Here is a 55,907-nt window from a genome sequence, read left to right on the forward strand (position 1 = left end):
CGACCCCGGCACCGGCCGCCACCGCAAAACCGGCCGCCACCGCGAACGCGCTGACACCACCGACCATCCTGCGGATACTGCGTTCAGACATGCGTCTCCTCCACGGCGAACCGTGTCACCGCTGGCGGCGTGGCCCGTCGTAATCCAGTTCTCGGTGCGCCAGTTACCTCGGCATGCGGCCTCGGTGGCACAAAGTCGACGAGGAGTAGATCACACCTATTGACCGCTCAGCGGCGTTTTCGAGGATTCACATGGACGAATGTCCGACTTGGCCGGACGCGGACAGTGCCGGTGTTTTCGGCAACGAGTTATCTGACGGCAACACGACCGGTGCCCGGATACGCGGAAGGCGCCTCCCGCCGATGCGGGAGGCGCCTTCCGGTACCTCTGGTGGAGCTGAGGGGAATCGAACCCCTGACCTCTTCGATGCGAACGAAGCGCGCTACCAACTGCGCCACAGCCCCTCACCCAGCCCTCCGAAGGAGTGCTCGGCAACTCTAACAGGCCTCTCCGGCAACCATGAAATCAGCTGGTCGGAGCAGGTTTTTCCGGGACCGGACCGGCCTACTCCCCGACCACCCTGCGCATGTCCGATCGGCCGTCCTCCTCACCGATCCCGGCGTCGTAGTGATCGAGGTGGTCGAAGACCGGGTCACCGTCGTCGATCTCGAGCACGACCGCACCGGGCCGGCGCAGCCGAGACGGGATCAGCTTCAGCTCCTCGTCCTCGCGGGACTCCACACCGAGCCGGGACCGGGTCAGCCGGGCCATCCGGCGACGCCGGATCTCCTGCTCGAACTGCACCTGACGCCGCAGGTACACGAGATACCCGACGAGGCCGAGCACCGCGGCCACGCTGACCCACCACAGGGTCGGCGAGACGATCAGCGCCAGCGCCGCGGTCATGATCGCCGCGAGCACCAGCCCCAGCACGGCACGCTGACGGAAGGAGTAACGCGCCGCGCGGGCGATCGCGTCGGCCTCGGGGTCGAACCCGCCGCGACCGCGACGGTGCGGGGCGGGGTCCTCGTCGTCGTACTGCGGGACGGCCCGGCGATAACGGGTGTCGTGGTCCGCTTCGTCGTAGCCGAAGTCGTCGTCGAGCTCGTCCTGGTCGGGCTCGCCGTAGGACGCGTCTGTTCGGGCATGCGCTTCCATCCAGTCCTCCGCGTGCATCGGGCGATTGGGGTCTGGGCGCCAATTCGGGTCACTGCGATGTCCGCTGGCCGGACCGCGGCGGGTCTGGCGGGCGTGCTGGTCGCGATCGAGGACACGGGTGGCCAGCGCCACGTCCGTGGTCTGCCGGATGCGGGGACGTCGCTTGGCCTGCATCGGGAGCAGCACGAACAGCCACATCGCCACCAACGCAATCCACAGCAGCGAGTTCGGCATGTTGGGCGACCTCCCTCCCACTCATCTGCCAGCACAGCCGTCACCTGCGATTTCGGCCCGAACGGCCCACCCAGGCTAAATCCCTCGACCCGCTGTTCCCCGCAGACGCGCCGAACTCATCTTTCCCACATGCCACATTAGTCACTACTGCCGCATGCCTGCACGTCGGGGTTGCGGAAATGTAACCAGGCTCGCTCAGCCCCAGGCCGCCCGGCCGGCGCGCACGAGCCGGTCCGCGACGGTGGACTCGAGTTCCTCGACGGTCATGCCGACCAGCACGTGATCCCGCCACTCGCCGTCCACGTCCAGGTAGCGTTCGAGCAGCCCCTCCTCGCGGAATCCGACGTGCCGGAGCACCGCCCGGCTCGCGAGGTTGTCGGGCCGCACGGTCGCCTCGATGCGGTGCAGGCCGACCGGACCGAATCCGTGGTCGAGCCCGAGCGCCAGAGCGGCGGTCGCGACTCCCCCACCGCCGTCCTCCTTCGACACCCAGTAGCCGATCCACGCCGACCGCAGCGCCCCCCGGACGACATTGCCGATCGTCAGCTGACCACAGAATCTGCCGTCGAGTTCGATGACCATCGGCAGCATCCGGCCCCGGCGGGCCTCGGCGCGCAACGACGAGCACAGCCCGGGCCAGTTCCCGATGTGGTGCCGGGCGTCCCACGGTCCCTCCCCGGTCGGCTCCCACGGACGCAGGTGGTCCTCGTCGCGGATGCGCAGCCGGCTCCAGGCCGCCGCGTCGCGCAGCCGGATCGGCCGCAGCGTCACCCGTCCCGCGGGCACCGTCAGCGGGCCCAGCCGAGCGGGCCACCCGGGATGGACGGTGTGCCGGCGCAACGCCGAGGTCACCGCGTCAGCCCCGCTGTGCGAGGAACGCGACGTCGACCCGGTCACCGGTGCGGATGTCGGTCACGTCGGGGTCGACGAGGACGAGGCAGTTCGCCTCGGCCAGAGTGGCCAGCAGATGGGACGACGCGCCCGGGGCGCCGCCGAGCGCCTGCACCAGGTACTCGCCGGTGGTCTCGTCGCGCATCAACTGCCCGCGCAGGAATCCCTTCCGGTCCTCGATCGAGGTGATCGGCGCGACGGTCCGCGCGGACACGATCCGCCGCATCGGCTGCCGCCGTCCCAGCGCGATCCGGATCAGCGGACGAACCATCACCTCGAACACCACGAGGGCACTGACCGGATTCGACGGGAGCAGGAACGTCGGGACCTCGTCGCGGCCGAGCTGGCCGAACCCCTGCACCGAACCCGGGTGCATCGCGACCCGTTCGACCTCGAGGTCACCCAGCTCGCGCAGCGCCTCGCGGACCTGGTCGGAGGCCCCGCCGCCGACGGCGCCGGCGATGACGACGATTTCGGAGCGGATCAGCTGGCCCTCGACGACCTCACGGAGACGCCGGAGATCGGTGCCCGCGATACCGACCCGGTTGACGTCCGCGCCGGCGTCGCGGGCGGCCGCGGCCAGCGCGTACGAGTTGACGTCGTAGACCTGTCCCGGACCCGGGGTGCGGTCGATGTCGACGAGCTCGCCGCCGACGGTGATCACCGACAGCCGGGGCCGGGGATGCACGAGCACCTTGTCGCGACCCACCGCGGCGAGCAGACCAACCTGGGCGGCGCCGATGATCGTGCCCGCCCGCACCGCGACGTCACCGGGCTGCACGTCGTCGCCGACACGGCGGACGTAGTCACCGGTGCGCACCGGCCGCAGCACCCGCACCCGGTTTCGACCCCCGTCGGTGCGGTCCAGCGGGAGCACCGCGTCCGCGAGCGTCGGCAACGGTGCGCCGGTGTCCACCCGCACCGCCTGCCGCGGCTGCAGCCGGGTGGGCTGACGCGACCCGGCGCTCACCTCACCGACGACCGGCAGGACCACGTCGATCGGCTCACCGTCCTCGCCGAGCTCACCGGAGCCCGCCGCGGAGACGTCGACACTGCGGACGGCGTAGCCGTCGATGGCGGCCTGGTCGAAGCCCGGGAGGGGACGTTCGGTGACGACTTCCTCCGCGCACAGCAGACCCTGCGCCTCGGAAATCGCGACCCGCACCGGCCGGGGCGCGACGGCGGCGGCGGTCACCCTGGCCTGCTGCTCCTCAACCGAGCGCATGTAGTCGCTGCCTCCCGACCCCACTACCGGCCCGTCTGCAGTCTCTCGACGAGCCATTCCCGCAGCGACGGACCGTACTCTTCGCTGTCGAGCGCAAAGTCAACCGCAGCGCGCAGGTAGCCGCCGGGATTTCCGAGGTCGTGTCGGCCGCCGCGGTGCACGACCACGTGGACCGGGTGCCCCTCCGCGATCAGCAGCGCGATGGCGTCGGTCAGCTGCAGCTCGCCGCCCTGGCCGGGGGTGATCCGGCGGAGCGCGTCGAAGATCGCGCGGTCCAGCAGGTAGCGGCCGGCCGCGGCGAACGTGGAGGGGGCATCCTCCGGCTTCGGCTTCTCGACCATCCCCGTCACCCGGAGCACGTCCGGGTTCGTCGTGTCGGGCACCTCCTCGACCTCGAAGACACCGTAGGCACTGACCTGGTCCTTCGGGACGTCGATCGCACACAGCACGGTGCCGCCGCGCTTCTCCCGGACCCGCGCCATCGTGTCGAGCACGCCGCGCGGCATCACCAGGTCGTCGGGAAGGAGCACCGCGATGGCGTCCTCGTCCTCGTCGAGGACGGCCTCCGCGCACCCGACCGCGTGGCCGAGACCGAGAGGCTCGTGCTGGACGACGGATTCGACCCGGAGCAGACCCTGTGCCTTGCGGACCTTCTCGAGCAGGTGCGACTTGCCGCTGGCCTCGAGCTTGCTCTCGAGCACGAGATCCTCGACGAAGTGCGCGACGACGCCGTCCTTGCCCTCGGAGGTGACGATGACGAGCCGGTTGGCGCCCGAGTCGGCGGCCTCTCCGGCGACGAGTTCGATGCCGGGGGTGTCGACGACCGGCAGCAGCTCCTTGGGCACCGTCTTGGTCGCGGGCAGGAACCGGGTTCCGAGTCCCGCCGCGGGGACCACCGCAGTGCGGAAGGCCCGGGAATTGTTGGTGCCGGAGTCTGTCATGGCCACACCTTATCCGTCTGGGCTGTGCGCCCGGGATCCTAGGGTTACCGCCATGTGCACACGAACATCGGCAGCTCGATGACACCGACGAAGGCGCAGTGGCGCGAGGCCGTCCTGAGCCGGCGGCGCGGACTCGACGCCGCCACCAGGGCCGCGGAGTCCGCCGCGATCGCGGGGTTCGTCGCGGAGCTGGGTCGGCAGTTGGGTCCGGACGCGACCGTGTGCGCCTATGTGCCGGTGGGACGCGAGCCGGGCTCGACGGAAATGCTCGACGCCCTCCTCGGCGCGGTCGAGCGGGTCCTGTTGCCGGTCGCCCGGGAGCCCGGGCCGCTGTCATGGGCGCCGTACCGGGGTGTCGAGCATCTGGTCCCGGCGCCGTTCGGACTCCGGGAACCGGCCGCGCCGTACCTGCCCCCGGACGCCGCGCGGGACGCCGCGGTGATGCTGGTGCCAGCCCTCGCGGTGGATCGGCGTGGGGTCCGGCTGGGGCGGGGAGCCGGATTCTACGACCGGACGCTGGCACTCGCGGCCGGGGCCCGCCTGGTCGCGGTCGTGCGCGACGACGAGGTCGTCGACGAGTTGCCGGAGGACCCGCACGACGTCCGGATGCACGAGGCACTGACGCCGGGGGGCGGACTGCGGACGCTCGACACCGGTGGACACCGGAACGTCCCGGAATAGGCAGCTGGGTAGCCGCGTTGGCACTCCTGACTGTAAAGTGCCAGTGCCTGCCGTATCACTACCCAGGCCCCAGTACCCGCGCGGAGGAACCTGCAGTGCCCACCTACTCCTACGCCTGCACCGAATGCGACAACCGCTTCGACATCGTGCAGTCGTTCACCGACAACTCCCTGACCGAGTGCAACGAGTGCAACGGAAAGCTCCGCAAGCTGTTCAACTCTGTGGGCATCGTGTTCAAGGGCAGCGGCTTCTACCGCACCGACAGCCGCGGTGGCGGCAGCAGCACGGTCAGCGAACCGGCGAAGTCGACCTCCGGTGCGACCAAGTCGGACGCCGGTTCGTCGGCGAGCACGCCGGCTCCCGCGGCCGCCGCCGGCTAGCGTCACGCCGGTCCTCCGAACCGCGAGACGAACCGGGGCGTGGCACGATCGACGGGTGACGAGTAGGCCCGCCGCCGCGCCGAATCTGCAGGACCTCGCGCGGTTGCGCCGGGTTCGCGATCGGATCGACCGCGAGTACGCGCAGCCGCTGGACGTCGAGGCGCTCGCCCGCGGCGTGCACATGTCCGCCGGACACCTCAGTCGCCAGTTCCGGATCGCGTACGGCGAGTCGCCGTACGCGTATCTGATGACGAGGCGCATCGAGCGCGCGATGGCGCTGCTGCGTCGCGGCGACCTCAGCGTCACCGAGGTCTGTTTCGCGGTCGGTTGCTCGTCTCTGGGCACGTTCAGCACCCGCTTCACCGAGCTGGTCGGCGTCCCGCCCAGCACCTACCGCCGCGACGCGGCGCGCGCCCCGGACGGGATGCCGTCCTGCGTGACCAAGCAGGTGACCAGGCCGATCAGGAATCGAGAAGCGCCCGCCCCGAGCAGCACCTAGCGTGGCTGGCATGAACATCACCATCAACACGACCGTCCTCCCGCACGACGATCCGGACGCCTCCCTGGCCTTCTACCGCGACACCCTCGGCTTCGAGGTCCGCAGCGACGTCGGCACCGGCACGATGCGCTGGATCACGGTCGGTCCCGTCGACCAACCCGGCACGTCGATCCTCCTGGCCCCGCCGGGCGCCGATCCCGGAATCACCGACGACGAGCGGCGCACGATCACCGAGATGATGGCCAAGGGCACCTTCGGGTGGATCCTGCTGGCCACCCCCGACCTCGACGCCACCTTCGAGAAGCTGCAGGCCGGTGATGCCGAGGTCGTCCAGGAACCGACCGAGCAACCGTACGGTGTCCGCGACTGCGCCTTCCGCGATCCCGCCGGCAACCAGATCCGCATCCAGGAACTTCGCTGACCGTGACGGGGGGAGACACGATGAGCACGGCCACGACCGGGCGGGCACAGCGACAGGACGGCGCACAGTCGGGAGAACCGCACGCTGCCGACCGCCACGACCGGATCCGCGTGCACGGCGCGCGGGTGAACAACCTCAAGGACGTCAGCGTCGAGATCCCGAAACGCAGGTTGACCGTGTTCACCGGTGTCTCCGGCTCGGGCAAGAGCTCGCTGGTGTTCGGCACGATCGCGGCGGAGTCGCAGCGGCTGATCAACGAGACCTACAGCGCCTTCGTGCAGGGTTTCATGCCCACCCTCGCGCGGCCGGAGGTCGACCTGCTCGAGGGGATCACGACGGCGATCATCGTGGACCAGGAGCGGATGGGCGCGAACCCCCGCTCGACGGTCGGCACCGCCACCGACGCCAACGCGATGCTGCGCATCCTCTTCAGCCGGCTCGGGCGGCCGCACATCGGCTCGCCCAACGCGTACTCGTTCAACATGCCCTCGGTGAAGGCCACCGGTGCGATCACGGTCGAGCGCGGCACCAGGACCAAGACCGAGAAGGCGACCTTCTCGCGCCTCGGCGGCATGTGCCCCCGTTGCGAGGGCATGGGTTCGGTCACCGACTTCGACCTGACCGCCCTGTACGACGCCAGCCTCTCGCTCAACGAGGGCGCGCTGACGATTCCCGGCTACAGCATGGACGGCTGGTACGGCCGGATCTTCCGCGGCTGCGGCTTCTTCGACCCCGACAAGCCGATCGCGAAGTTCACCAAGAGACAGCTGCACGACCTGCTCTACAAGGAGCCGACCAAGATCAAGGTCGAGGGCATCAACCTGACCTACGAGGGGCTGATCCCGAGGATCCAGAAGTCGATGCTGTCCAAGGACATCGACGCGCTGCAGCCGCACCTGCGCGCGTTCGTGGAGCGGGCGGTGACCTTCACGACCTGCCCCGACTGCGGCGGCACCCGGCTGACCGCGGAGGCCCTGTCGTCGAAGATCCACGGGAAGAACATCGCCGACGTCTGCTCGATGCAGATCAGCGACCTGGCCGAGTGGGTCCGGGGCCTCGACGAACCGTCCGTGGCGCCGCTCCTCAGCGGGTTGCAGCACCTCCTCGACTCGTTCGCGGAGATCGGGTTGGGGTACCTCTCGCTCGACCGGCCGTCGGGCACCCTGTCGGGCGGAGAGGCGCAGCGCGCCAAGATGATCCGCCACCTCGGTTCGTCGCTGACCGACGTCACCTACGTCTTCGACGAGCCCACCATCGGCCTGCACCCGCACGACATCGAGCGGATGAACGACCTGCTGCTGCAACTTCGGAACAAGGGCAACACCGTGCTCGTGGTCGAGCACAAGCCGGAGGCCATCGCGATCGCCGACCACGTCGTCGATCTCGGTCCCGGCGCCGGCACGGGAGGCGGCACCGTCTGCTTCGAGGGGACCGTGGACGAGCTGCGGGCGAGTGACACCACCACCGGCCGCCACCTCGACGACCGGGCGACCCTCAAGGAGACGGTGCGCACGTCCACCGGGGCGCTGGAGATCCGCGGCGCGACCGCCCACAACCTGCGAGGCGTCGACGTCGACATCCCGCTCGGGGTGCTCTGCGTGGTCACGGGCGTCGCCGGCTCCGGCAAGAGTTCGCTGATCGACGGCTCGGTGTCCGGACGGGACGGTGTGGTGTCGATCGACCAGAGCGCGATCCGGGGCTCGCGTCGCAGCAACCCGGCGACCTACACCGGACTTCTCGACCCGATCCGCAAGGCGTTCGCGAAGGCCAACGGGGTGAAGCCGGCGCTCTTCAGCTCCAACTCCGAGGGTGCCTGTCCGACCTGCAACGGCGCCGGCGTCATCTACACCGACCTGGGCGTCATGGCCACCGTCGAATCCACCTGCGAGGAGTGCGAGGGGAAGCGATTCCAGGCGTCGGTGCTGGAGTACACGCTGGGCGGCCGGAACATCGCCGACGCGCTCGCGATGTCGGTGACCGAGGCCGAGGAGTTCTTCGGGGAGGGCGAGGCCCGGATCCCGGCGGCGCACAAGATCCTGCAGCGTCTCACCGACGTCGGCCTCGGCTACCTGAGTCTCGGTCAGCCGCTCACGACGCTGTCGGGCGGCGAGCGGCAGCGGATCAAGCTGGCCACCGCCATGGCCGAGAAGGGCGACGTCTACGTCCTCGACGAACCGACCACCGGCCTGCACCTCGCCGACGTCGAGCAGCTGCTCGGCCTGCTCGACCGGCTCGTCGACTCCGGGAAGACGGTCGTCGTGATCGAGCACCACCAGGCGGTGATGGCGCACGCCGACTGGATCGTCGACCTCGGTCCCGGTGCCGGTCACGACGGCGGCCGGATCGTCTTCGAGGGCACTCCCGCCGACCTCGTCGCGGCCCGTTCCACCCTCACCGGCGAGCACCTCGCGGCCTACGTCGGCGCCTGACCGGCGCGAGTTTCCACAGCCCACCGGATCCATCCACAGGACGGGTCCGGTGGGCGTCCGCGGCGTCCCCGGCCGACCTAGCGTGGCGGTCATGGACCGCACTCCCGGGCGCCGCGACGACGACCTGTCCCCCACCCCGTTCGACCGGATCGGCCACCTGATCAGGCCGGCGTGGGCTAGGACACCCGTCGTCCGCCGGGTTGCGGCCGGGGCGTTGACCCTGCTCGCCCTCGCTCTCGCCGTCCGCGGGGATCCGGGCGACGATCGGGAGCCGGTCGTCACCGTGACCCGGGACCTGGCGCCGGGGTCCGTGCTCGGCGCGGAGGACGTCCGGACGACCCACCTGGCGTCGTCGGCCGTCCCCGCGGGCTCTGTGCACACCGTCGACGACGCCCTCGGCCACACCCTCGCCGGGCCGGCCCGGTCCGGCGAGATCCTCACCGACGTGCGCCTGCTCGGCTCCCGGCTGGCCGGCGCGGCCGCCGGCCCCGACGCGCGCATCGTCCCGCTGCGCATCGACGACACCGAGGTGGCCGCGCTGCTGCGCGTCGGCGACCGGGTCGACATCCTCGCGGTCGACGGTGAACACTCCGCCGAGCCGCGGGTCCTCGCCTCCGCGGCCACCGTGGTCCTGGTGTCACCGGGCGAGGACGGCCGCACCCGGCGTGGCCCGGTGGTGTTGGCCGCACTCCCCGAGAACGCGGCGACCGCAGTCGCCGCGGCGTCACTGACCGGCGCGTTGACCGTGACGTTCCACTGAACTGTGCCCTTCGCCGCACCCGCGTGTTCTGTTGCCGATCCGAACGGGATGTCCCCTAGCATTTTCCACAGTCCGAGCCCCCGTCACAGATCCGATCGAAACGAGGACCAGACCATGCTCAAGGGTTTCAAGGATTTCCTGCTGAAAGGCAACGTGCTCGACCTCGCGGTCGCCGTCGTCGTCGGCGCCGCGTTCACCGCGATCGTCACCTCGTTCACGACCAACATCATCAACCCGCTGATCGCCGCGTTCGGTGGCGCGAACGAGATGGGCTTCGGATTCCAGATCACCGACAGCCCGGAGACTTTCGTCAACGTCGGCGCGGTCATCACCGCCGCGATCAACTTCGTCATCATCGCCGCGGTCGTGTACTTCATTCTGATCGTTCCGTACAACCACGCCAAGGAACGGTTCATGACCAAGGAGGAGAAGGAGGCAACCGACATCGAGTTGCTCACCGAGATCCGGGATCTGATTGCGGACCGCCGCCTCTCCCGCGACTGAGACCTCGGAACCAGTGTGGGCTCGTACCGGAATCCGGTACGAGCCCACACCTTTTCGACACCGGTTCGGGTGGATGACGTTGTCGGTTGACGGCTTTCGCCGCGAGCGTGTGACGCGGACGGGCCCTCAGCCGTGGTGCGGGGGCACCTGACGGCGCAGCCACTCGTCGCCCGCCGACTCGCGATCGGCACCCGAGGCCTCGGGCTCGGGGCGCTCGTCGCGTGTCGTGTCGGGCAGGACGTCGCCGAAGATCCGCGCCAGCCGGGCCCGGACGGCCGGGTCCCGGTTGGGGGGCACGCTGGGCGCGTCGTCGGTGATCGTCACTCCTCGATGCGGGACAGCTCGCCGATCACGGAGCTGGCGAGCGGAGTCAGGGTCGCCATCCCGTCGCGCACGGCGGAACGGGAGGAGGCCAGGTTCACGACCAGGGTACTTCCGGACACCCCGGCCAGCCCCCGGGAGAGGCCCGCGTCGAGCGAGCCCGCCGCCAGACCGGACGACCGCAACGCCTCGCTGATCCCCGGGATCTCGCGGTCCAGGACCGCCGCCGTGGCGTCCGGGGTGACGTCCCGCGGCGACACCCCGGTGCCGCCGACGGAGATCACCAGGTCGACGCCGCCGATGACGGCGGTGTTCAGCGCGTTGCGGATCTCGACCTCGTCCGCGGAGACCGCGACCACCGCGTCCACCAGGAACCCGGCCTCGGCGAGCAACTCGGTGACCAGCGGGCCCGTCGAGTCCACCCCTTCACCGTGAGCGGTTCGGTCGTCGACGATCACCACGAGTGCGCGGCCGGCCAGCGGGGTTTCGATGTCCATGGGTCCTACGGTAGTGGTAGCCGTCCCGAGGGACGCGGCCTGGCGGTGAATACGGGCAACGACCGAACGGCCTCGCCCGCGGGCGAGGCCGTTCGCGTCGAGCATCAACGGCCGCCCTGGGTCGGCGCCGCCGCGAGGGTGACCTCGACGGTCTTCGCGTTGCCGCCGTTGGGGTCGGTGTAGGTGATCTTGACCTTGTCGCCCGGTGCATGCGAGCGGATGGCCGCGATCAGCGCGTCGCCGCTGTCGACGACCCGGTCGTCGACCCGGGTGATGACCACGCCGCGGGGGATGCCCGCCTGGTCCGCCGGTCCGCCGCCGGTGACGTCCTGGACGGTGGCGCCGTGCGCGGTGTCCCGCGACGACACCGACACCCCGATGATCGCCTGGGACGCCTTGCCGGACTTGACCAGCTCGTCCGCGACCCGCCGGGCCTGGTCCACCGGGATCGCGAAGCCGAGTCCGATCGACCCGCCCTGCTGGCCGGCGGCGGCGTCGCCGCCGAGCGTCGCGATCGCGGTGTTGATGCCGATCAGCTTGCCGTCCATGTTGACCAGCGCGCCGCCCGAGTTGCCGGGGTTGATCGCGGCGTCGGTCTGGATCGCGTCGATCACGGTGTTCTGGTTGCCCGACTCGCCACTGGTCGACACCGGCCGGTTGAGGGCCGAGACGATACCGCTGGTGACCGTGCCCGCCAGGCCGAGCGGAGAACCGATCGCGACCACCGGCTGCCCGACCTGGACGTCCCCGGAGGTTCCCAGCTCGACCGGCGTCAGGTCGCTGCGACCGTCGACCTTGATCACCGCGATGTCGGACATCGGGTCCGCACCGACGAGCTTCGCGGTCGCCGTCGACCCGTCGGAGAACGCGACGGTGATCTTGCCGTCCGCACCGGCGCCGGTGGCGACGTGGTTGTTGGTCAGGATCAGGCCGTCGCTGGACAACACGATGCCGGATCCCTCACCCTCCGTCCGTGCACCCGCGACCTGGATCTGCACCACGCTCGGGAGCACCTTCTGCGCCACCGCCTGGACGCTGCCTGCCGGCGCGTTGGCCGTCTGGGTCGCGTTCGGGCGCGGCGCGTTCAGCGCGTTGGTGACCGGGCCGGAGGTGGAGTTCTCACCGGCGGACCAGGCACCGACGGCACCGCCGATGCCACCGCTGACCAGTGCCAGCGCGATCGCACCCGCGACGAGTGCGGTCCGACCGGACCGGGGCTTGGTCGCGAGGGCCGTCGGGAACTGGCCGGTGGCCGCCTGCTGCGGGTCGGAGGGCCGCTGCGCGTCCTGTGGCTGGAAGGAGCCGTACGGCGCCTGCCCGTAACCGGGCTGCTGGTAGTGCTGCGCCGCGGCCGGGTACTGCGCCGTCGGGTGTTCGGCGGTCGGGTACTGGGCCGTCGGGTACTGGGCGGTCGGGCCGTCCGGAGTGCCCTGACCGGCGGGGTTCTGCGGGTTCGGCACGGACTGCGGGTTCGGGCCCCACGGGGAGCCCTGCGGTCCGGTCCCACCCTGCTGTCCGGAGTTGCTGTGGCCGCTGTGATCCTCGGTCATGACGTGTGTGGTCCGTTCTCCCCTGCGCACCGGTGGGTGCGACCGATTCGATGTTGTCCCCAAGCCTGACCGGCCGGACTTAGAGGGTCCTGAGACCGTCCTGTCAGTTTGCCGAGACCTTGCTGCCGGCACGATCGTCGACGAGCGCGGACGCCTCCCCGGGCAGGACGATCGTGATCAGAGTGCCGCCGCGGTCGGACGCACCCGCCTCCACGGTGCCCCCGTGCTTGACGACGACCTGGCGCACGATCGCCAACCCGAGCCCGGAACCCGGCATCGACCGCGCCTCGGTCGACCGGTAGAACCGCTCGAACACCAATTGTCGATCCTCCTCGGGGATTCCGGGTCCGGCGTCGTCGACGGTCAGGGCGAGGTGACCCTCGTCGAGCCGGCGCATCCGCACGCGCACCTCGGCGCCGGGCGGGCTCCATTTGGCCGCGTTGTCGAGCACGTTGAGCACCGCGCGGGCCAGTCCCCCGCCGTCGCCGTGGACGTACCACGGCAGCACCTCGGCCTCGAAGTCCACCTCGTTCCGGCGGCGCCGCACCCGTTCGAGGGAACGTTCCACGGTGTCCGCCAGGTCGATTCGCTCGTGCACGGTTTCCGGTGCATCCTCACGGGCGAGGTCGACGAGGTCACCGACGAGCGTCGAGAGTTCCTCGATCTGGGCGATCACGTCGGCCCGCAACTCCGCCATGTCGTCGTCGGGAATCGCCGGCGCACCGGGACGGCCGGCGGCGATGAGCAGTTCCATGTTGGTGCGCAACGACGTCAACGGGGTCCGCAGCTCGTGGCCCGCATCCGCGACCAGCCGGCTCTGCCGGTCCCGGGACTCGGCCAGAGCCCGCAGCATCGTGTTGAACGACACGGTCAGCCTGGCGAGTTCGTCGTTGCCCGTGACCGGGATCGGGGTCAGCTCGTCGGTGCGGGCGATCCGTTCGGTCGCGGCCGTGAGCCGCGCGATCGGCCGTAGTCCGGTGCGGCCGACCGCCATTCCCGCCAGTGCCGCCAACCCGACACCACAGCCACCGACGACGAACAGCACCCAGGCGAGTCGTTCGAGCACCTCACCGGTCGGGGCGAGTCGCTGCGCGATCACCAGGGTCGATCCCAGGTTCGTCCGCTGCGCGAACACCCGCTGGCCCGCGAACGTGCGCAGCGTCGAATCGTGTTCGCCACGCGCCACGGACATCTCGGCCTCGCCGATCGGCGCGTTCGACCCGGGCGGCATGTACACCTTCTGGTCCGGGAAGATCAGCGCGACGCTGATGTCGTTCGAGTACACCGTCGCCAGCGAGATGGCCCGGATGTCGAGGGCATCGAAGTTGTTGTCGATCAACGTCGTCGAGCGACTGCGTAACTGCGCGTCGACGTCGTTGTACAGGGCCCGGGACACGACCGCGTACGCGGCGATCGCCATCACCGCCACCGCGATCGCGACCACGGAGGCGGCGAGCAGCGTCACGCGCCACCGCAGCGAGACCGACCGGGTCAACGGCATCGGCGGTCTCATCTCGGGAATCTCGTGCGGCTCGGCCGGATTCGTGGCCGAGCGTCCGAACGGAGCAACCATCACGGAGGCGTCTCCCGGAGCACGTACCCGACGCCACGAACCGTGTGTATCAGCCGTGCCTCACCGCCCGCCTCGGTCTTGCGGCGCAGGTAGCCGACGTACACCTCGAGCGCATTGCCGGAGGTCGGGAAGTCGTACCCCCACACCTCCTCGAGGATGCGGCTGCGCGAGAGCACTCGGCGCGGATTCGCCATCAGCATCTCCAGCAGCGCGAACTCGGTGCGAGTCAAGCTGATCGGGCGGCCGTCGCGACCGACCTCCCGGGTCACCGGGTCCAGCATGAGGTCCTCGAACGTCAACACCTCCGAATCGGCGCCCACGTCCGGCGACGCCCGGCGCAGCAGTGCACGCAGCCGGGCCAGCAGCTCCTCCAGGGCGAATGGCTTCGGCAGGTAGTCGTCGGCGCCGGCGTCGAGACCGGCGACCCGCTCGGACACCGAGTCACGGGCGGTCAGGACCAGGATCGGCAGGTCGTCACCCGCGCTGCGCAGCCGCCGGCACACCTCGAGACCGTCGAGTCGCGGCATCATCACGTCGAGGACCACGGCGTCGGGCCGCGACGCGGCGACCTTCTCGAGCGCATCCAGTCCGTCCACCGCGAGGTCGACTGTGTATCCGTTGAAGGTCAGGGAACGGCGGAGGGACTCCCGCACGGCTCGGTCGTCGTCGACCACCAGAATGCGCATGACCAATAGTTTCCACCCGATGACTGAGATCGTGCTGAGAGGCGGCTGAAGCGTGTCGGTGTGCCGGCTCAGCCGTCGTCCACCTGCCGCGGGGCGGGCAGGTTCCACTTCCGCCACAGCGCCAGCAGCCGGAGCACCGACGCAGACACGGTGCCGACGACCAGGCCCGTGTTCAGGTTCAGCCCGAGCGCCGACCAGGCGACGACCACGGTCGACCCGATCAGCGCCGGGATCGCGTAGAGGTCACGGTGCAGCAGCAGGGGCATCTCGTTGACCAGGATGTCGCGGAGCACACCGCCGCCGATGGCCGTGGTCGCACCGATCAGCATCGCGGCCTGGCTGCTCGCGCCGTGGTCCAGGGCGATCGTCGCGCCGCTGCTGGCGAACAACCCCATGCCGACGGCGTCGAGCACCAGGATCTCGCGGCGCAGCCGGCGCACCGCCGCGTGCGCGAAGAACACCACGATCGACGTCAGCAGCGCGGTGGTGAAGAACTTCCACGTGTTCAGCGACGTCGGCGGGGTGATGCCGAGCAGCACGTCACGCAGGACACCGCCCCCGATCGCGGTGAACACCCCGATCAGGCAGACCCCGAAGAAGTCGAGACGCTTGGAGACCGCGACCAGGGAACCGGACGCGGCGAAGGCGACGACGCCGACGAACTCGAGCACCTTCAGCAGCACGCCGCCCTCCCCTCGCCGACGTCGCGCGCGCCGCGGCCGCGCAGTCGCACGCTCACACGTCGGTGTCGTGGGTCGCGGCCCGGGCGGCCTGCAGCGGCCGACGACGGATCACCAGCCACACCACGGCCAGGACGGCGAACCAGATCGGCGTCACGAGCAGGGCCTGCAGGGTGTCGGTCTTCTGGGTGAACGCCCACACCAGGAACCCGAAGAACGCCAGCACCACGTAGCAGGCCGGGACGCCGCCGGGCATCGGGAACGCGGACTTCTCGTGCAGCTCCGGACGGCGGCGCCGGTAGACGATGTAGCTGATCAGGATGATCGACCAGACGAACATGAAGCACAGCGACGAGATCGTGGTGACGATCGTGAACGCGTCGATCAGCGAGTCGCCCACCACGACCATGACCACACCCGACAGCAGGAACACCCCGGACAGGTAGAGGGCGTTCGCGGGTACCCGGCGCCGGGTCAGCCGCGCGAACGCGGCGGGCGCGTCGCCGTCCTGCGCGAGTCCGTAGACCATCCGGGACGTCGAGTAGATGCCGGAGTTGGCCGACGACGCCGCCGACGTGAGCACGACGAAGTTGACCACCGACGCGGCGATGCCCAGGCCGGCCAGGGTGAACATCGCCACGAACGGGCTGCGGTCGGGGCTGATCTCCCGCCACGGGGTGACCGAGATGATCACGGCGAGCGCGACCACGTAGAACAGCATCACCCGGACCGGGATCGAGTTGATCGCCTTCGGCAGGTTCTTCACGGGGTCCTTGGTCTCGGCGGCGGCGGTGCCGACGAGCTCGATGCCGACGAACGCGAACGTCGCGATCTGGAATCCGGCGACGAAGCCCATGAACCCGGTCGGGAACATGCCGCCGTCGTTCCACAGGTTCGCCACCGACGCCTGCGCGCCGTTCGGCGCGGTGAAGTGGGTGAAGATCATCGCCAGCCCGATGACGATCAACGCGACGATCGCGACGATCTTGATCAGCGCGAACCAGAACTCGGTCTCACCGAACGCCTTCACGGTCGGTAGATTCAGTCCGACCAGCAGCGCGACCGCGGCGAGTGCGGGGATCCACAGGGGCAGCGAGCCCCACCAGTAGGACACGTAGCCCGAGATCGCGATGACGTCCGCGATACCGGTGACGATCCAGCAGAACCAGTACGTCCAGCCGGTGAAGAAGCCCGCCCACGGCCCGAGCAGGTCCCCCGCGAAGTCGGCGAACGAGCGGTACCCGGTGTTCGACAGCAGCAGCTCGCCCATCGCGCGCATCACGAAGAACAACATCGCGCCGATGATCGTGTAGACGAACAGGACCGACGGCCCGGCCAGGGAGATCGTCTTGCCGGAGCCCATGAACAGGCCGGTGCCGATCGCGCCGCCGATCGCCATCAACTGGATGTGCCGGTTGGACAGCTGCCGGGACAGGCCGGGCTGCTGCTCTGTCACACGGGTGATCTGGGTGTCTTCGGACACGGGTGCTCCTCGCCACGGCCATGCCGTGAATGAACACCACGGCCTGGCCGTGAACGGCACGCAGTGGACGTCGGTGGACGTCGGGCCCGAGCGCGCGCAGCGACGTCAGGCAGCCGTCATCCTAGCGAACGGGCCGATGGCGTCCCCGGCCCGACATCCACACGTCAGTGCCGCGCGGGGTCGTAGCGCCCCAGTCGGACGGCGCGCACGAGCCTCCGAGGCACCCGGTGCGTGACGCCGCCGATCGTCACCTCGACCAGGTCCGGAGCCTGCGCCTTCCAGTGCGCGCGGCGGCTACGGGTGTTCGACCGCGACATGCGGCGCTTCGGTACTGCCATGGTTGTCCCTCTCCTGTGGGTGGCCCGACGCGAGATCAGCGGCCGTGCGGGCGCCGCGATCCGTAGCGGCGTTCGAACTTCTCGACCCGGCCCGCGGTGTCGACGACACGCGACAACCCGGTCCAGAACGGATGTGAGTCGCTGGTGACGTCGACGACGACGAGCGGGTAGGTGCTGCCGTCCTCCCACAACGTCGTGTGTTCGCTGGTCGAGGTGGAACGGGCAGGAACCGGGTGCCGGTGCTGCGGTCCTGGAACACGACGAGGTGGTAGTCGGGATGGATCGACGGCCGTGCCGATGTCATGTGCGGTCTTCTCGGTGGGTGTCGGTGTGGAGCTCCTGCAACGCCTGCTCGCCGCAGGGGTCCTCGTGCCAGTCCGCGAAGGGGTCCGGCCAGGACGCCCAGGTGGCTTCGCGGTCGAGCTCGTCGTCGGTGACCAGGGCCCGCTGCAGTGCCCGGTCGATGTCGGCGGGGTCCGCTCCACACGCCAGCACCACCAGGGAGGTGTGCCGGTCGCCGTGGCGCTCGTCCCAGCGCAGCGCGGCCAGCGCGCGGCGCAGCGCCGACTCCTCGTCCTGTTCGGCGGGGGTCATCGCCGCGAGCCAGCGCCCGGCCTGACCCACGCGCAGGCCTCCGCCGGCCGATTCGAGCCACAGCACGTGCTCGGGCTGGGTGGCCAGCCACAGTCGACCGCGTGCGGTGACCACACCGTCGAGCAGCGTGTCGACCGCGTCGTGCAGCCGCTGCGGATGAAACGGCCGCTCGGCCGCGAACTCGACGATGGAGACGCCGCAGTCGGCGGCGAGCGGCGGCTGCCCCCGCAGCAGCGGTTCGTGCGCGTCGGCGGCGGCACCGCGGCGGGCGTCGGCAGGCAGCCGGGCCAGCAGGCCGTCGGCGTCCGGGCCGAGGCCGTCGCCGATCCAGTCGATCGGCGCGGTCGGCGCAAGCCTGGTCAGCACCGCGTGCAGCCGGGCCTGGCTCCATCCGTCGACGCCCCGCCCGCCGACCACCAGCCCGTCCGCGAACTCGACCTGACCGACCACGATCTGGGCGACCGTGCGGTCGTCGTCCGCGCCCGCCGCGAGGCCGCGGTCGCCGAGCTCGTCCACGCCGGTGGCGTCGGCGAGCCAGGTGGCGGCGTCGACACACGTGAGCACCGCTTCGACACGCACGTCACGGGACGCGGGGCCGTCGAGCTGCCCGACCACCCCGCTCACGTGCACGTCTTCGATCGCCCGGCAGACCGCCTCCGGTTCGAGCCTGCGATCCAGGTGCAGCGCTATCCGCCGCACCGACCCGCGGGTGTGCAGCCGCCGCAGCAGCGGCAGCAGGTCCTCCCGCAACGTGCAGCTCACACAGCCGTGGGCGAGCTCGAGCACGGCCGTCTCGGCGAGCCCGTCCGCGGTGGTGACGGTGCGTCGGACCACCCCTTCGCGCAGGTGGTCGAGGTCGTGGCGGACGAGGACGGTGCCCTCGGTGAGCAGGCTTGCCGCGGTGTCGGCGGTGTCGGACCAGCCCGAGACGAGGACGACCGGTGTTCGTCGGTCGGTCACGACAACACCCCTTTCGACAACGATTGTCATTAACGAGACGTCACGCTACAGTGCAATCCAGCCGTTGTCGAAAATCATTTTCAAAATAGGAGGAGCAGCATGTCGGCGCACTGCCAGGTGACCGGACGCTCGCCGAGCTTCGGCCGGACCGTGTCGCACTCACACGTCCGGACCAGCCGGCGCTGGGACCCGAACATCCAGCGCAAGACCTACTTCCTGCCGAGCGAGGGACGCCGGATCACGCTGTCCGTCTCCGCGAAGGGCATCAAGACCATCGACCGGGACGGCATCGAATCCGTCGTCGCGCGAATCCGAGCCGGCGGGGTGCGGATCTGATGGCCCGCGCGACCGAGATCCGCCCGATCGTGAAGCTGAGGTCCACCGCGGGGACCGGGTACACGTACGTGACCCGCAAGAACCGACGCAACGACCCCGACCGGATCGTCCTGCGCAAGTACGACCCCGTGGTCCGCAGGCACGTCGAGTTCCGTGAGGAGCGCTGACGTGGCGAGCAGGTCGAAGGTGGTCCGCAACGAGCAGCGCGCGGAGATCGTTGCCCGATATGCGCAGCGGCGCGCGGAACTGAAGGAGATCGTGCGGCGGCCGTCGAGCACGGCGGCCGAGAGGTCCCGGGCGCAGGCCGCGCTGCAGCGTCTGCCGCGCGACGCCAGTCCGGTACGATTGCGGAATCGTGACGCTGCGGACGGTCGTCCGCGCGGCCACCTGCGAAAGTTCGGGCTCTCCCGCGTACGCGTGCGCGAGTTGGCCCATCGCGGGGAACTGCCCGGCGTGCGCAAGTCCAGCTGGTAACACACGAGAGGGAAGCAATGGCAGTCAAGAGGGGCCCGTCCAAGAAGTCCCGCGGCGCTGAGGCCGGCCGTAAGCCCAAGAAGAACCCGCTGTTCGCGGCCAAGATCGAACACGTCGACTACAAGGACGTGAACCTGCTCCGCACGTTCATCTCCGACCGCGGCAAGATCCGCAGCCGTCGCGTCACCGGCCTGACCCCGCAGCAGCAGCGGCAGGTCGCCGTCGCGGTGAAGAACGCCCGCGAGATGGCTCTGCTGCCGTTCACCAGCCGGTAGTCACACCAGCACGGCACGGGAGGCCGCGCGATCCGACAGGGTCGCGCGGCCTTTCTCGTTTCGCCGGGCCTGCGCCCGGCCCGGACCCCCGTTCGACGTGTCCGGGGGCCGCCGCGCGCCGTCAGCTGGACACGACCCCGACCATCGCCGGCGCCATCACGTCCGCGAGCCGGTTCCACGGCACCGTGACCACGACCAGCCCGATCGCGTGCGGCCCGACCTGGTAGTCGGTGAAGTGGATCTCCATCCCGGCGGGGGTGGCGACCCAGTTGGCGAAGTTCTGCCGGGTCGGTTCGATGCCGCTGCGCTCGAACTCCGGGCCCGCCGCGGTCGCGGGCAGCAGCCGCGCGGACTCCTCCGACAGCCGGTCCAGGCCCGCCTGCAGGTTCGGGAACAGGGTGTTCAACGTGATCGGCTGCGCGCTGTCCGCGTCGATCACCACGGTCGCGACCAGCGGCGTCGGGTGCGCGCCCGGCGGGTCGGCGTTCCACGACGTCACCAGCAGTCCGCTCAGCACCCGGGATCCGATGTGCGCGACCGTCGACTCGTTGCCGGACTGCAGCGTGAACCGCTCCCCCGCCGACCCGTCGATCTGGTCCTGGAGCGCGGCCCGGATCGACTCGTTGAACTCGGCGGCGACCGCGGGGTCACCCCCCTCGACCTGCGGCACGGTGACGTCGTACCGGACGCGCCCGTTGTCACCGGTGACCTGGGCGGTCGTGGCGGTGTACCCGGAGTCGGATTCCGGGATCGCGGTCGGCGCGACGCTGGACTGCACGCCCGCCGCGGCCGTCGTCGAGCTCGGCGCCGGAGCCGACGCGGTGCCGGAACCGTCGGCGCACGCGGTCGCCGCGAGCATCATCGCGGCCGCGAGGATCGGGACCGCCGCCGTGTACGCCGGCCGCAGCTCGGTCAGGGCATGAAGGACCCGGGATATCGCCATCCGCCCATCCTGTCGACGACCGGAGCCCGGTACAAGACGACGCGCGGCGATCGTTAGGGGCGCTTCCGACTAGACTCGTCCGGGTTTGTCGCGCGAGGAGGTCGGTGTGTCCGGAGTGTTCGCGGGCTTCACCGTCATCTTCGTCGTCATCGCGATCGGCTACGCACTCGGTCGTTCGCGGGTCCTCGGCGAGCACGGGGAGTTCGTGCTGAGCCGGCTGGTGTTCTTCGTCGCGACACCGGCACTGCTGTTCGACTCGCTCGCCAAGGCCGACCTGTCGGTGATCTTCTCCCCGACCCTCGCGGTCGCCGCGGCCACCGCATTCGCGCTCGGGATCGTCTATTTCACGATCGCCCGCACCGGGATGCGGCGACCGGTACCCGAGTCGACGATCGGCGCGCTGGCCGCGTCGTACGTGAACTCCGCGAATCTCGGCATCCCGATCGCGGTGTTCGTCCTCGGCGACGCGTCGTTCGTCGCGCCGCTGCTGCTGTTCCAGATCGTCGTCTACTCCCCGATCGCCCTGACGATGCTCGACCTGACGACCGGCCGTCAGGGCGCGTCCTGGGTCGACACCGTGACCACACCGCTGAAGAACCCGATCGTCCTCGCCGGCGTCGCCGGGCTCGCGGTGTCGGCGTCCGGGTGGGCACCACCGTCCGCGCTCACCGAACCGTTCCGCATCGTCGGCGGCGCGTCGGTTCCGGGCGCCCTGCTCGCGTTCGGCATCTCGCTGTACGGGGTGCGGGTCCTGCAGCCCGGCGTCGCGCCGCGCCGCGAGATCGCACTCGCCTCCGTACTGAAGATCGTCGCCCAACCCGTGCTGGCGTACCTGATGGGCCGCTTCGCCCTCGGCCTGGACGGTCACGAGCTGTTCGCGGTCGTGGTCGTCGCGGCCCTGCCGACCGCGCAGAACGTCTTCGTCTACGCCAGCCGCTACCAGCGCGGGATGATCCTCGCCCGGGACACCGCCCTGGTGACGACCCTGGCGTCCATCCCGTCGATCGGGCTCGTGGCCGCCCTGCTGGCGTAGCCCGGCTTGCCCGTCGCGGTCACCGCCGCCGGCGCAGCCGCATGAAGTCGCTGACCACCGCGGCACCGAGACCGTCCACGTCCGGGGCGACGACCCGACCCCCGACGCGCTGCGCCATCCGGTCGACCACCCGCGCCAGCCCGGGGTCGTCGCCGAGGCGGAAGATCGTCACCTGGGCCCCGAGCTTGGCGAGGTTGTCGAGCTCACGAACGGTCAGTCCGAGGGTCTTCGGGTGCGGCGGGTAGTCGAAGAACGCCCGGCCGTCCGGTTCCAGGTGTGCGGTCGGTTCGCCGTCGGTGACGATCAGCACCACCGGCTGCGCATTCGGGTTGCGGCGCAGGTGCCGACCGGCCAGGAGCAGCGCGTGGTGCAGGTTCGTGCCCTGGTCCCAGGCCCCGTCGAGGCCCGCCAGTTCCTCGGGGGTGACGGTGCGGGCCTGCCGTCCGAACGCGATCAGCTGGAGGTCGTCGCCGCGGAACCTGGTGCGCACCAGATGATTCAGGGCCAGCGCGGTCCGTTTCATCGGCACCCAGCGCCCGTCCATCACCATCGAGAACGAGGTGTCCACCAGCAACGCGACCGCGGCCTGGGTGCGCTGCTCGGTCTCGGTGATCTCGACATCGGAGACCTCCAGCCGCACCGGCACCCGCGCGCGGCCCGAACCCGCCTCGCGCAGAACGGCGTTCGTCACCGTGCGGGTGACGTCCCACGGTTCGGTGTCCCCGAACTGCCACGGCCGGCTGGCTCCGGTCGGCTCGCCCATCACCCCGGCGAGCCGGGTGTCGCGGGCCCCGCTGCGCCCGGAAAGCCGCCCAGCCACGTCCCGCAGCGCCGACTGGCCGAGCTTGCGCATCGCCTTCGGCGACAGTCGCCACTGGCCGTCGGCTCCGCGGTCGAGGAAGCCCTGCTGCTGCAGTGCCCGTTCGAGGTCGGCCAGGGTGCGGGCGTCCGCGGCCGCCTCCGGACCGAGCTGCCGCAGCAGCGCCTCCGGGTCGATGTCGTCGAGCTGCGCGCCCGCGTACTCCTGCGACAGCTGCTCGGCGAGCTGTTCGAGCTCGGCGACGTCCGCGAGCGCGGACGTCCCGTCCCCGAGCCCCATGCCGTCGTCGCCGCGGAACCGACGACTGCCGTCCCAGTCCTCGCCGGGCCGCGCGGCCCGCAGGTTCGCATCCAGCCGGTCCAGCTGCTGCATCAGACCGGGGCTGCCGAACGCCTGCTGCGCCAACGCGTCCAGTTCGGCGCGCTGCTCCGGTGTCAGCGAGTTCCGCAGCCGCTGTGCCGCCGCCGCGCGCCGGGCCAGGGCGTCGAGGAGTTCCTCGACGTCGCGGGGGTTCTCGGGGAAGAAGTCGCCGTGCTCGGCCATGAACTGCGCGAAGTCCTCCGGGGTGTCCTCACCCCGCGCATGCTTGTCCAGCAGGTCGTTCAGGTCGGTCAGCATCTCGTCGACGCGCCGCCGGTCCTCGTCGGTCGCACTCTCTAGCGCGTGCTTCATCCCGGCGAACCGCTGGTCGAGCAGTTCGCGGCCGAGCAGGTCGCGGATCTCCTCGTAGTCGGCGCGGGCCTGCTGGTCACGCCAGTCGTAGTCGGACAGCTCGCGCACCGCCTGCGCGGTCGACGGCGGCAACTCGTCGAGCTGCATCTCGGCGAACCGGGCATCGTCGTCGAGCGACCGCGCGAGCTCCTTGCGTTCGGCGAGGACCGCACGGTCGAGCAGGCGGCGCACCTCGTCGAGGGTGCCGCTCAGGTTGTGCCGGTCCAGCAGCTCCCGGCGGCGCCGATGCGCCTGCGCGGCGAGCTGGTCCAGGCCCCGCGCGGTGGAGGTGCCCCGGCGCAGGAGCTCCCGCAGCGCGCGCCGCGGCGACGACCCCGCGAGCACGTCCTCGCCGATCGCGTCGAGCGCCTCGCGCAGGTCCACCGGGGGTGCCAGCGGATCGGGTCCCCCGTGGTAGCGGCCGTAACGCTGGAACATCAGCTGTACACCACCTGCCCGTCGTCGTCGGGGTCCTTGGCGATCCGGCGTGCCAGGTAGAGGCCCTCGAGCGCCAGTTCCACCGCCGACGCCCGCTGCCCGACCGTCTGCGCGCCGAGCCGACCGGCGATCTCGTCGAGGACGTCGAGCTCGGGCAGCTCCCCGATCAGGTCCTTCGCGGTGATCCGGTCACCGGTGACGACCTGGCAACCGGCCTCCACGACCGAGACGAGCGGGGCCAGGTCGACGCCGCCGAGCAGCTGCCGAACGGTGTCGGCGGTGGCCCGCCGCAGCAGGTGTTCGAGAATCTCCGACTCGCGGCCCTCCTCCCCCGACTCGAACTCGATCTTGCCGCGCAGCACGTCGATCACCGTGCCCAGATCCACCGGGCGCGCGGTCGGGTCGGATTCGCCGAGGATCGCCCCGCGGTGCACCGCGGCCGCACCGACGGTCTCGGCCGCCGCGACCGCGAATCGCGCCGAGACACCGGACCGTTGATCCACCGACGGCGACTCCCGCAGCAGCCGGGTGAACCGGGCGAGGATCTCCAGCAGGTGGGCGGGCACGTCCGCCCGCAACCGCGCCTCCTGTTCGACGACCGCGATCTCGTCCTCCACCTCCAGCGGGTAGTGGGTCCGGATCTCGGCACCGAACCGGTCCTTGAGCGGGGTGATGATCCGGCCGCGGTTCGTGTAGTCCTCCGGGTTCGCGCTGGCCACCAGCAGCACGTCGAGCGGCAGACGCAGCGTGTACCCGCGGACCTGGATGTCGCGCTCCTCCATCACGTTCAGCAACGACACCTGGATGCGCTCCGCCAGGTCGGGCAGCTCGTTGACCGCGACGATCCCGCGATGCGCGCGGGGCACCAGGCCGAAGTGGATGGTTTCCGGGTCGCCGAGGCTGCGACCCTCGGCGACCTTGACCGGGTCGACGTCGCCGACGAGGTCGGCCACCGACGTGTCCGGGGTCGCGAGCTTCTCCGAGTACCGCTCGTCGCGGTGGCGCCACGTGATCGGCAGGCCGTCGCCGAGTTCGGCGGCCCGGCGGATCGACGCGGGGGTGATCGGCTCGTACGGGTGCTCGCCGAGCTCGGAGCCGTCGATCACCGGCGTCCACTCGTCGAGCAGCAGCGGCAGGGTGCGCAGCAGCCGGGTCTTGCCCTGACCGCGCTCACCGAGCAGCACGACGTCGTGGCCGGCGATCAGTGCCCGCTCGAGCTGCGGCAGCACGGTGTCCTCGAAGCCGACGATCCCCGGCCACGGGTCGCGGCCGTCGCGCAGCGCGGCGAGGAGATTGTCGCGCATCTCGTCCTTGACCGGACGCTGGACGTGGCCGGAGGCCCGCAGTTCGCCCACCGTGCGGGCGGTGGGGCGCGGCGAGCGGGTGTCGGGGCTGGGCGCAGTCACCTCTCCACGCTACGAGGCTTCCGCGGATTCGGCACCCGTGTCGTCGAACCGAAATCCGATCGACCGACACCGCACCCGGGTTCGGAGTAGTTTTCGCACGGTGCGGGCGCACCGGCGCGCGCCGGCACCGACCCGGACCCGCCCAGAAACGGAGACCGCCGTGACCGAGCAGGACGACACCACCGCACCGCCTGCGAACCGGGGTCTGCTGGCCCTGGCGGGTGTGCTGCTGCTGATCCCCGTCGTCGCGATCCTGTGGGTGCCGCTGTACGCCCGGACCGGGCCGGAGCTCGGCGGCTTCCCGTTCTTCTACTGGTACCAGTTCGCGTGGGTCTTCCTGTGTGCCGCGGCCACGTTCGGCGCCTACAAGATCGTGCTCAAGGCCCGTCCGCACCGGCCGATGCGCGGCGCCGCCACCGACGGCGAGGACGCCCGATGAGCGACGAGGTGCTCGCGGCAGGCGGCACCGACGGCGTCGACGGTGTCGCGCTGGCGATCCTGATCGCGCTGTTCGCCCTCGTCACGGTGCTCGGGTTCATGGCGTCCCGCTGGCGCAGGGCGTCGAGCCTGGCCAGCCTCGACGAGTGGGGTCTGGGCGGCCGCAGCTTCGGCACCTGGGTGACGTGGTTCCTGATCGGCGGCGACATCTACACCGCCTACACGTTCATCGCGGTCCCGGCCGCGATGTTCGCGCTCGGCGCCGTCAGCGGCTTCTTCGCGGTCCCGTACACGATCATCCTGTACCCGATCATCTTCGTGTTCATGTCCCGGTTGTGGTCGGTCAGCCACCGCCACGGCTACGTCACGACCGCGGACTTCGTCGGCGGCCGGTACGGATCCCGGTGGCTGTCGCTGGCGATGGCGGTCACCGGCATCCTCGCCACGATGCCGTACATCGCGCTGCAGCTGGTCGGCATCCAGGCGGTGCTCGAGGTGATCGGTGTCGGTGGCTCGGAGAACGTGATCGCGAAGGACATGCCGCTGCTGATCGCGTTCGCGGTGCTGGCCGCCTACACCTACTCGTCCGGCCTGCGGGCACCCGCGATCATCGCGTTCGTCAAGGACACCCTGATCTACCTGGTGATCATCGTCGCGATCGTCTACCTGCCGTCGAAGTTCGGCGGCTGGACCCACATCTTCGACGCCGCCCAGACCAAGATGGAGACCCCGAACCCGGCCACCGGCAAGCCGACCGGCTCGTTCATCCCCAACAGCCAGCAGTACTGGGCGTACGCGACCCTGGCGCTCGGATCCGCGCTGGCCCTGTTCATGTACCCGCACTCGGTGACGGCGACGCTGTCGTCGAAGTCCCGCAACACCATCCGGCGCAACGCGGCGATCCTGCCCGCGTACAGCTTCCTGCTCGGCATGCTCGCCCTGCTCGGCTGGGTGGCGATCGCCGCCGGCACGAAGCCGATCGGACTGGACGGGAAACCCAACGCACAGCTGGTGATCCCGCAGCTGTTCGAGGACGCGTTCCCGTCCTGGTTCGCGGGGATCGCGTTCTCCGCGATCGCCATCGGCGCTCTGGTGCCCGCCGCGATCATGTCGATCGCCGCGGCAAACCTGTTCACCCGCAACGTGTACCGCGAATGGTTCCGCCCCGCCGCGACCCCCGAACAGGAGGCCAAGGTCAGCAAGCTGGCGTCACTGTTCGTGAAGTTCGTCGCCCTGATCTTCGTCCTCACCCTCGACAAGCAGAACGCCATCAACTTCCAGCTGCTCGGCGGCATCTGGATCCTGCAGACCTTCCCCGCCATCGTGTTCGGCCTCTACACCCGCTGGTTCCACCGGTGGGCGCTGCTGGCCGGCTGGGCCGTCGGCATGGTGTACGGCACGGTCGTCGCCTACAACGTCTCGTCGCCGACCGCCGACCACTTCGCGGGGTCCCTCGCCTCCATCCCCGGCATCGCGCAGATGGGCTACATCGCACTGACCGCGTTCGTGATCAACATCGTGATCGCGGCCGCCGCAACCCTCGCCCTACGGGCGCTCGGGGCGCCCGAGGGCACCGACGCGACGATCAAGGGCGACTACTTCGCCGACGCCGGCGACCCCCGTGTCGCTCCGCTGCCCACCACCCCGACCGAGGCCACTCCGAGTCCTTGACGGGTCCGGTCGGGTGTCCCCTCCCGATCAGTGCCCGAAGACGCTCTCGTCCCCGGGTTCGGTTTCGAGCACCTCGCGGTGGAATCCCCACAGCCACAGGAAGTACAGTCCGCACGCGGCGACGACGCCGGGGACGCGCGCGTCCGCGGGCCGGTCGTGGCGACCTCCTCCACACCGGGCGCACCCGGGTGATCGCGACACCCCGCCGAGAGTCGAGGCGGACGGTCCGCTCTGATCGCCCCCTCGACGGATGAGGACGTCAGCATTGGTTCGTCCGCCTGATCACCCGGTTCGCCGTGCCGACGCGATCGCGGACTCGGTCACCCCGGATCCCTCTGGTAGACAGTGGGCCATGGCCGACACCGAGATCACGTTCACCAGCGGCGACGTCACCGTCCACGGCAGCCTGCGCATCCCGGACGGCGTCGACGGCCCGGTTCCGGCCGCGTTGCTGCTCGCCGGCAGCGGCCCCACCGACCGCAACGGCGACAGCGCGGTGATGCCCGGACCGATCGGCACCCTGCGCTTCCTCGCCGACCTGCTCGCCGACGCCGGTGTCGCGAGCCTGCGCTACGACAAGCTCGGCAGCGGCAAGACCGGGCTCGGCCCCTACGACGTCGACGACGTCGCCGGGCTCGGCTTCTCGGTCTTCGTCGACGCCGCCGCGGACGCGCTGAGAAACCTTGCCGCGCAACCGGACATCGACGAGAACCGGCTGATGGTGATCGGGCACAGCGAGGGCGCGCTCGTCGCGATGACCCTCGCGGTCCGTGAGGGCTCGCCGCGCCTCGTCGGACTCGGCCTGCTCGAACCGCTCGCCGTCCGGCTGCTCGACCTGCTGACCCGGCAGATCACCGGCCAGGTGGACGCCGCGGTCGCGGCCGGTCAGCTGCCCCTCGAACTGGCGGACGAACTACGCACGGGCCTGACCGGCGCGGTCGAGTCGCTCCGCACCGACGGCACCGTCGCGGACGACCTGCCCGAGCCGTTGCGGCTCGCGGGCCTGGTGTCGGTCAATGCGAAGGCCCTCGCCGAGGAGGACGCCCTCGACCCGCGCGCCCTGGCGGCCGAGCTGCCGGCCGGCCTGCCCGTGCTGACGAGCTGTTCGATCCGCGACATCCAGGTGGACTGCGGCGACGTCGACGCGCTCGACGCCGCCCTCGCCGCCGCGACCGTCACACCGGTGCGGATGACGACCGCGAACCACGTGCTCAAGGAGATCGGCGAGCGGCCCTCCACCGGCGCCGACTACATCGAGGACCTGCCCTTCTCGACGGAGTTCCGGACCGGATTCGTGAACTGGCTGGCCACTCTCCCCCGGTGACCGCCGAGTGTGCATCTGCCGTCGGCCGCACCCGGCGTTTGCGACGGCTGGTGCACACTCGTGGGGCTGTGGACGACGGCGCACGTTGTCCACAGCCCGTGTCGCGGCACTGTCGGGGTGAGTGACGCGTCCGGCACCGTCGAGGCATGGGGGATTTCCGACACCCGTTCCTCGGCAGCGTCGCCGTCGAGGCCGGACTGCTGACCGATCGCCAACTCCGTCTCGACTTCACGCGGTTGCACCGTGATGTCTTCATCGCCAAGGGAGTCGGACTCGATGCCCGGACCCGCGCCAACGCCGCCGGTCTCTGGGCGGGTGAGGACGGCATCCTCGCCGGGTTCTCGGCGGCTGCCGTCCACGGAACGCGGTGGATCGACCCGGGTGCGCGCGCCGAACTGTTCCGGACCGGAAGCCGACGCGGGACGCGCGGCGTCGTCGTCCACGGCGATTCACTCGAACCCGACGAGATCTGCATCGCCGGCGAGTGGCTCGCGTCGACCCCGGCACGCACCGGCTACGACCTCGGCCGCAGGCTTCCGTTCGTCCGCGCCGTCGAGACCCTGGACGCACTGTGCAACGCCACCGGCATCTCTCCCGGGCACATCGTTCGCGTCGCCGAGAAGCACCGCGGTACAAGAGGAATCGTTCAGCTCCGGCAGGTTCTCGACCAGGTCGACGGCGGTGCCGAGTCGCCGCCCGAAACTCGAACCCGGCTTACGCTCGTCGACAGCGGACTGCCGCGGCCCCGCACCCAGGTGAAGATCCGCGACGAGCACGGCGTCGTTGTCGCCCGGTGCGACATGGGGTGGCGGCGATGGAAGGTCGTCGTCGAGTACGACGGCGACGACCACTGGACGCAGGAGTCGAGGCGCACCCGCGACATCGAGCGGTACGAGCTGCTGACAGGGCTCGGGTGGCGAGTGGTCCGCGTCAACTCCGAGCAGCTGCGCCTGCGCCCGCACACCATTCCGATGCGCGCCCGCAGGCAGCTCCGTGAGGCCGGCGCACCCCTGTGACCTCGGCGAGTGTGCACTTGCTGTCGTGTGCACTCGACGTTCGCACCGGCAGGTGCACACTCGCCGGCGACACGCCGCCGACGATATCGGGATGCGCACGACCCCGTCGATGCTGTAGCGTCCTCGGCTAACCACTCGCAGGCGAACAGAAAGGAACCCGGCCATGTCGACGTTTATGCACGTATCGGCAGCAGACGTGGCCATGTGGCGTTCCTGCATTTTCGCCAACCGTGTACGCCGAGAACCATCCTGACGACAGGAAAGATCGAGTTCTCGGCACCCAGGGCACATCGCCCGGGTGCCTTTTCTTTTGCCGAACCGAACCCTTTTCCGAACCGTCGTCCCGACGAAACCTTCCGAACACACAGCGCCGAGAGACTGACGGCGCACCACCGAGCTAAGGAGCTCCGACCATGAAACTCCGCTTCAACCAGCTGTCCCAGACCCGGCCGCTCGCGGATCTGCCCGCGGACCTGACCGGGCACGCCGTCACGCTGGACCTGTCCCACACCGACGCCACCCAGCGCGCCGCGGCCACCGACCTGGCGCGGGAACTGCTCGACCGCGGCGCCGCCCGCATCGTCATCTCCGGTAACGCGGCCTGAACGCACGAGAGGTGCACACCCGGCGGGGTGCACACCTCTCGTGCGTGATGTCCGGTGTCAGTGCGCGAAGTGCCGCGACCCGGTCAGGTACATCGTGATCCCGGCCTCACGCGCGGCCTCGATCACCTCGTTGTCGCGGACCGAACCACCCGGCTGCACGACCGCCTTCACGCCCGCGTTCGCGAGCACCTGCAGGCCGTCCGGGAACGGGAAGAAGGCATCGGAGGCGGCAACGGATCCGGCCACCCGGTCGCCGCCGCGGTTCACCGCGAGGTGCGCGGAGTCGACCCGGTTCACCTGGCCCATGCCGACACCGATCGAGGCGCCGTCTGACGCCAGCAGGATCGCGTTGGACTTCACCGAGCGGCAGGCCCGCCACGCGAATTCGAGGTCCTTCAGGGTCTTCTCGTCGGCCGGCTCGCCGACCGCGAGGGTCCACTTCGCCGGACTGTCCCCCTCGGCGTCGAGGACGTCGCGTTCCTGCAGCAGCGCGCCGCCGGAGATCGGGCGCAGCTCGATGCCCGACTCGGTCGGCGCGACCGCCTCGAGCACCCGAACGTTCTTCTTGCGGGCCAGCACCTCGACGGCGCCAGGCGCGTACGACGGGGCGATGACGACCTCGGTGAAGATCTCCGCGACCTGTTCGGCCATCTCGACGGTGATCTCCCGGTTCGCGGCGATCACACCCCCGAAGGCGCTGACCGGGTCGCAGGCGTGCGCCTTGCGGTGCGCCTCGGCGATGTCCGCGCCGACCGCGATGCCACACGGGTTGGCGTGCTTGATGATCGCGACCGCGGGCTCGGCGAAGTCGTGCGCGGCGCGCCACGCGGCGTCACCGTCGGTGTAGTTGTTGAACGACATCTCCTTGCCGTGCAACTGCTTCGCCTGCGCGAGGCCGGCAGGCGCGGCCGGGTTCACGTACAGCGCGGCGGCCTGGTGCGGGTTCTCGCCGTACCGCAGCACCGCGGTGCGGTCCCAGCTGGCGCCGGTCCACTCCGGGAACTGCGAGTCGGACTCGACGAGGGTCGAGGTCATCCACGACGCCACCGCGACGTCGTAGGCGGCGGTGTGCTGGAACGCCTGCGCGGCCAGCGCGGTGCGCTCGGCGAGGGTGAACCCGCCGGCCGCGACCGCGGCGACCACGTCACCGTACTTGGCGGGGTCGACGACCACCGCGACCGACGGGTGGTTCTTCGCGGCGGCGCGCACCATCGACGGCCCGCCGATGTCGATCTGCTCGACGCACTCGTCGGGGGTGGCACCCGACGCGACGGTCTGCGTGAACGGGTACAGGTTGACGACGACCAGCTGGAACGCCTCGATGCCGAGGTCCTCGAGCTGGGCGAGGTGGTCGGGCTTGCGGGTGTCGGCGAGGATTCCGGCGTGCACCCGCGGGTGCAGCGTCTTCACGCGACCCTCGAGGCACTCGGGGAATCCGGTCAGCGACTCGACCGGGGTGACGGGGATGCCTGCCTCGGCGATCTTCGCGGCGGTCGATCCGGTGGAGACCAGTTCGACGCCTGCCTCGTGCAGACCGGTGGCCAGCTCCACCAGGCCGGTCTTGTCGTACACGCTCACCAGTGCGCGGCGCAGTGCCTTGCGTTCGGTCACTTCGGGATCACGGCCTTTCGTCCATCGGAAACAACTCCTCGCGTCGCGACCGCGGCGAGAACCTCCACCAGCAGTCGCCGTTCCACGGTCTTGATGCGCTCGTGCAGCGTCGCCTCGTCGTCGTCGTCGAGGACGACCACCGGCTCCTGGGCCAGCACCGGCCCGGTGTCTACACCCGAATCCACCAGGTGCACAGTCGATCCCGTCACCTTGACGCCATAAGCGAGGGCGTCGGGGACGGCGTGTGCGCCCGGGAACGACGGCAGCAGCGCGGGGTGGGTGTTGATGATCCGGCCCGCGAAGCGCTCCATGAACGCCGGGCCCAGGATCTTCATGAACCCGGCAGACACGATCAGGTCCGGGGTGTGCGCGGTGACGGCCTCGGTCAGCGCGCGATCCCACGCGGACCGATCCGGGTGGTCACCCAGCGCGACCGTGAACGCGGGGATGCCCGCGGCCTCGGCATGCTTGGCGGCGGCACACTCGCGGTCCACGCCGACCGCGACGACCCGCGCCGGATAGTCGTCGACGGCGGCCGCGATCAACGACTGCAGCAGGCTCCCGGTACCGGAAGCGAGTACCACGACCCGGATCGGGGTGCCGGTGTCGTCGGGCCGGAAGACATGCGGGGCAGTCAGCGCTCTACTCCTCGGAGACTCGGCCGGACCAGACCCGACCGAAGGGTAAGACTAGTCGCTGCTGGTCGGGGTCCCGTCGGGCAGGTCCGCCTCCGGGACATGATCGGGGTCCGGCGCCGTCTCCGCGGGGGTCTCCTCGTCCACGACCTCGGCGTCGACGACCGATTCCGGTTCGATGTCGGCGACCGGCGGGGCGGTCGTCTCGTCGTCGACCAGCTCCGCGTCCAGGACCGCGGTCCGCGGGCGCGCGGTCTCGGGTTCCGGGGGGCCGGGTTCGGGGTCCGGACCGGCCGCGTCCGGTTCGGGGGGCGGCGCGGCGGCACGGTCGGCCCCGGGCAGGGCCAGCGTCGCCGCACCGGCGGCGTCCGCGCGGGGCCGGGTCGGCGCCTGCTCGGGCCGTGGTTCCGGCTCCGGGTGCGACCGCCACCGGACCAGCGCGGCCGACACCGAACCGCACACCGCCAGCCATCCCAGGGTCGCGGCGGCGAAGGTCGCCACGGTGACCCCGGCCGACCCGAACGTCCCGAGCGCACCCCCGGACACGAAACCGAGCAGCGCGAACACCGCAGCGACCGCGACCGCGCCGACCAGCGCGGTCTCGACGGCCCGCAACGGCGACGCCGCCTGGCGTGCGCAGTCACGGCCGAACATCACACCGATCGCGGCCGGGATCACCAACCCCACCAGCCAGCCGTCGCCGCCGGCCTGCTCCGGCAACGCCCCGAGCACGGGCAGCGCCGGAACCGGCCCACCGACCACGTCGAGCAATCCGACCGAAGCGGTACCGACATGGGTCGTCGACCCGACCAGCACCGCGGTCGCGCCGACCACGACGTTCGGCAGGTACAGGATCGACAGCACCGTCAGCCCCAGGCCGCCCATCGCGCCCCGGCCGGCCTCCACCAGCGTCCCGACGGTCGACCAGGACGCGAGCAACGACACGACGGTGATCGCCGCACCGGTGGCCAGCAGCGCCATCGCCGCCCGCATCGCCGGACGGGCGGCGGCCAGCACCCAGTCGGGCACACCGAGGTAGGTCACCGTGGGCCGCCACAACCGCAGTCCCACACCGATCCCGGCTCCGACCAGGTGGACGGCGATCACCCAGGCGAACGCCACCAGTGGATTCGGCGGCGACAGCGCGATGACCGACGAGGCGTCCGCGGCGACCGCCAGCGCGATGGCCGTGACGACCACCGGTCCGGCGACCGCCGCACCGATCACCCACCAGCACTCGTGCCGCGGCGTGGACGCATGGACGACGCGGGAGCAACCGCGTGCCACGGCCGCGATCAGCACCAACGTCGGCAACAGCGGCAGCACCCCGAGGGTCGCCCCGCCGATCGTCAACGGCACCTGGTGGACGGCGAGCCAGCAGGCCGCGATCGCGCCGCTCGTCCCGGTCAGATCGCTGTTCGCGCCGACCAGCGTGACGAGCACGCACGTCGCGATCACCATCACCGTCAGGAGCGCGGGTCGCAGCGCGACGGTCAGCAGGGCGCGCACCTGCTCCGGGGTCGGGCTCGGCCGGGACCCGGGTCCGCCACGACGGGCGGCGGACCCGCCGGCGCGGCGTCGGGGGTCGGGCCGTCCGGCGCCACGGCTGAGCACGGAATTCATCTCGACGATCGCGTCAGTCGTCGGCGCGGCCGTGGTTGTCGACGTCGAACGCCTGGGTCGGTGCCACCGGAGACACACCCGGCTCCGTGGGCGGGGTCGGGGCGGACGGTTGAGCGGGCGGCTGCGCCTGCTGCGGCTGGGTGGTCGGCTGCGGCTGGGGGTACTGCGGCGGCGGTGCGTAGGGGTTCGGCGGCCCGTACGGATTCGGGGCCTGGCCGTAGCCGGGCTGCGCCGGCTGACCGTAACCGGCGGGGTATCCCGGGGCCGGTGCGGGCGCCGGGGTCGGGGCCTGGCCGTATCCCGCCGCCGGGTAGGCCGGCGGGCCGTAGCCGGGCGCGCCGTACGGCTGCGGCCCGTACCCGGCCGGTCGCGGCGCCGGAACCCGCACGACACCGAGCGAGAACAGCAGGACCGTGATCGCAATCGCGGCCTGAACGAACCCGAGGACCAGCGTGAGGATGCCGCCCCACGCGAGGCTGACCCCTTCGGACAGGGTGAACAGGAAGAACAGGGCGACGAGGAAACCGGTCAGGGAGGTCACTGCCGCGGTCGCCTGGTGCGCCTGACCCGGAAGCAGCGACAGGCCCGCCAACAGGCCACCGACCAGCAGCAACGCCAGCGCGATCACCGGGTAGCCACCCTCGAACGAGCTCTGGGACAGCGCCTCGTCGCTGAACGTGGTGACCTTCGCGAACGGCGCGAAGCCGAGCAGGAAGTTCAGCACACCGAGGGCGAGCACCGGGATGCAGAGCAGGTGCGGCAGCGACTTTCCGGCCAGGCCGGGCGCCGCGGGGACCGGCGGAACCGGGGGCACGCCCGGTCCCGGGACGCCCGACGGGCCGGAGGGGCCGGCAGCGGGGCCCGCCGACGGATAGCCGGGTCCGGTGGGCGGATAGGTCATCGTCGGCTCCTCGGGGTCGGGCACCGGAGTCGGTGCTGCACGCAACGCTAGCGCACCCGGCCGTGGTGAGCGTGGGGCGCACGCTACGCGTGGGACACCTGCGGGCGAACTCCCCGGGAAACGCCGACGGGCACCTGCAGATGCAGGTGCCCGTCGGAGTCGACCGTGGTGTCAGGCCCCCACGGACAGGCTCTCGAGGATCTCGCGCGCGAGGGCGGCGGTCTCGGACGGCGTCTTGCCGACCTTCACGCCGGCCGCCTCGAGGGCGTCCTTCTTCGCCTGCGCGGTGCCCGAGGAGCCGGAGACGATGGCGCCGGCGTGGCCCATGGTCTTGCCCTCCGGGGCGGTGAAGCCCGCGACGTAGCCGACGACCGGCTTGGTGACGTTGGCCTTGATGTAGTCGGCCGCACGCTCCTCGGCGTCGCCGCCGATCTCGCCGATCATGACGATGACCTTGGTCTCCGGGTCCTTCTCGAACGCCTCGATGGCGTCGATGTGGGTGGTGCCGATGACCGGGTCGCCGCCGATGCCGATGGCGGTGGAGAAGCCGTACTCACGCAGCTCGTACATCATCTGGTAGGTCAGCGTGCCGGACTTCGAGACCAGGCCGACCGGGCCCTTGCCGGTGATGTTGGCCGGGGTGATGCCGACCAGCGCCTCGCCGGGGGTGATGATGCCGGGGCAGTTCGGGCCGATGATCCGGGTCTTGTTGCCCTTGTCGACGTTGTAGGCCCACGCGTAGGCGGAGTCCTGGACCGGGATGCCCTCGGTGATGACCACGAGCAGCGGGATCTCCGCGTCGATGGCCTCGACGATGGCGTCCTTCGAGAACGCCGGCGGGACGAACGCGATGGAGACGTCGGCGCCGGTCTTCTCCATGGCCTCGGCGACGGTGCCGAAGACGGGGAGCTCGATCGCGTTGCCGTCCTTGTCGGTGTGCGACACGGTGGTGCCGGCCTTGCGGGCGTTGACGCCGCCGACGACCTGGGTGCCCGCCTTGAGCATCAGGGCGGTGTGCTTGGTGCCCTCGCCGCCGGTGATGCCCTGGACGATGACCTTGGAGTCCTTGGTGAGGAAGATTGCCATTGTTCTTGTCCCTTTACTTCGCGGCGAACGCGAGTTCGGCGGCCTTGTCGGCGGCCTCGTCCATGGTGGCGACAACCGTGACCAGCGGGTGGTTGGCCTCGGCGAGGATGCGGCGGCCCTCTTCGACGTTGTTGCCGTCGAGACGGACGACCAGCGGCTTGTTGGCCTCGTCGCCCAGGGTCTGCAGGGCGCCGACGATGCCGTTGGCGACCGCGTCACAGGCGGTGATACCACCGAAGACGTTGACGAAGACGCTCTTGACCTGGGCGTCGTTCAGGATGACGTCGAGACCGGCGGCCATGACCGCGGCGGAGGCGCCACCACCGATGTCGAGGAAGTTGGCGGGCTTGACGCCGCCGTGCTTCTCGCCGGCGTAGGCGACGACGTCCAGGGTCGACATGACCAGACCGGCGCCGTTGCCGATGATGCCGACCTCGCCGTCGAGCTTGACGTAGTTGAGGTCGTTCTCCTTGGCCTTGAGCTCGAGCGGGTCGGTGGCGTCCCGGTCCTCGAACTCGGCGTGGCCGGCCTGACGGAAGTCAGCGTTGGCGTCCAGGGTGACCTTGCCGTCGAGGGCGAGGATCTGGTCGTCGGGGGTACGCACGAGCGGGTTGACCTCGACCAGGAGGGCGTCCTCCTTGATGAAGACCTCCCACAGCTTCTGGATGGTCACGGCCGCGGCGTCGAGCACCTCGGCGGGCAGGTGGCCCTTCTCGGCGATCTCACGGGCGAACGCGAGATCGACACCCTTGACGGCGTCGACGGAGATCTTGGCGAGACGCTCCGGCTTGGTGGCGGCGACCTCTTCGATCTCCATGCCACCCTCCACCGAGCACATGGCCAGGTAGGTGCGGTTGGTGCGGTCGAGCAGGAAGGAGATGTAGTACTCCTCCGCGATCTCGCTCGCCTCGGCGACGAGGAGCTTCTTGACGACGTGACCCTTGATGTCGAGGCCGAGGATGTTCTCGGCGTGGGTCTGCGCATCGTCGGGGGTGGCCGCGTACTTGACGCCGCCGGCCTTACCGCGGCCGCCGACCTTGACCTGCGCCTTGACCATCACGGGCTTGCCGATTTCCTCGGCGATCTCGCGGGCACCGGCGACAGTGTCGGTAACACGGCCGGCCGACGTCGGCACGTCGTGCTTGGCGAAGAGTTCCTTCGCCTGGTATTCGAAGAGATCCATCTGCTCACCGTCTCGTCTGCGTTGACGCCCGCTCGAGGGGTAGGAGCGGGTCCGTTCGGACTGTATCTAGTTGACTCAATGACCCAGCTGTCGCGTTGGTTCGTTGTGGCATATCTCACGGGCCACGACCGGCGCGCCGCAGGTCACCGCCGTTTCGGGCGAACCGCCACGACAGCGGCAACCGCGAACAACAGCACCGCAAGGATCGCACCCACCGCCCCGGGGCCGATCACCGGCTCCTCGATGCGCCCGCTGGTCAAGGGCCACCCGATCAGGTATACGCCCATCGAGATCGCGGCGCCCACCGCCCCCGCCGCGGCGCGGGCCGGCCGTGCCCGGGCCGCCACGGCGGCGACCGCCCACAGCGCCACGGCGAGCACTCCCCTGCCCCACAGGTCCCATCCCCACGGCCACGTGGCGACGGACCCGGGCGAATATCCCGCACCGCTGTACAGCGGTAACGCCAGTGCGATCGTCGAGACGAGGGCCGCGGCCCCGCCGGCCACCAGCACCGGGACCCGGGCCGCGCCGCCCTCGGAGGTGTCCAGAGCCTCCCGCTCCACGGATCCGGCGCACCACGTCAGCAGTCCGGTCGCGACGGCCGCGAGGACCGACGCGCCGAGCACGAACGCGCCCGGCGCCGCCGCGACACCCGGCAGGTCGGATGCGACAACGACGGCCTGCAGGACCGCGGCCACCGCGGCCACCTGTGCGACCCACAGCACCCCGACCGCGGGCCGGACGGCGGGCGCGAACTCCGACAGCACAAGACCGACGCAGGCGATCAGCAGAACCAGGCCGGCGACCAGCGCGACGCGGGTCGCGAGGATCTGCGGCTGCGGCACCCCGGCGGGCACGGCGAGCACCGGAAGCAGGGAGCCGGCGGCGGCGAGCACGCCGGCGACCATCCCGGTGACTCCGGCGGCCGCGTGCCAGCGGGCGCGTCGGGTGCGGGCCCGGGCGGCCGCGGCGGCGACCCCGGCGCGCGTGGTGGCGCGGGACGCGGGCGGGGCCGCGCGACGCGGCTCCTGATCCCGGGGCCGGGCGGCCGCACGCGGCATCAGCGCGCCGACCACGATCAGGAGGACGGCCCCGACCGCCGCGACGAGCGACCCGGCCGCGACCGACACCCGGTCGCCGGCCGCGACACCGGCGGCGACGCGGGTGCCGAACACCGACAGCGCGGCCAGGCCCGCGCCGACCGTCGCGTGGCCGGCGACCTCGACGGACGTCGCGGACAGTGCCGTCGCGACGACGACGCACATCGCGACCGCGATCACCGCGCCACCGACGGCGGTCGGCGCCGGTGAACCGAGGAGCGGGTGCACGACGAGGACGGGGTCGGCGCTCGACCAGGGCGCCGCGAAGGATCCGGCGAGGGCCAGGCCGGCGGCGGCGACCGCGAGAGCCGCGGACGGACCGATCCGGCGACCGACCGGGAGGCCCTCCTGCCGGGGATCCTCGGCCTGTCCGTAGCCGTCCTCCCGCGACGCCCGCGCGATGGCGACGAGACCGGCCACGCCCGCGGCGACCGCGGCCACGTGGCCGGCCAGGACCGCGTACGCGCCGGCGCCGGCCTCCAGATGCGCCGCGGTCAGCGGCCGGAACAGCTCGAGCCGGTTCGCGTCGATCGTGTCGGTCCACAGCGCGACGTCGAGGACGGCCGCCCCGAGCGCGATCGCGCCGGCACCGGCGAGCACCGCCCCGGCGGCGGCGTATCGGCGGCGCGACAGCGCGACCAGTGCGAGGGCGGGTGCGGCGACGGCGCACCCGGTCGCGACGGCGGCGGCAGCGACCACGGCCGGACCGGCGCCGGGGCGTGCGACGCCGAGGACGGGACCGAACGCTCCGGCCAGCGCGCCGATCAGTCCGATCAGGACTGCGGCGACAGCGGGTCGGGCGGGCGCCGGGTCGGCCGTCCCGGCGGGCGCGGCGCGGTCGGCATGCGGGTGGGTGGGCACGGTGCCGACGCTAGCGAGCGCGGGGCCCCATCGGGTGGCGCACGTCGTCCGTATTCCCACGAAAGGCCGTGATCAGTTTGTGATGCATCTCACAATGGCGAGGTCAGCCGCTTGCCACGGTTGCGGCCCGCGCGACCGTTTCGTTACCGTCGCTCGAGTCAAGTCACAGACGGGTTACGAACGGAAGGACGGCAGGTTCTTGTCCAAGCACCGCGCGCCCTCCGCGACCCGCCGCTTCGGCACCACGCCCGTACCGGACGTGGCCGCGGTCGAAGTATCCGCAGGTCACACCGTCACCTACCGATCGGAATCGGTATCGGCTCCCAGTAGACGCGGGGCCCGGTACACCGACGACGACGTGGCCGTGCAGTCATATCCGCAGTACTCGGCTCAGCGTTACACCGGGTCATCACGTTTCGAGACCCACGGCTCCATGAATTACCGCAATGCCCCGCTCCACCCGGTCGACGACTCGCTCGACGACGGCCCCACCGAGGTCGTCACCGCGCTGACCGACCCGCAGTTCACCACGGACCCCAGCGGTTCCGACTCATTCGATCTCGCAGCTCCCGCTCGACGCGGTGGAGCGCACCGGATCCCCACCCCGCCCAGCGCCCTGAAGGGCCGCGCCGCCGTCGTCGCGGTCGCCGCCGGCGCGGTCGTGGCTGCCGGCCAGGCCGCGAACGGCGGGCCCGAGCAGACGCCCGACATCGCTCTCGCCGCCGACGACAACGCCTCGACCGTCGCGTCGACCGCCGAGCCGCAGGCCGCCCAGTTCGCCGCCACCACCGAGGGCAGCGCGCCGTCCCAGGCCCCGCAGGTGCTCAACGTCGCGGATCCGGCGGATCTGAGCCAGTTCTCGAACCTGCTCGCGAAGGGCCAGCGGTTCAGCCAGGAGCGCGCCGCCCGCGAGGCCGCCGCCCGCCGCCCGCTGTTCGTCCTGCCCGCGGTCGGCACCTTCTCCTCGGGGTTCGGCTCCCGCTGGGGCACCCTGCACGCCGGTGTCGACATCGCGAACGCGATCGGCACCCCGATCTACGCGGTCGCGGACGGTGTCGTGATCGACTCCGGCCCCGCCTCCGGGTTCGGCATGTGGGTGCGGCTGCAGCACGCCGACGGCACGATCACCGTCTACGGTCACATCGACTCCTCGCTGGTGTCGGTCGGCCAGAAGGTGATGGCCGGCGACCAGATCGCCCGCATGGGCAACCGCGGCTTCTCCACCGGCCCGCACCTGCACTTCGAGGTACACCTGGCCGGCGACAACAAGATCGACCCGCTGCCCTGGCTCGCCACCCGCGGCATCAGCCTGGGCCCCGAGCGGGACTGACGCCCGTCGCGGTCGCCGACCGCGTCAGCCGACCGTCACCCTCTTCGTCGCGCGCCCGGTCATGTGTGCGTCGGCCATCTCCTGTTCGGTCCGCTGCTCGCGGCGCAGCGCGGCGGAGACCGTGGCGCCCGCGTCCAGCGCGGCCCGGAGGGCGGGTTGCTCCTCGGCGAGCCGCAGCCAGGCGTCCCGAGGCGCGGTGCCCTCCTCGACGGCCTGGTCGAGCAGTGCCGCGAGGTGCCCGCTCCACCGCTGCTGCAGGGCCAGCAGTATCTCGTCGGACGATCCGAAAAGCTCTCGGGCACCGGGTATCTCGGCGAGCCTGCGGACCACGGTCGGATCGGCCTCGACCCGGGACAGCACGTCCTCGAGCACCTGCCGGCGGGCACGGAATTCGGTCCAGGACATCTCGTCACCTCCACGGAAACGTCGTGTGACACCCACGCTAGGGATGCGGCGCGGCGCGGTCGCCGTGCCGGAGTCGGGACTTCGTCTCCTACCCGGGTAGGAGAACGGCTCCGATTCCGGGCGGATGCGGCGGGCCCCACCCGCGTTTACGCTGACGCTGTGCCGGTCACGGAGTTCTTCCGACAGCGGCTGGCGGCGAGCGGGTACGACTACCCGATGGTCGTCCCGCTGTTCGAACACCTCGCCACCGCGGCGATCGCGGTGGTCGCGGTCGCACAACGCGATGCCTTCGTACCGCCCGGCCCGGCACTGGTGCTGGGCGTGATCGCAGTGGTCGCGCCGACGGTCGGGGACATGGTCAAGCCGGGCACCCTCGTGCCCCGGCCGATCCTGGCTGCGATCGTGATCGCCGCGACGACGCTGCTGATGCTCGACCCGCCGGCCACCGAGTTCGACGTCGCGCCGCTGTTGCTGATGATGATGGCCGGGGAGGTGGCGGCCACGTCCGGGCTGACGGTGAGCCTGGCGACACTCGCCGCGGCGACGGCCGTCCCGATCGCCTTCGCGATCAGCGGACGGCTCGGCGGCGCCGCGGCCTGGTACGTGCTGGCCGTCGTGCTGGGCTGGATCATCGGTCGCCTGATGCAGATCCAGCTTCGGCTGCTGCATCAGGAGCGGGAGGCCCGCGCCGTCCAGGCCGCGCAGTCGGCCGCGGCGGAGCGGCAACGCATCGCACGGGAGGTGCACGACGTGATCGCGCACTCGCTGAGCGTCACCCTGCTGCACCTGACGGCCGCGCGCCGCGCGCTCGAGCAGGACCGCGACGTGGACGAGGCGGTCGACGCGCTGACCGACGCGGAGCGGCTCGGCAGGCAGGCCATGGCCGACATCCGCCGCACGGTGGGCCTGTTGGGCACGGGGCCGTCCGACTCGCACCCGGAACCGGGGATCGGGGATGTTCCCGAACTGGTCGACGACTTCCGGCGTGCGGGTCTGCCGGTGCGGTTCGAGATGCGCGGCGACCCGTCCGGTGTCACCGCGGCGACCGGGCTCGGCATCTACCGCGTCTCCCAGGAGTCGCTGGCGAACGTCGTCAAGCACGCCCCGGGGTCGGGTGCCGATGTCCGGGTCGCGATCGGCGCCGACGCGGTGACCGTCGACGTCCGCAACCACCTGTGGGCTCCGGCCACTCGCACGGACCGGTCGACGGGCAGCGGACTGCGCGGCATGCGCGAGCGCGTCGCCCTGCTGGGCGGGGAGCTGCGCGCGGGCCCGGAGGCGGACGGCTGGCGGGTGCACGCCCGCATGCCGATGCCCGGCGGCAGCTGCCCGCTCGGCCTCGTCCGGCGCGCCCCGAGGCCGACGTGACGACGCCGGCGGAGGTTCGGGTGCTGTTGGTCGACGACCAGGAACTCGTCCGCTCGGGGCTGCGTCGGATCCTGCGCCGCAAGGACGGTTTCGTGATCGCCGGCGAGTGTTCGGACGGCTCCGAGGTTGTCGCCGCGGTGCGTGAGCACGATCCGGATGTGGTGTTGATGGACCTGCGGATGAAGCGGGTCGACGGCATCACCGCGACCCGAGCGCTCCGGGCCGACGCCGCACACCCGCCGGTGCTCGTGCTGACCACCTTCGACGACGACGAACTGCTGTCGGGTGCCCTCCGTGCCGGGGCGGCCGGGTTCATTCTCAAGGATTCGCCCGCCGAGGAGCTGATCCGCGGTGTGCGGACCGTCGCCGCCGGCGGGTCGTGCCTCGATCCGTCCGTGACGGGCCGGGTGCTCAGCACCTACCGCGCCGCCGCTCCGGTCACGGACCGACACGGTACAGCGGAGCTGACGGCACGCGAGACCGAGGTGCTGGCCCTGATCGGGCGCGGTCGATCCAACACCGAGATCGCCCGGGCCCTGGGCATTTCCGAGGTGACGGTGAAGTCGCACGTCGGCCACATCTTCGTCAAACTCGACCTGCGCGACCGCGCCGCGGCGATCGTCTACGCCTTCGACCACGGCGTCGTCACGCCCGGCGCTCCCACTCCCGGCGCCGCGGGCGGCGGCGGGTGGGACGTCAGAGCTTGACCATCGGCACGCCGCCGATCAGCATCAGCCGGACCTTGCCGGACGACCCGAAGTCGACGGTGACGGTCGCGGTGGTGCCGGCGCCCTTCGTCTCGAGGACGGTGCCGAGTCCGTACTTGTCGTGGCTGACGCGGTCGCCGACAGCGAGCACGAGGTGGTTGTTACGCGGACGGGCCACGCCGAAACTCGGCGTCGACTCGGCCTTTCCGCGACCGCCGAAGTCCCCGCCGCCGAAACCGCCGCCGCTGCCGTACCCACCGCCGTAGCCCTGCCCACCGCGGTACCGGCCGCCGCCGATCGCGCCACCCGCACCCGGGCCCGGGTCCTCGCGACGCCAGTCGATCAGGTCCTGCGGGATCTCCTGCAGGAAACGCGATTCCGGGTTGGTGATCGGCTGCCCCCATGCCGAGCGCAGCACCGCGCGGCTCACGTACAGCCGCTGCCGGGCGCGGGTGATGCCGACGTACGCCAGCCGCCGCTCCTCCGACAGTTCCGCCGGATCGCCGAGGGCCCGCATGTGCGGGAACTGGCCGTCCTCCCAGCCGGTGACGAACACGACGGGGAACTCGAGGCCCTTCGCGGTGTGCAGCGTCATCAGCGTCACGACGCCGTCGCCGTTGTCGGGCAGCTGGTCCGAGTCCGCGACCAGCGACACGCGTTCGAGGAACGCGGCCAGCGAGCCGGGGTCGGGTTCGCCTTCACCGATCGCGGGGTCGTCCTCCCCGGCCGCGGCCAGCGCCCCTTCGAGAGCGTCGTCGACGACCGTGTCGATCCCGGCCGCGTTGCGGGCATCGGAGCTGAATTCGCGTGCGACACTGACGAGTTCGTTGAGGTTGTCGAGGCGGGCACCGTCCTGCGGGTCGCTGCTGGCCTCGAGCTCCGCGCGATAGCGGGTCTTGTCGAGGACCGCCTCGACCACCTCGCCGACGTCGATCAGGCCGGTGTCGTCGGGCTGCATCGACTCGCGGATCTCGTCCATCATGTCGAGGAAGCCGGCGATCGCCTTCTGCGAGCGGGTGTTCAGCAGCGGCACGGTCCCGTCGGCGGCGTCGCGGAGCGCGGCCGCGAAGCCGATGCCCCGCTGCTCGGCGTGGACCGCGACGCAGGCCTCGGCGCGGTCCCCTATTCCGCGGCGCGGCGTGTTGAGGATCCGGCGCAGGCTCACCGTGTCGTCCGGGTTCTCCAGCACCCGCAGGTACGCGACCATGTCGCGAACCTCCTTGCGCTCGTAGAACCGGACGCCGCCGACCACCTTGTACGGCAGGCCGAGCCGGATGAAGACCTCCTCGAGCGCGCGCGAGGAGTTGTTGGTGCGGTAGAACACCGCGACGTCACCGAACTTCGCGTCGCCGGTGTCGACGAGCCGGTCGATCTCCGATGCCACGAACGACGCCTCGTCGTGTTCGTTGTCGGCGACGTAGCCGGTGATCAGGTCACCCTCGCCGGAGTCGGTCCACAGCCTCTTCTCGCGGCGGCCGGTGTTGCGGGCGATCACCGCGTTGGCGGCGGACAGGATGTTCTGCGTGGACCGGTAGTTCTGCTCGAGCAGGATCGTGCGGGCCTGCGGGTAGTCCCGTTCGAACTCCTCGATGTTGCGGATCGTGGCGCCGCGGAACGCGTAGATGGACTGGTCCGCGTCACCGACGACGCACAGCTCCGACGGCGGCACCGCCGCCCCCTCCTCGCCGACCAGGGTGCGCACCAGCACGTACTGGGCGTGGTTGGTGTCCTGGTACTCGTCGACGAGTACGTGCCGGAAGCGGCGCCGGTAGTACTCGGCGACCTGCGGATGGTTCTGCAGCAGCGCCACCGTCTCGCCGATCAGGTCGTCGAAGTCGAGAGCGTTCGCCGCCCGCAGCCGCGCCTGGTAGTGCCCGTACACGCGGGCGACCAGGCGCACCACCTCATTGGTCTCGAGCTCCGCGTTGGCGGCGGCCTCCTCGGGACCGATCAGCTCGTTCTTCAGGTTCGAGATGTGCGTGGCCAGCAGCCGCGCCGAGTACTTCTTCTGGTCGATCTCGAGGTCCTTCGAGATCATCGTCAGCAGCCGCCGCGAGTCGTCCGCGTCGTAGATCGTGAAGTTCGAGTTCAGGCCCGGCAGCAGCGCGGCCTGCATGCGCAGGATCCGCACGCAGCTGGAGTGGAACGTCGCCACCCACATGCTGTTCGCGCGGGGCCCGACGAGGTGCGCGACACGTTCCCGCATCTCCGCCGCGGCCTTGTTGGTGAACGTGATCGCCAGGATCTGCCCGGGGGTGACGTCCCGTTCGGCGAGCAGGTGGGCGATGCGCCGCGTCAGCACCGCGGTCTTGCCCGACCCGGCACCGGCGACGATCAGCAGCGGCGACCCGGTGTGCACGACGGCCTCACGCTGCTGCGGGTTCAGTCCGTCGAGGAGGTCCGCGGTCGCGGTGCGGGCGCCGGGGTGAGCTGCTGCGGAGAATGTGTTCATCGCCTGTCCACGCTACCGCCGTGCACCGACAACGGTCGCCGCGGCCACACCTACCTCCACCCACTCCCGGACGCGACGGGCCACGCGTGGCAAAATGGGGTCATGCTCAGCGCCGACGATCGCCTCCCCTGGCGATTTCTTCACGGGTACCGGACTCCGGTGCCCGTGGCCTGATCAACCCACGAGCCCCGCGGTCCGCGTCCGGATCCGGGGCTTTTTCGTGAGAGGGCCCGGAGCGGACGGCGACCGAGGGCCGACAGCGATCCAGCCGGTGATCCGCGCCGGCTGGTGACCCGAGCCGAACCGGTCACCCGAGCCGGCCAGTGACACGAGGAGTTTGTACACAATGGGTGCCCCCCTCTCGCCGAACGGCGACACCACGAACACCGACGCCGACCTGCCGACCAGCGAGGCCGAAATCGACGAGCTCCGCAAGGAGATCGACCGGCTCGACGCCGAGATCCTGGCCGCGGTCAAACGGCGCAGCGAGGTCTCCCGGATCATCGGGCGCACCCGGATGGCGTCCGGCGGTCCCCGCCTGGTGCACAGCCGGGAGATGAAGGTCCTGGAGCGCTTCAGCGAGCTGGGCCAGGAGGGCCACACCCTCGCGATGCTGCTGCTCCGGCTCGGCCGCGGACCGCTCGGGCGCTGACGCGGCCGGGCACTCCCGCGCGGCGGTCGGTGTCCCCGGACCGGCGCGGCGACCGGCGGTGCTGGTTCGATTCAGCGTTCTCAATTGCTGGAAGCACCCCAGCGGTCGTGGGCGGGTGCCGATAGTGTTTCGAACATGAGTCTCGACATCACCGCGACCTCCGCCTGGCAGAAGCTGCGCGCGCACCACGGCCTGGTCTCCGACCGGCACCTGCGCGAGTTCTTCGCCGAGGACCCGGAGCGCGGGCGCGAGCTCACCGTCACCGCCGCCGACCTGTACATCGACTACAGCAAGCACCGGATGGACCGGGAGGCGCTGCGACTGCTGGTGGAGGTGGCCCGGGCCGCGGGCGTCGAGGAGCGCCGGGACGCGATGCTGCGCGGCGACCACGTCAACACCTCGGAGAACCGGGCGGTGCTGCACACCGCGCTGCGGCTGCCCAGGGGCGCCTCCCTGATCGTCGACGGCCACAACGTGGTCGCGGACGTGCACGCGGTGCTCGACCGGATGGGCGAGTTCACCGACCGGCTGCGGTCCGGACAGTGGCGCGGCGCGACCGGCAAGCGCATCACCACGGTCGTGAACCTCGGCATCGGCGGCTCCGACCTGGGGCCGGTGATGGCGTTTCGAGCGCTGCGGCACTACGTCGACTCCGGTGTCACCGCACGGTTCGTGTCCAACATCGACCCCGCGGACCTGGTCGGCAAGCTCGCCGGGCTGGACCCCGCGACCACCCTGTTCATCGTCGCGTCGAAGACGTTCACGACCCTGGAGACCCTCACCAACGCGACGGCCGCCCGCCGCTGGCTGGTCGACGCACTCGGGGAGGACGCCGTCGCCGGCCATTTCGTCGCGGTGTCCACGAACGCCGAGCGGGTCGCGGAGTTCGGCATCGACCCGGCCAACATGTTCGGATTCTGGGACTGGGTCGGCGGACGGTACTCGGTCGATTCGGCGGTGGGTCTGTCGCTGATGTGTGTGATCGGCCGGGAGGCGTTCGGCGAGTTCCTGGCCGGCTTCCACGCGATCGACCGGCACTTCGCCGAGCGTCCGCTCGAGTCCAACGCCCCGGTCCTGCTCGGCATGATCGGGCTCTGGTACTCGAGCCTGTTCGGCGCGGATTCGCGTGCGGTGCTGCCGTATTCGAACGACCTCGGACGGTTCGCCGCGTACCTGCAGCAGTTGACGATGGAGTCGAACGGGAAGTCGGTGCGGGCCGACGGATCCCCGGTGTCGATGCCGACCGGCGAGATCTTCTGGGGTGAGCCGGGCACCAACGGCCAGCACGCCTTCTACCAGTTGTTGCACCAGGGCACCCGGCTGGTACCGGCCGACTTCATCGGATTCGCCGAGCCCACAGACGATCTCGCGACGATCGACGGCGCCGGATCGATGCACGACGTGCTGATGAGCAACCTCTTCGCCCAGACGAAGGTCCTCGCGTTCGGCAAGACCGCCGAGGAGATCGCCGCCGAGGGCACTGCCCCGGAACTGGTGCCGCACAAGGTGATGCCGGGAAACCGGCCGTCGACGACGATCCTCGCCCCGAAGATCACCCCGTCGGTGCTCGGGCAGCTGATAGCGCTCTACGAGCACCAGGTGTTCGTCGAGGGCGTGGTGTTCGGAATCGACTCGTTCGACCAGTGGGGCGTCGAACTCGGCAAGGTGCAGGCGCTCGAACTCGAACCTATCCTGACCGAGCCGCAGGCTCCTGCCCGGCAGGGCGATTCGTCGACGGACACCCTGGTGCGCTGGTACCGGCACCGGCGCGGTCGCCTGGTCTGACCGTTCCGCCGCGCCCCGGGAGGGTGCGGCGCCTAGGCCGCGTGGTCGTACGGCGGCAGGTGCCGCCACGCGTCGGTGATGCGCACGCTGCCGTGCCGGTACGCGACCCGCGCGGCGAGGTCGTTCTCGGTCAGCCATCGCAGCGCGGCGACACCCTGTCCGACCGCCGCGAGCGCGGCCGCGTATGCCCACAGACCGTCGTCGGCGACCACGGTGACGCAGTCGAGTCCGGAGTCGGGGGCGCCGCCGGCCGCCGCCGGCGCCCGCGCCGACGCCAGCGCGCTGCCCGCCCGCACCTCGACCTGGGCCCCGCGACCCGGAACCGCGCTGCCCGCCTCGACCTGCCACCCGCCGATCGGGCAGTGCCCCCACGTCGCCACGACCTCGTCGACGCGGACCAGGACCCCACATTCGAGGGTGTCGGCGGCGCGCCGCGCCACCCGGTGCGCGGCCCCGGCCTTCGCGGTGCCGGTGATGTCGAGGAACGCACCGAAGGGTGCGAACACGGTGTCGCCGTCGACCCGCACGTCCAGGAAGCACGGGGCGGGCTGCGCCGGCGTCTGTTCTCCCACCCGGGCGCACTCGACCGACAACGGGGACACGGCGCCGCCGGTCATCCGGGCCGCCCACAGCGCAGCCCGGATCAGACCGCCCAGCTGGCTGCTGACCCGCACGGGCGTGCCCTGCGCCTGGTTGACGGTGTGGATCTCGGCGTCGCCGCGACCGAGGTCGCAGGCCGCCCGCACCTCGGACAGGGTCGCTCTCACGATCGCGGTGGCCTCGGAGAGGGCTGCCCATTCGGTGACACGCACCTCGACCTCGCTCCCCCAGGTGCTCCACGATGTGCTCGGGGCCATGATCCTGCGCTCCACGACGATGCCGACGCTGACGCGCATGAGTCAGCGAGTACTGAGTACTGAACTACCAGTATGCGCCCTGTTCCCGAGCGCGGAGGTGGGGTTTTTCCCGGCCGCCGGGGCGATGCCGACGTGCGGTACGGTCGCCGTCATGTCCAGACGGTCGCCGAGGGTCCGGGCGCAGCGACTGTCGGTCGTCGACGAGATGTTCCTGCGCACCCATCGCGGATTCGGCACCCCGGTCGTGATGCAGGGGCTGTGGCGCGGCGGCGACATCGAACCGTCGGACCTGGTCCGCGTGCATGCCGCCCTTTCGCAGGGGCCGCTCTCCCGCACCGTGATCCGCCCCTCGGTTCCGGGCGCCCGGCCGCGCTGGCAGCCCGGCGCCGCCCCGTGGCCGATCGAGTGGGCGCCGTCCACGGTCCCCAGCGACGCGGTGGTGGCGTGGGCGGACACGGTCGCGGCCCGGCCGGTGGACCCGGAATCCGGGGCGGGATGGCGGCTCGCGGCCGCGCGCCTCGACGGCGGCGGCACGGTGCTGTCGCTGGTGTGCTCGCACGTGGTCGCCGACGCCCGGGGGCTGGCGACGGTGCTGGCCGCCGCGGTCGCCGGTGCCCCGGCACCGTCCGAGGATCCGCCGTCGCACCGGGTGCGCGACGACGCGGCCGACGCCGCCCGGATGGTCATCGGAGTGGGCGCGCGCACCGTCCGCGCCGTCGCGGGCCTGGTCCGCCACCCGTCGCGCCGCGCCGAACTGCGCTCCGCGCCGGTGAGTGCCGGTCACCCCGATCGGGGTGACCGGCACTCACCGGCGACGGAGTCGCTGATCACGGACATCGACGCGGACCGGTGGGACGCCGAGGCGGCTCGCGCCGGTGGGACGCCGAACTCGCTGCTGGTCGCGGTCGCGGTCGGGATCGCCGCCTCCGGTGCGCCCGGGCCGCGGGGGGTCGGCGTACCCGTGGACCGCCGCCACGACCCGCCGATGCCGGGGAACGCGGTCGACATGGTCGAGGTCGCGGTGCGCCCCGGCGACTCCCCCGCCGCGGTCCGTGACCTGCTGCGCGCCGCCTACACCCGCCCGCCGATGTCGAGCCCGGCCGGATTTCCGCCGGAGCTGCTGCAGCTGGTTCCGGATGCCGTGGCGTACCGGCTCGCCCCCGACCCCGGGGAACGGGACGTGCTCTGCTCCAACATCGGCGCCGTGCCCGCCGCGCTGGCCACCATCGGCGGGGCCCGCGCGGACGCGGTCGCGACCCGGGCGGTGCACCCGGGCATCACCGCGGACCGGATGGCGGCCTCCCGAAACCGGCTGTCGGCGTATCTGTGTCGGCTCGGTGACCGGTACACGCTCGCACTCGTGTCGAAGGATCCGGGCCTGCGGGAACGCGCCGCGACCGAGCTCGCCCGGCGCGGCCTCACCGGGCGACAGTGGTGACCGTCCGGCCTAGGCTGGGTGGACCGGCAGTCGAACACCACGGGAGGCCGCAGATGAGCGAACAGGACATCCTGACCCGCATACGCGAGCTGGTCGAGGCCGAACACGAGCTCCGAGCGAAGACGGAGTCCGGGCAGCTCGACCCCGACACCGAGCGGGCCCGTCTCGCCTCCGTCGAACAGACGCTCGACCAGTGCTGGGACCTGCTGCGGCAGCGGCGTGCCCGCGCCGATGCCGGCCTGCCGCCGGACGAGGTGCCGGTCAGCCCGGCCAGCCAGGTCGAGGGCTACCTCCAGTAACCCGGCGCCCGGCCGCGCGCCGTTCTACCGTGGTCGCATGCCCTCCGAATCCGGCGCCGTGGCCCCGACCGAATACGACGTGGTCGTGATCGGCGGTGGTCCGGCCGGCGAGGTCGCGGCGCAGTACGCCGTGGCCGGTTCGGACCGTACGGCGGTGATCGTCGAGCACGAGCTGCTCGGCGGCGAGTGTTCGTACTGGGCGTGCATGCCGAGCAAGGCGCTGCTCCGCCCCGGGTCGGTGCTCGGGGCCGGACGCGCGATGGCGGGTGTCCGGGAATCGTTGGGCGGGAACACACTCGACGTCCCGTCCGTGCTGCGCCGGCGCGACCGGTTCACCTCCCACCACGACGACAGCGGTCAGGAGAGCTGGGCGACGTCGGTGGGTGTCGACGTGCTCCGGGGCTCGGGCCGGCTCGCCGGGGACCGCGCGGTCGTGGTCGACACGGCCGACGGGACCCGCACGCTCGCCGCCCGGCTCGCGGTGGTCCTGGCGACCGGGTCGTCGCCCACCGTCCCCGCGACGCCGGGCCTGCGCGAGGCGCTGCCGTGGACGTCGCGGGACGCGACCAATCTGGCGGAGGTGCCCGACCGGGTGGCGATCATCGGCGGCGGAGTCGTCGCCTGCGAGGCCGCGAGCTGGTTGCTGGACCTGGGGGCTCGGGAGGTGACGCTGCTGGTCCGCGGCCCGGCGCTGCTCGCGTCGGCCGAACCGTTCGCCCGGGACGCGGTGGCCGCGGCGCTGCGGGCCCGCGGCGCCGAGGTACGCACCGGGGTCAGCGCCGCCGCGGTGCGCCGCGCGTCACCACGCGACACCGGGGTCGGCCGGATCCACGGCGGCCCGGTGACCGTCTCGCTCGACGACGACTCCGACCTCGTCGTCGACGAACTGCTGGTCGCGGCCGGACGCCGCCCGGCGATCGCCGGCCTCGGGTTGGAGTCGGTCGGACTCGACGCCGTCAGCACCGACGACCATCTCACCGTCGCGGGTGTCACCGGCAACTGGCTGTACGCGGTCGGCGACGTCGCCGGCCGCTCGCCCCTGACCCACATGGGCAAGTACCACGGGCGGATCTGCGGCGACGTGATCGCGGCCCGGGCTCGGTCCCACTCCGTCGACGGTGACCGGTACCGCGCCGGCGCCGACGGCTCCGCCGTCCCGCAGGTGGTGTTCACGTCCCCGGAGGTCGCGTCGGTCGGGCGCACCGAGCGGGCCGCCCGCGCCGCGGGATTCGACGTGGAGACGGTGGACCTCGACATCGCGGTGGCCGGGTCCTCGCTGTCCCGCGACGACTTCACCGGCCACGCGAAGCTGGTGATCGACCGCGCCTCCGACACCCTCCTCGGGGCGACCTTCGTCGGCACCGAGGTCGCGGAGCTGCTGCACGCGGCGACGGTCGCGGTGGTCGGCGCGGTCCCGCTGCCTGCGCTGTGGCACGCGGTCCCCGCGTATCCGACGGTGTCCGAGGTGTGGCTTCGACTGCTGGAGGCCCGCCGTGGCTGACCCGCTGGTCGTCGTCACCGCCGACGGTGCGGTGCAGGGGCGCGAACAGCACGGGCTGCGGTCGTGGCGGGGCATCCCGTACGCCGAACCACCCGTCGGGGACCTGCGACTGCGCGCGCCCCAGCCGGTCACACCGTGGTCCGGTGTGCACGATGCCACCGAGTTCGGCTGCGCCGCACCCCAGTCCGGCCGCATGGCCCGATCGATCCGGACCGGCGAGGACTGCCTGACCGTCAACGTCCTTGCCCCCGCCGCCCGCAGCGAGGACCGTCGGCCGGTGATGGTGTTCATCCACGGCGGCGCCTACAGCACCGGCGCGCCGTCGACGCCGCTGTACCACGGGGATGCGCTCGTGCGCCGCGGCGACGTGGTGTACGTGTCGGTCGGCTACCGGCTGGGCGCGCTCGGCTACCTCGACTTCGGCGACCACGCCACCGCGCAGCGGCCGTTCGACTCGAATCTCGGCCTGCGCGACCAGGTCGCCGCGCTGTCGTGGGTGCGGCGCAACATCGCTGCGTTCGGCGGCGATCCCGACAACGTCACCCTGTTCGGCGAGTCCGCCGGCGCCAACGCCGTCACGACTCTGATGTGTGTGCCGTCCGCCGCGGGCCTGTTCCAGCGCGCGATCGCCCAGAGTCCCCCTGCCGCATCCGCGTACGGCCGCGACCGCGCGCGGGCGTGGGCCGGCGAGTTCCTCGAACTGCTCGACCGCGACTCCGATCCCGTCCGCGCGCTCACGGAGGCGCACCCCGACGAACTGGTCCGGGCCGGCGACAGTCTCGCCGCGCGGGGCGCCGACGAAGCCCCCGGGACGCGGGCGTTCGCGCCGGTCGTCGACGGCGACCTGCTGCCCCGGCACCCGCTGGACGCGTTCGCCGCCGGGCTCGCCCATCCGGTGCCGCTGATCATCGGAACCAATGCCCGTGAGGGAACGATGTTTCCGCGGTTCCTCGACATCATCCCGACCGACCCGGAGCGGATCGAGAATATGTTCGCCGAAACCGACCCGGCCCTGGTGACCCGCATCCTGGAGGCCTATCCCGGCTACCCGGACCGGCACGCCGCGGTCCAGTTGGGTGGCGACGTCACGTTCTGGGAACCGTCGATCCTGGTGGCCCAGGCGCACACCACCGCCGCGCCGACCTACATGTACCGCTACGACTTCGCGCCGAATCTGTTGCGCTGGACCGGTTTCGGTGCCACTCACGCCACCGAGCTGCTCGCCGTGTTCGGGGCAGGCGACCGTCCGCTGGGCAAGGCCGCGGCGGCTCTCGGCGGCCGCGACGGGCTGCGGGCCGCCACGAACATCCTGCAGTCGCACTGGCTGCACTTCGCCCGGCACGGGCATCCCCGGGAGACCTGGCCGGTGTACGGCATCGATCGGCGCGAGACGCTGATCGTCGACACCGTCGCGCGCGTGGAGGACGACCCCGACGGCGACAAGCGACGGGCGTGGATCGGATATCGGCACCGTCGATGACGAGGAATGTCGGCACCACCGCTCGACGAATAAACAATTGCGAATATCACCAACAATGAATGTCGAAAACAAATCGGTGGCGTGCGCCACATTTGCGTTGCATATTCGTCGGGGCTGCCGGATGCTCTCCCGGGGATCGAATACCCCGCCATTTCGCGACACACAGGAGAGAGCATCGATGGGTTCTGCCGATTTTGTTCCGTACCTCGACTTCGCCGCGGATTTCGCCGGCGCGACCGGCGATCTGTTCAGCGCGCTGAGCTTCTTCACCGGTTCCGCCGGGGCCGCAGGCGAGCTGTCCGGATAGCCAACGGCGTCGCCGCACAGCCACTTTTCGACGCCGGCTGGCAAAGAAGATTCGCAATTGACGGAAATTACCCGGCACCCGTGGCCCGGCGTCAAGATGCGGGACCGTGAGCGCCAATTTCCCGTATACCTCGTTGCGGAGCCACGCCGCGGCGACGAAAGCTGACCGAGGGACGCCGCGTCCCGCACATGTTCCGTGCAACGACACAGGAGAGCACAGATGGGTTCCACCGAGATCATTCCGTTCCTCGACTTCGCGGCGGATTTCGCCGGCGCGACGAGCGACCTGTTCGGTGCGGTGAGCTTCTTCACCGGTTCCGCCGGGGCCGCCGGCGAGCTGTCGGGGTAGGAAACGGTGTCGCCGCGTGGAGCCCGCGTGAAGCGGACTCCACGCGGCTGCCGCGCCGCCCCCGGCTACTTGAGCAGCCGCGACATCCGCCGGTCCGCGAGGATCTTGCCGCCGGTCTGGCAGGTCGGGCAGTACTGGAAGGAACGGTCCGCGTACGAGACCTCCCGCACGGTGTCCCCGCACACCGGACACGGCAGGCCGGTGCGGGCGTGCACCTGCATCCCGGATCGCTTCTCCCCCTTGAGCCGGGCCGCGTCCTGCCCGACCGATCGCGCCACCGCGTCGGCGAGCACCTCCCGCATCACCGCGTGCAGTGTCGAAACCTGTTCCGGGGAAAGCTTGTTCGCGGTGGCGAACGGTGACAGCCGGGCCGTGTGCAGGATCTCGTCGGAGTAGGCGTTACCGATCCCGGCGAGCAGGGCCTGATCGGTGAGGGCGGTCTTGATCCGCTGCGGGGACTTCGACAGCAGCGTCGCGAACGCGGTTTCGGCGACGTCGAGGGCATCGGGCCCGAGCTTTGCGACACCCGGCACCTCCGCCGGTGTCCGCACCAGCCACACCGCGAGCCGCTTCTGGGTGCCGGCCTCGGTGAGGTCGATCGCGGGTGCGGTGCCGTCCGGCGCGAACAGATGCATCCGCAACGCCAGCGGACCCTTGCCCGGTTTGGGCGGCGTCGCGCTCGGGTTGTCCTGCCAGCGCAGCCACCCCGCCCGGGACAGGTGGGTGATCAGCCACAGCCCGTCCTCCTCGCCGCACCGCAGGCCGAGGTGTTTGCCGAACCGGGCGGCGCCGCTGATGTCGCGGCCGCGCAGATGGGAGATCGGCGGGTCGAAGGTCTTGAGGACGCTCAGCGCCGCGACGTCCACCCGCCCGATCACCGCGCCGACCGCGTGGTCGCGCAGGAACTGAGCCAGGGCCTCCACCTCGGGCAGTTCGGGCATGCCCTCAGCGTAGAGCGACTTCGGCCCGGTGGTGCGGTCAGCGCCTGCGCACCAGGTAGGTGTCCATGATCCAGCCCTTGCGTTCGCGCAGCTCGGCGCGCACGCGGACGATCTCCTCCTCCACCGTCCGCAGGTCGCCGGCGATCAGGGTTTCGTCGGCGGTGCCGAGGTAGGCGCCCCACCAGATGTCCCAGTCGCCGGTCAGCGTGGTGAAGCTGTTCTCCGCGTCGAGCATCACGACCGCGTCGCGGACGCCGTCGGGCAGGCCCTCCCGCAGGCGCCGGCCGGTCGTGGTCAGCACCGGCTCCCCGATCCGGTTGAGCACGATCCGGTGCTGCGCGGCCAACGACGACACGCTCGTCACGCCCGGGACCACTGTGTACTCGAAATCCACCACGCCGCGGCCGAGCACCCGCTCGACGATCCGCAGCGTGCTGTCGTACAGCGACGGGTCCCCCCACACCAGGATCGCGCCGACCCCGTCGACCGCGGCGAACGCCTCCTCGAAGACCCGGGCGCGGCGGTCGTGCCAGTCGTCGACGACGCCCTCGTAGTCGGACGGTGTCCGATCACGAGGGGGGTCGACGATGTCGACGATCCGGTACCCGCCGCGCACGTGCTCGTCGAGCAGGCCGGTGCGCAGGTCGACGAGGTCCTGCTTCTGGTCGCCCTTGCCGATGACGAAGAACACCTCGGCCCGGTTCATCGCCTTGATCGCCTGCACGGTCACCTGGTCGGGGTC

At 71.2% G+C, this 55,907-nt stretch carries 57 protein-coding genes, 1 tRNA gene and 1 pseudogene (1 of these 59 running past the window's edge); 28 read left to right on the forward strand and 31 right to left on the reverse strand.

The annotated features are described in order from the left end of the window. Positions 1-388: 388 nt before the first annotated feature. The 5 genes from ABD951_RS24645 to ABD951_RS24665 all read right to left on the reverse strand — a co-directional run bounded on the left by ABD951_RS24645 (position 389) and on the right by ABD951_RS24665 (position 4,449). Positions 389-464 (reverse strand) — tRNA-Ala (locus ABD951_RS24645). Positions 465-564: 100 nt separating this feature from the next. After that, positions 565-1,392, reverse strand: coding sequence for a divisome protein SepX/GlpR (sepX, locus tag ABD951_RS24650; protein ID WP_345351760.1), 828 nt, complete (start codon positions 1,390-1,392; stop codon positions 565-567). A 195-nt stretch (positions 1,393-1,587) separates the two neighbouring features. Then, entirely contained in the window at positions 1,588-2,244 is a 657-nt protein-coding gene (locus ABD951_RS24655) for a GNAT family N-acetyltransferase (protein WP_345351763.1), read from the reverse strand. A gap of 4 nt (positions 2,245-2,248) precedes the next feature. Beyond that, on the reverse strand, positions 2,249-3,508 hold the full coding sequence (gene glp / locus ABD951_RS24660; protein WP_345351766.1) for a molybdotransferase-like divisome protein Glp: 1,260 nt from the start codon (positions 3,506-3,508) through the stop codon (positions 2,249-2,251). Positions 3,509-3,531: 23 nt separating this feature from the next. Continuing rightward, positions 3,532-4,449, reverse strand: a complete 918-nt coding sequence (locus tag ABD951_RS24665; protein ID WP_345351769.1) for a UTP--glucose-1-phosphate uridylyltransferase — start codon at positions 4,447-4,449, stop codon at positions 3,532-3,534. 78 nt (positions 4,450-4,527) lie between these two features. Here ABD951_RS24665 and ABD951_RS24670 point away from each other — a divergent pair, with 78 nt between their 5' ends. From ABD951_RS24670 to mscL, 7 genes are all read left to right on the forward strand, one after another. Then, positions 4,528-5,130: a 5-formyltetrahydrofolate cyclo-ligase gene (locus ABD951_RS24670; protein ID WP_345353215.1), complete on the forward strand. Its 603-nt coding sequence runs from the start codon at positions 4,528-4,530 to the stop codon at positions 5,128-5,130. A gap of 95 nt (positions 5,131-5,225) precedes the next feature. Next, positions 5,226-5,510, forward strand: coding sequence for an FmdB family zinc ribbon protein (locus tag ABD951_RS24675; protein WP_345351772.1), 285 nt, complete (start codon positions 5,226-5,228; stop codon positions 5,508-5,510). A gap of 55 nt (positions 5,511-5,565) precedes the next feature. Then, the gene (locus ABD951_RS24680; protein ID WP_345351775.1) at positions 5,566-6,009 is read left to right on the forward strand and encodes a helix-turn-helix transcriptional regulator; all 444 of its coding nucleotides are present in this window, start codon (positions 5,566-5,568) and stop codon (positions 6,007-6,009) included. 10 nt (positions 6,010-6,019) lie between these two features. After that, positions 6,020-6,430 (forward strand): VOC family protein, encoded by a 411-nt coding sequence (locus ABD951_RS24685; RefSeq protein WP_345351778.1) that lies wholly within the window; start codon positions 6,020-6,022, stop codon positions 6,428-6,430. Between the two features lie 20 nt (positions 6,431-6,450). Continuing rightward, positions 6,451-8,859 carry an ATP-binding cassette domain-containing protein gene (locus ABD951_RS24690; RefSeq protein WP_345351781.1) on the forward strand — a complete coding sequence of 803 codons (2,409 nt, stop codon included), beginning with the start codon at positions 6,451-6,453 and terminating at the stop codon, positions 8,857-8,859. 91 nt (positions 8,860-8,950) lie between these two features. Beyond that, entirely contained in the window at positions 8,951-9,619 is a 669-nt protein-coding gene (locus tag ABD951_RS24695) for an SAF domain-containing protein (RefSeq protein ID WP_345351784.1), read from the forward strand. 114 nt (positions 9,620-9,733) lie between these two features. Further along, complete coding sequence (gene mscL / locus ABD951_RS24700) at positions 9,734-10,123, forward strand: large conductance mechanosensitive channel protein MscL (RefSeq protein ID WP_345351787.1); 390 nt, start codon at positions 9,734-9,736, stop codon at positions 10,121-10,123. A gap of 126 nt (positions 10,124-10,249) precedes the next feature. Here the strand turns inward: mscL and ABD951_RS24705 are convergent, their stop codons facing one another. From ABD951_RS24705 to mrf, 10 genes and pseudogenes are all read right to left on the reverse strand, one after another. Then, the gene (locus ABD951_RS24705) at positions 10,250-10,447 is read right to left on the reverse strand and encodes a hypothetical protein (protein ID WP_345351790.1); all 198 of its coding nucleotides are present in this window, start codon (positions 10,445-10,447) and stop codon (positions 10,250-10,252) included. Next, positions 10,444-10,941: a MogA/MoaB family molybdenum cofactor biosynthesis protein gene (locus ABD951_RS24710; protein ID WP_345351792.1), complete on the reverse strand. Its 498-nt coding sequence runs from the start codon at positions 10,939-10,941 to the stop codon at positions 10,444-10,446. The genes ABD951_RS24705 and ABD951_RS24710 overlap by 4 nt, the downstream gene beginning before the upstream one ends. Before the next feature lie 104 nt (positions 10,942-11,045). Beyond that, complete coding sequence (locus ABD951_RS24715) at positions 11,046-12,491, reverse strand: trypsin-like peptidase domain-containing protein (RefSeq protein ID WP_345351794.1); 1,446 nt, start codon at positions 12,489-12,491, stop codon at positions 11,046-11,048. Positions 12,492-12,594: 103 nt separating this feature from the next. Next, positions 12,595-14,064: an ATP-binding protein gene (locus tag ABD951_RS24720; RefSeq protein ID WP_345351797.1), complete on the reverse strand. Its 1,470-nt coding sequence runs from the start codon at positions 14,062-14,064 to the stop codon at positions 12,595-12,597. Beyond that, a complete protein-coding gene (locus ABD951_RS24725; protein ID WP_345351800.1) occupies positions 14,064-14,750 on the reverse strand; it encodes a response regulator transcription factor in 687 nt (228 codons plus the stop codon). Before ABD951_RS24725 ends, ABD951_RS24720 begins: the two co-directional genes overlap by 1 nt. 68 nt (positions 14,751-14,818) lie before the next feature. Continuing rightward, on the reverse strand, positions 14,819-15,433 hold the full coding sequence (locus tag ABD951_RS24730) for a trimeric intracellular cation channel family protein (protein WP_345351803.1): 615 nt from the start codon (positions 15,431-15,433) through the stop codon (positions 14,819-14,821). Between the two features lie 52 nt (positions 15,434-15,485). Beyond that, positions 15,486-16,913: a D-serine/D-alanine/glycine transporter gene (gene cycA / locus ABD951_RS24735; protein ID WP_345351807.1), complete on the reverse strand. Its 1,428-nt coding sequence runs from the start codon at positions 16,911-16,913 to the stop codon at positions 15,486-15,488. A 164-nt stretch (positions 16,914-17,077) separates the two neighbouring features. After that, complete coding sequence (gene rpmF / locus ABD951_RS24740; RefSeq protein ID WP_345351810.1) at positions 17,078-17,251, reverse strand: 50S ribosomal protein L32; 174 nt, start codon at positions 17,249-17,251, stop codon at positions 17,078-17,080. A gap of 35 nt (positions 17,252-17,286) precedes the next feature. Continuing rightward, positions 17,287-17,555: pseudogene (locus ABD951_RS24745) on the reverse strand (type B 50S ribosomal protein L31). Further along, positions 17,552-18,805, reverse strand: a complete 1,254-nt coding sequence (mrf, locus tag ABD951_RS24750) for a ribosome hibernation factor-recruiting GTPase MRF (protein WP_425569953.1) — start codon at positions 18,803-18,805, stop codon at positions 17,552-17,554. The pseudogene ABD951_RS24745 and the gene mrf overlap by 4 nt, the downstream one beginning before the upstream one ends. 99 nt (positions 18,806-18,904) lie before the next feature. Between mrf and rpmB the strand changes: the two genes are divergently transcribed. From rpmB to rpsR, 4 genes are read left to right on the forward strand one after another with little or no spacing between them, the layout of a single operon-like run. Next, positions 18,905-19,141 (forward strand): 50S ribosomal protein L28, encoded by a 237-nt coding sequence (rpmB, locus tag ABD951_RS24755; protein ID WP_345351816.1) that lies wholly within the window; start codon positions 18,905-18,907, stop codon positions 19,139-19,141. Beyond that, positions 19,141-19,308, forward strand: a complete 168-nt coding sequence (rpmG, locus tag ABD951_RS24760; protein WP_345351819.1) for a 50S ribosomal protein L33 — start codon at positions 19,141-19,143, stop codon at positions 19,306-19,308. Before rpmB ends, rpmG begins: the two co-directional genes overlap by 1 nt. Position 19,309: 1 nt before the next feature. Next, complete coding sequence (rpsN, locus tag ABD951_RS24765) at positions 19,310-19,615, forward strand: 30S ribosomal protein S14 (RefSeq protein ID WP_345351822.1); 306 nt, start codon at positions 19,310-19,312, stop codon at positions 19,613-19,615. A gap of 17 nt (positions 19,616-19,632) precedes the next feature. After that, positions 19,633-19,890: a 30S ribosomal protein S18 gene (rpsR, locus tag ABD951_RS24770; protein ID WP_345351825.1), complete on the forward strand. Its 258-nt coding sequence runs from the start codon at positions 19,633-19,635 to the stop codon at positions 19,888-19,890. Positions 19,891-20,011: 121 nt separating this feature from the next. Here rpsR and ABD951_RS24775 read toward each other — a convergent pair whose 3' ends face one another. Further along, on the reverse strand, positions 20,012-20,752 hold the full coding sequence (locus ABD951_RS24775) for an RsiV family protein (protein WP_345353217.1): 741 nt from the start codon (positions 20,750-20,752) through the stop codon (positions 20,012-20,014). A 187-nt stretch (positions 20,753-20,939) separates the two neighbouring features. Between ABD951_RS24775 and ABD951_RS24780 the strand changes: the two genes are divergently transcribed. Further along, positions 20,940-21,866 carry an AEC family transporter gene (locus tag ABD951_RS24780; protein ID WP_345351828.1) on the forward strand — a complete coding sequence of 309 codons (927 nt, stop codon included), beginning with the start codon at positions 20,940-20,942 and terminating at the stop codon, positions 21,864-21,866. Between the two features lie 19 nt (positions 21,867-21,885). Here ABD951_RS24780 and ABD951_RS24785 read toward each other — a convergent pair whose 3' ends face one another. Further along, positions 21,886-23,835 carry a VWA domain-containing protein gene (locus ABD951_RS24785; protein ID WP_345351831.1) on the reverse strand — a complete coding sequence of 650 codons (1,950 nt, stop codon included), beginning with the start codon at positions 23,833-23,835 and terminating at the stop codon, positions 21,886-21,888. Beyond that, on the reverse strand, positions 23,835-25,241 hold the full coding sequence (locus tag ABD951_RS24790; RefSeq protein WP_345351834.1) for an ATP-binding protein: 1,407 nt from the start codon (positions 25,239-25,241) through the stop codon (positions 23,835-23,837). The genes ABD951_RS24785 and ABD951_RS24790 overlap by 1 nt, the downstream gene beginning before the upstream one ends. Positions 25,242-25,401: 160 nt before the next feature. On the opposite strand from ABD951_RS24790, the gene ABD951_RS24795 reads away from it, so the two are divergent. Both ABD951_RS24795 and mctP read left to right on the forward strand, forming a co-directional pair. Next, positions 25,402-25,680: a DUF3311 domain-containing protein gene (locus ABD951_RS24795; RefSeq protein WP_345351837.1), complete on the forward strand. Its 279-nt coding sequence runs from the start codon at positions 25,402-25,404 to the stop codon at positions 25,678-25,680. Beyond that, positions 25,677-27,350: a monocarboxylate uptake permease MctP gene (gene mctP / locus ABD951_RS24800; protein ID WP_345351840.1), complete on the forward strand. Its 1,674-nt coding sequence runs from the start codon at positions 25,677-25,679 to the stop codon at positions 27,348-27,350. The genes ABD951_RS24795 and mctP overlap by 4 nt, the downstream gene beginning before the upstream one ends. Before the next feature lie 27 nt (positions 27,351-27,377). Here the strand turns inward: mctP and ABD951_RS24805 are convergent, their stop codons facing one another. Further along, positions 27,378-27,551, reverse strand: a complete 174-nt coding sequence (locus ABD951_RS24805; RefSeq protein WP_345351843.1) for a hypothetical protein — start codon at positions 27,549-27,551, stop codon at positions 27,378-27,380. Between the two features lie 151 nt (positions 27,552-27,702). On the opposite strand from ABD951_RS24805, the gene ABD951_RS24810 reads away from it, so the two are divergent. From ABD951_RS24810 to ABD951_RS24820, 3 genes are all read left to right on the forward strand, one after another. Beyond that, positions 27,703-28,674 carry an alpha/beta hydrolase family protein gene (locus tag ABD951_RS24810; protein WP_345351846.1) on the forward strand — a complete coding sequence of 324 codons (972 nt, stop codon included), beginning with the start codon at positions 27,703-27,705 and terminating at the stop codon, positions 28,672-28,674. A 146-nt stretch (positions 28,675-28,820) separates the two neighbouring features. Continuing rightward, a complete protein-coding gene (locus ABD951_RS24815; protein ID WP_345351849.1) occupies positions 28,821-29,690 on the forward strand; it encodes an endonuclease domain-containing protein in 870 nt (289 codons plus the stop codon). A gap of 413 nt (positions 29,691-30,103) precedes the next feature. Next, the gene (locus ABD951_RS24820) at positions 30,104-30,295 is read left to right on the forward strand and encodes a hypothetical protein (RefSeq protein ID WP_345351852.1); all 192 of its coding nucleotides are present in this window, start codon (positions 30,104-30,106) and stop codon (positions 30,293-30,295) included. A 57-nt stretch (positions 30,296-30,352) separates the two neighbouring features. On the opposite strand, the gene purH is transcribed toward ABD951_RS24820, so the two are convergent. From purH to ABD951_RS24855, 7 genes are all read right to left on the reverse strand, one after another. Next, positions 30,353-31,906 carry a bifunctional phosphoribosylaminoimidazolecarboxamide formyltransferase/IMP cyclohydrolase gene (gene purH / locus ABD951_RS24825; protein WP_345351855.1) on the reverse strand — a complete coding sequence of 518 codons (1,554 nt, stop codon included), beginning with the start codon at positions 31,904-31,906 and terminating at the stop codon, positions 30,353-30,355. Beyond that, the gene (gene purN, locus ABD951_RS24830; RefSeq protein WP_345353219.1) at positions 31,903-32,499 is read right to left on the reverse strand and encodes a phosphoribosylglycinamide formyltransferase; all 597 of its coding nucleotides are present in this window, start codon (positions 32,497-32,499) and stop codon (positions 31,903-31,905) included. Before purN ends, purH begins: the two co-directional genes overlap by 4 nt. A gap of 96 nt (positions 32,500-32,595) precedes the next feature. Then, the gene (locus ABD951_RS24835) at positions 32,596-34,164 is read right to left on the reverse strand and encodes a cell division protein PerM (protein WP_345351858.1); all 1,569 of its coding nucleotides are present in this window, start codon (positions 34,162-34,164) and stop codon (positions 32,596-32,598) included. Between the two features lie 13 nt (positions 34,165-34,177). Continuing rightward, entirely contained in the window at positions 34,178-35,065 is an 888-nt protein-coding gene (locus ABD951_RS24840; RefSeq protein ID WP_345351861.1) for a DUF5336 domain-containing protein, read from the reverse strand. Positions 35,066-35,236: 171 nt separating this feature from the next. Next, positions 35,237-36,151 (reverse strand): succinate--CoA ligase subunit alpha, encoded by a 915-nt coding sequence (gene sucD / locus ABD951_RS24845; protein WP_345351864.1) that lies wholly within the window; start codon positions 36,149-36,151, stop codon positions 35,237-35,239. 13 nt (positions 36,152-36,164) lie between these two features. Continuing rightward, positions 36,165-37,334 (reverse strand): ADP-forming succinate--CoA ligase subunit beta, encoded by a 1,170-nt coding sequence (sucC, locus tag ABD951_RS24850; RefSeq protein WP_345351867.1) that lies wholly within the window; start codon positions 37,332-37,334, stop codon positions 36,165-36,167. A gap of 143 nt (positions 37,335-37,477) precedes the next feature. Then, positions 37,478-39,295 carry a hypothetical protein gene (locus ABD951_RS24855; RefSeq protein WP_345351870.1) on the reverse strand — a complete coding sequence of 606 codons (1,818 nt, stop codon included), beginning with the start codon at positions 39,293-39,295 and terminating at the stop codon, positions 37,478-37,480. 199 nt (positions 39,296-39,494) lie between these two features. On the opposite strand from ABD951_RS24855, the gene ABD951_RS24860 reads away from it, so the two are divergent. Next, positions 39,495-40,625 (forward strand): M23 family metallopeptidase, encoded by a 1,131-nt coding sequence (locus ABD951_RS24860; RefSeq protein WP_425569955.1) that lies wholly within the window; start codon positions 39,495-39,497, stop codon positions 40,623-40,625. 24 nt (positions 40,626-40,649) lie between these two features. Here the strand turns inward: ABD951_RS24860 and ABD951_RS24865 are convergent, their stop codons facing one another. After that, positions 40,650-41,030, reverse strand: a complete 381-nt coding sequence (locus ABD951_RS24865; protein WP_345351876.1) for a hypothetical protein — start codon at positions 41,028-41,030, stop codon at positions 40,650-40,652. Between the two features lie 159 nt (positions 41,031-41,189). On the opposite strand from ABD951_RS24865, the gene ABD951_RS24870 reads away from it, so the two are divergent. Then, positions 41,190-42,398: a sensor histidine kinase gene (locus ABD951_RS24870; protein ID WP_345351879.1), complete on the forward strand. Its 1,209-nt coding sequence runs from the start codon at positions 41,190-41,192 to the stop codon at positions 42,396-42,398. A gap of 20 nt (positions 42,399-42,418) precedes the next feature. After that, the gene (locus ABD951_RS24875) at positions 42,419-43,105 is read left to right on the forward strand and encodes a response regulator (RefSeq protein WP_345351882.1); all 687 of its coding nucleotides are present in this window, start codon (positions 42,419-42,421) and stop codon (positions 43,103-43,105) included. Here ABD951_RS24875 and pcrA read toward each other — a convergent pair. Next, positions 43,095-45,557, reverse strand: a complete 2,463-nt coding sequence (gene pcrA, locus ABD951_RS24880) for a DNA helicase PcrA (RefSeq protein WP_345351885.1) — start codon at positions 45,555-45,557, stop codon at positions 43,095-43,097. The genes ABD951_RS24875 and pcrA overlap by 11 nt on opposite strands. Positions 45,558-45,903: 346 nt before the next feature. On the opposite strand from pcrA, the gene ABD951_RS24885 reads away from it, so the two are divergent. After that, complete coding sequence (locus ABD951_RS24885; protein WP_345351887.1) at positions 45,904-46,209, forward strand: chorismate mutase; 306 nt, start codon at positions 45,904-45,906, stop codon at positions 46,207-46,209. Positions 46,210-46,344: 135 nt separating this feature from the next. After that, positions 46,345-47,994 carry a glucose-6-phosphate isomerase gene (gene pgi, locus ABD951_RS24890; protein ID WP_345351890.1) on the forward strand — a complete coding sequence of 550 codons (1,650 nt, stop codon included), beginning with the start codon at positions 46,345-46,347 and terminating at the stop codon, positions 47,992-47,994. A 32-nt stretch (positions 47,995-48,026) separates the two neighbouring features. Here the strand turns inward: pgi and ABD951_RS24895 are convergent, their stop codons facing one another. Beyond that, the gene (locus ABD951_RS24895) at positions 48,027-48,890 is read right to left on the reverse strand and encodes an FAD:protein FMN transferase (RefSeq protein WP_345351893.1); all 864 of its coding nucleotides are present in this window, start codon (positions 48,888-48,890) and stop codon (positions 48,027-48,029) included. A 112-nt stretch (positions 48,891-49,002) separates the two neighbouring features. On the opposite strand from ABD951_RS24895, the gene ABD951_RS24900 reads away from it, so the two are divergent. From ABD951_RS24900 to ABD951_RS24925, 6 genes are all read left to right on the forward strand, one after another. Beyond that, the gene (locus tag ABD951_RS24900) at positions 49,003-50,289 is read left to right on the forward strand and encodes a hypothetical protein (protein WP_345351896.1); all 1,287 of its coding nucleotides are present in this window, start codon (positions 49,003-49,005) and stop codon (positions 50,287-50,289) included. A 53-nt stretch (positions 50,290-50,342) separates the two neighbouring features. Continuing rightward, positions 50,343-50,588, forward strand: a complete 246-nt coding sequence (locus tag ABD951_RS24905) for a DUF2630 family protein (protein ID WP_345351899.1) — start codon at positions 50,343-50,345, stop codon at positions 50,586-50,588. Positions 50,589-50,625: 37 nt separating this feature from the next. After that, the gene (locus ABD951_RS24910) at positions 50,626-52,089 is read left to right on the forward strand and encodes a dihydrolipoyl dehydrogenase family protein (RefSeq protein WP_345351902.1); all 1,464 of its coding nucleotides are present in this window, start codon (positions 50,626-50,628) and stop codon (positions 52,087-52,089) included. Further along, positions 52,082-53,569 (forward strand): carboxylesterase/lipase family protein, encoded by a 1,488-nt coding sequence (locus ABD951_RS24915; RefSeq protein WP_345351905.1) that lies wholly within the window; start codon positions 52,082-52,084, stop codon positions 53,567-53,569. The genes ABD951_RS24910 and ABD951_RS24915 overlap by 8 nt, the downstream gene beginning before the upstream one ends. Before the next feature lie 178 nt (positions 53,570-53,747). Further along, on the forward strand, positions 53,748-53,876 hold the full coding sequence (locus ABD951_RS24920; protein ID WP_345351908.1) for a hypothetical protein: 129 nt from the start codon (positions 53,748-53,750) through the stop codon (positions 53,874-53,876). A gap of 219 nt (positions 53,877-54,095) precedes the next feature. Then, the gene (locus ABD951_RS24925; protein ID WP_345351911.1) at positions 54,096-54,224 is read left to right on the forward strand and encodes a hypothetical protein; all 129 of its coding nucleotides are present in this window, start codon (positions 54,096-54,098) and stop codon (positions 54,222-54,224) included. A gap of 65 nt (positions 54,225-54,289) precedes the next feature. Here ABD951_RS24925 and ABD951_RS24930 read toward each other — a convergent pair whose 3' ends face one another. Continuing rightward, a complete protein-coding gene (locus ABD951_RS24930) occupies positions 54,290-55,165 on the reverse strand; it encodes an Fpg/Nei family DNA glycosylase (protein ID WP_345351914.1) in 876 nt (291 codons plus the stop codon). 37 nt (positions 55,166-55,202) lie between these two features. Further along, a protein-coding gene (cobF, locus tag ABD951_RS24935; protein ID WP_345351917.1) for a precorrin-6A synthase (deacetylating) crosses the window boundary here: on the reverse strand, positions 55,203-55,907 show its 3' portion. 36 nt of this gene lie beyond the right edge of the window; the window shows 705 of its 741 coding nt (coding positions 37-741); its start codon lies beyond the right edge, outside the window — the gene reads right to left on this strand; it ends in the stop codon at positions 55,203-55,205.

This window comes from Rhodococcus olei, assembly GCF_039540555.1.
Lineage (GTDB): Bacteria > Actinomycetota > Actinomycetes > Mycobacteriales > Mycobacteriaceae > Rhodococcus_G > Rhodococcus_G olei.

Bases quoted from the DNA above. Each gene is read 5' to 3' on its own strand.
- sepX (WP_345351760.1), bottom strand. From the start codon at position 1,392: ATGCCGAACTCGCTGCTGTGGATTGCGTTGGTGGCGATGTGGCTGTTC.
- glp (WP_345351766.1), bottom strand. From the start codon at position 3,508: ATGCGCTCGGTTGAGGAGCAGCAGGCCAGGGTGACCGCCGCCGCCGTC.
- ABD951_RS24665 (WP_345351769.1), bottom strand. From the start codon at position 4,449: ATGACAGACTCCGGCACCAACAATTCCCGGGCCTTCCGCACTGCGGTG.
- ABD951_RS24670 (WP_345353215.1), top strand. From the start codon at position 4,528: ATGACACCGACGAAGGCGCAGTGGCGCGAGGCCGTCCTGAGCCGGCGG.
- ABD951_RS24685 (WP_345351778.1), top strand. From the start codon at position 6,020: ATGAACATCACCATCAACACGACCGTCCTCCCGCACGACGATCCGGAC.
- ABD951_RS24690 (WP_345351781.1), top strand. From the start codon at position 6,451: ATGAGCACGGCCACGACCGGGCGGGCACAGCGACAGGACGGCGCACAG.
- ABD951_RS24695 (WP_345351784.1), top strand. From the start codon at position 8,951: ATGGACCGCACTCCCGGGCGCCGCGACGACGACCTGTCCCCCACCCCG.
- mscL (WP_345351787.1), top strand. From the start codon at position 9,734: ATGCTCAAGGGTTTCAAGGATTTCCTGCTGAAAGGCAACGTGCTCGAC.
- ABD951_RS24710 (WP_345351792.1), bottom strand. From the start codon at position 10,941: ATGGACATCGAAACCCCGCTGGCCGGCCGCGCACTCGTGGTGATCGTC.
- ABD951_RS24715 (WP_345351794.1), bottom strand. From the start codon at position 12,491: ATGACCGAGGATCACAGCGGCCACAGCAACTCCGGACAGCAGGGTGGG.
- ABD951_RS24720 (WP_345351797.1), bottom strand. From the start codon at position 14,064: ATGGTTGCTCCGTTCGGACGCTCGGCCACGAATCCGGCCGAGCCGCAC.
- ABD951_RS24725 (WP_345351800.1), bottom strand. From the start codon at position 14,750: ATGCGCATTCTGGTGGTCGACGACGACCGAGCCGTGCGGGAGTCCCTC.
- rpmF (WP_345351810.1), bottom strand. From the start codon at position 17,251: ATGGCAGTACCGAAGCGCCGCATGTCGCGGTCGAACACCCGTAGCCGC.
- rpmB (WP_345351816.1), top strand. From the start codon at position 18,905: ATGTCGGCGCACTGCCAGGTGACCGGACGCTCGCCGAGCTTCGGCCGG.
- rpmG (WP_345351819.1), top strand. From the start codon at position 19,141: ATGGCCCGCGCGACCGAGATCCGCCCGATCGTGAAGCTGAGGTCCACC.
- rpsR (WP_345351825.1), top strand. From the start codon at position 19,633: ATGGCAGTCAAGAGGGGCCCGTCCAAGAAGTCCCGCGGCGCTGAGGCC.
- ABD951_RS24775 (WP_345353217.1), bottom strand. From the start codon at position 20,752: ATGATGCTCGCGGCGACCGCGTGCGCCGACGGTTCCGGCACCGCGTCG.
- ABD951_RS24785 (WP_345351831.1), bottom strand. From the start codon at position 23,835: ATGTTCCAGCGTTACGGCCGCTACCACGGGGGACCCGATCCGCTGGCA.
- mctP (WP_345351840.1), top strand. From the start codon at position 25,677: ATGAGCGACGAGGTGCTCGCGGCAGGCGGCACCGACGGCGTCGACGGT.
- ABD951_RS24810 (WP_345351846.1), top strand. From the start codon at position 27,703: ATGGCCGACACCGAGATCACGTTCACCAGCGGCGACGTCACCGTCCAC.
- ABD951_RS24815 (WP_345351849.1), top strand. From the start codon at position 28,821: ATGGGGGATTTCCGACACCCGTTCCTCGGCAGCGTCGCCGTCGAGGCC.
- ABD951_RS24820 (WP_345351852.1), top strand. From the start codon at position 30,104: ATGAAACTCCGCTTCAACCAGCTGTCCCAGACCCGGCCGCTCGCGGAT.
- ABD951_RS24835 (WP_345351858.1), bottom strand. From the start codon at position 34,164: ATGAATTCCGTGCTCAGCCGTGGCGCCGGACGGCCCGACCCCCGACGC.
- ABD951_RS24840 (WP_345351861.1), bottom strand. From the start codon at position 35,065: ATGACCTATCCGCCCACCGGACCCGGCTATCCGTCGGCGGGCCCCGCT.
- sucD (WP_345351864.1), bottom strand. From the start codon at position 36,151: ATGGCAATCTTCCTCACCAAGGACTCCAAGGTCATCGTCCAGGGCATC.
- sucC (WP_345351867.1), bottom strand. From the start codon at position 37,334: ATGGATCTCTTCGAATACCAGGCGAAGGAACTCTTCGCCAAGCACGAC.
- ABD951_RS24865 (WP_345351876.1), bottom strand. From the start codon at position 41,030: ATGTCCTGGACCGAATTCCGTGCCCGCCGGCAGGTGCTCGAGGACGTG.
- pcrA (WP_345351885.1), bottom strand. From the start codon at position 45,557: ATGAACACATTCTCCGCAGCAGCTCACCCCGGCGCCCGCACCGCGACC.
- ABD951_RS24885 (WP_345351887.1), top strand. From the start codon at position 45,904: ATGGGTGCCCCCCTCTCGCCGAACGGCGACACCACGAACACCGACGCC.
- pgi (WP_345351890.1), top strand. From the start codon at position 46,345: ATGAGTCTCGACATCACCGCGACCTCCGCCTGGCAGAAGCTGCGCGCG.
- ABD951_RS24895 (WP_345351893.1), bottom strand. From the start codon at position 48,890: ATGCGCGTCAGCGTCGGCATCGTCGTGGAGCGCAGGATCATGGCCCCG.
- ABD951_RS24900 (WP_345351896.1), top strand. From the start codon at position 49,003: ATGTCCAGACGGTCGCCGAGGGTCCGGGCGCAGCGACTGTCGGTCGTC.
- ABD951_RS24905 (WP_345351899.1), top strand. From the start codon at position 50,343: ATGAGCGAACAGGACATCCTGACCCGCATACGCGAGCTGGTCGAGGCC.
- ABD951_RS24910 (WP_345351902.1), top strand. From the start codon at position 50,626: ATGCCCTCCGAATCCGGCGCCGTGGCCCCGACCGAATACGACGTGGTC.
- ABD951_RS24920 (WP_345351908.1), top strand. From the start codon at position 53,748: ATGGGTTCTGCCGATTTTGTTCCGTACCTCGACTTCGCCGCGGATTTC.
- ABD951_RS24925 (WP_345351911.1), top strand. From the start codon at position 54,096: ATGGGTTCCACCGAGATCATTCCGTTCCTCGACTTCGCGGCGGATTTC.
- ABD951_RS24930 (WP_345351914.1), bottom strand. From the start codon at position 55,165: ATGCCCGAACTGCCCGAGGTGGAGGCCCTGGCTCAGTTCCTGCGCGAC.